The sequence below is a fragment of the Candidatus Hydrogenedentota bacterium genome (assembly GCA_016791475.1).
In the GTDB taxonomy this organism is placed as follows: Bacteria; Hydrogenedentota; Hydrogenedentia; order Hydrogenedentales; family JAEUWI01; genus JAEUWI01.
The window spans coordinates 57672-115342 of record JAEUWI010000004.1 but is presented as its reverse complement, the minus strand read 5'-3'; the positions used below and the strand labels follow the sequence as shown (position 1 = coordinate 115342).

Below are 57671 nucleotides of genomic sequence, written 5' to 3'. Positions count from 1 at the left end.
CAGGAGCTGGCCTTTGACAATTACGGGAATCTCTTTACGGGCGACAACAACTCCGACGGTGGCGATCAGGCCCGATGGGTATGGATCGTTGAAGGGGGCGACAGCGGCTGGCGCATAGGGTATCAGTGGGTTGCGGAGCCCAATCCCCGAGGTCCGTGGAATGCGGAAAAGATGTGGGAGCCCTGGCACGAAGGTCAGCCGGCCCACATCGTGCCGCCGATCCTGAATATCGGGGCCGGTCCTTCGGGGTTGACCTTTTACCCAGGCACGGGCATGTCGTCCGCCTATAACGACACGTTTTTTCTGGCCGATTTTCGAGGAGACGCCGGCCGGAGCCTGATCCACGCCTTTCAGGTACAGCCCAAGGGGGCGGGTTTCGAACTGGTGAATCGCCGCGATTTTGCCAATCACATGCTTGTGACCGATGTGGAGTTTGGCATGGAACCCGGCATTTACTTTTCGGACTGGACCCAGGGGTGGGACCAGCCCATGAAGGGGCGCCTGTATCGCATCTATGAGTCCGCTCTCGAGGGCGACGCCCTCCACACGGAAGCGGTCCGCCTGCTCGGCGAGGGGATGGCCCAGCGCAAAGAATTCGAACTCGAGGCCCTTCTGGGACACGCCGATCAGCGCGTTCGACTGGAGGCCCAGTATGCCCTGGCTGACCTGCATGCGGCGGCCCTGCCCATCTTCAGCCGGGCGGCCACCGGGGGAAAGAGTCTCATGGCGCGGATTCACGGCGTCTGGGGCCAGTGGCAATTGATCCTGCAGGGGGACGCGGACGCCACGGCGCTGGTGCCGTTGCTGGAGGATGAGTCCGAGGAAATTCGAGTGCAGGCCGCCCGCGTCCTCGGGGATGCCGCACCGCCGCTGGTACTCCCGCTCCTTCGGAAGGCGCTGGGAGATTCGAGTCCACGGGTTCAATTTCATGCGGCGACGAGCATCGGGCGGCTCGGAGTGCTCGATCATAGTGCCGCGTCCGATCTCGTGGAGTTGCTCCGCTCAAACGACAACACCGATCCGAACCTGCGCCATGCCGCCGTCGTCGGACTCCAGGAAACGGCCACGACGGAGATGCTGGCGGCGCTCTCGCTGGATCCTTCGCCCGCCGTGCGGCTGGGCGGGTTGCTGGCGTTGCGTCGGCTCAAGAGCCCCGAGGCGGGGCGTTTCCTCATCGATTCAGACCCGCTTGTCGTGGAGGAGGCGGTCCGCGCGATACATGACGAGATGATATTGGACGCTTACCCGGCACTTGCGGCGCTGGCAGAGCACGCTTCCAGTGTCGCCTTCGAAAAGACGTATACGTGGCGGCGCATTGTGAACGCTCATTTCCGCCTGGGGCAGTCCGAGAATGCGGCGACACTGGCGCGTCTGGCCACTGCGGAATACATACCGGAGATCGCACGCCTCGGCGGTCTGAAAGCACTTGCGGCATGGAGCGATCCGCCAGCCCTGGATCCCGTTACCGGCGAATGGCGTCCGCGAAAGCCGGGGACCTCGGAAGACGTGCAAGAAGCCGTCAGCCCGCGCCTGGAGGAACTTATCCAGGCGACTTCACCCGAGCTACTTCTGGCGCTGGCCTCGGTCTGTGAGAATCATAAGATTCCCGGCGTGGAGCCGACACTGGCGACGCTGGTGATGGATGAAGCGACTCCCGTGGAATCACGGGTTCGTGCGATGCAGTATCTGGGCAGGATGGACGGGAAGCGGCTGCGCCCCCTTCTCGAAAAGACGCTGGACGACGGAAGCGAATTGGTTCGGGCCGAGTCCATCAGCCAGATCGCGGCGCTGGATCAACCGGTGGCGCGGGAACTGATTCCGGCGCGCATCGAATCCGGCGGCGTGGCCGAAAAGCAGGCGGCCATCCAGGCCATTTCCACGATGGATGAGTCTCTTCAGGAACAGCTCCTGGTATCCCTGCTGGAAAAACTGAGCCGGGGCGGGATCGATGGCGCCGTGCAGTTGGATTTGTTGCAGACTGCCGAGCAGGCGAAGCCCCAAGCAGTGAAGGATGCGCTGGCCCGGAGGGAGGCCCCCTTCGACCCGAACGACCTCCTCGCGGCGTACCGTCCCGCACTTCTGGGCGGCGTGGCCGAGAAAGGGAGAAAAATATTCTTCGAACGGGCGGAAACCCAGTGTCTGCGTTGCCACAGCCTGGAAGGTCAGGGCGGGAGCCAGGTGGGTCCCGAACTGACGGGAATTGGCGCCCGCGTCGACCGGGAACATATCCTCGCGGCGATTGTAACCCCCAACGCGGCGATCGCGGCGGGCTTCGAGAACGTCAGTGTCACGCTGGCCGATGGCACCTATATCACGGGACGCCTGCTACAGGAGAGCGAAACCGAGCTTGTGCTGGAAGTTCCCGAGGAAGAGGACCCCTTTGAAGACTGGACCGATGCCGACAAGCCCCACAGCGAAGTGGACGTTGTGGCGGAGAACTCCGGCAGCCATGGAGAAGCCGGGGGGGCCGTCGTGGCCGCACCGGGCACGATCACGAAGACCATCCCCAAGAGCAGTATCACCGCGCGCGAACGCGCCTTGTCCTCCATGCCGGAAGGCCTCGCGCAGTTTATTACCCTGTCGGAGCTTCGCGATCTGGTGGAGTTCCTGGCCAGCCGGAAGTAACCGAACCTCGCTCACTCCATGTGAAAATCAATTAAATAGGCTGGCCCGCCCCGAAGTGTATCGCGCTTTGGTACACCCGTGGTGAAATCGTTGACAAACTCTTCCAATCGTGCTATCACGGTGTTGCAGTGATATGGGAGCGGGAGAGGCGTGGTGAGTAAAAACACACAGGTCATGAGTGCTATTGAGCAGGACATCCGCGCGCGCGGACTGCGGCCAGGGCAGCCGTATCAGAGCGCCCGCGAGGTGGCCCAGATGCTTGATGTAAGCCCGATGACGGCGGATCGCGCCATGCGACGGCTGGCCTCGACGGGGGTGCTTGCCCGGCGCCATGGTTCCGGTACCTACGTGGGCGAGGCTGTGAGTGAACTGGCTGCTTCCGATTTACGTCACGTCCAGATCGTCATCTCTTCGAATTTCTATCATGTGTATCGTGTCGTGGTGGAGAATATTGTCGCCACAGTACACCGTGAGTTTCCGACCGACTCCATCGAGCAGGTATTTGTGCCCGAGTCCAAGCCGACCGCTTTCTGTGGTCAGGTGATCAAGCGGTGGGAGGGGGGGCGCGAGCCGCGTACCGTCGTTCTGGTGTCCTGCAGCCAGCAGATCCAGCGGCTTTTCAGCGAGACGAACGTACCTGTCGTCGCTACGGGCGGTGTGGCCAAAGACAATTGCGCCCTGCCGTGGATCGACATGGATCACCGCAGTGCGGGGCGGCTACTTGCGGCCTATGCACGTGGTCTGGGGCATCGCCGTTTTCTCGTGCTGATGAATCATCTCTGGGGCTGCGGGGACAATGATTTTCTGGACGGTATTGATGAGGGCCTGCGTTTTGCGGGCGGTGGGACGGAAGCGCGGGTGCGCAGCGTGGAGTGGGATGCCGCCGCTATTGAGACGGTCCTGCTACAGGCCCTGCGCAGTGAAGCACCGCCCACAGGCGTTTTCTGCACGACCCGCTTTACCGCTGAGCTTGCCGTGGGTGTAGCCGAAAAGCTGTCGATGAGAATCCCAGAGGATTTTGTCGTCGGGACGGTGTTGATACGAACACCGGTGGGCCGCCAGCCCAAATACGCGTTTACGCGCTGGGGTACCACTCGGGAGTCGAATGACGCCCTGTACCGCATGGTGCACCAGATGAATCGGGGACTCAAGGCGGACCCGGATCATTTTCTTATCCCCGTGGAACTCGTGGAACCGATGGAGCACGCCTGGTGCTAGCGCATGGCGCGGGAGTGCCGGACGGCATAACAGGAAAGGAGTGTGAAGGCCGGGCGTAGCCGGCGCAGCGCAGTGGTCAAGTCACGTACTCATAACCCCAAAAAAATTCAACGGAGGTCTTGTTACTATGAATCGCAAAGGATTTACCTTGATCGAATTGCTGGTGGTGATTGCCATCATCGGGATTCTTGCGGCCATTCTCCTGCCCGCGCTGGCCCGCGCCCGGGAGGCCGCACGGCGCGCAAGCTGCCAGAACAATCTGAAACAGATGGGCATCGTATTGAAAATGTACGCGAATGAATCGAAGGGCCAAGTCTTTCCTCCGCTGTACGTCGACTACCAAGCGCCATCCTACGATTGCAATTCGTTCACAAACTCGGCATCGATCGAGGGCGCCGTATCGAGCACGGATGAAAACGTGTTTGAGCCCATGGCGGATCCGCGACAGATCTACCCGGAATACTTGACCGATCCTGGAATTTTGGTGTGTCCTTCCGACGCCACATTGACAACCGAGGCGTGGACGACCGATCAAGGCGCATCGTACTTTCACAAGGTTTGCGAGGGTGACGATGATCATGGCAGCCGCGCGGGGCAGGATAGCTATCTGTACTTTGGCTATGTTATCGATCAGTGCGACAGCGATGATCGCGCGGTTGACGTGGGTTTTGGAAACATTTGCCTCCAGACGACCTTGTGGGACCTCTCGGTGCGTGATTTGGCCGGCTGGGCCAATCCCGGAAACACCACGGAGACGGCGGTACAGGGCAACGTGAACCTGAATACGGCCGCAGGCTTGCTTGGGCAGCCCGCGAGTGGAAACTACGGCAGTGGATTCGGCGCGGAGTTGCTTCGCCTGCGTGAAGGCGTAGAGCGTTTCATGATTACGGACATCAATAACCCGGGCGCAAGCGCCAAAGCCCAGTCCGACGTGTTTGTGTATTTTGACGCCGTGACCACGACGGTCGATATTGACCGGGTGGACTACAACCACGTTCCGGGCGGCGCCAATGTGCTCTACATGGATGGCCATGTCGAGTTTCAGAAGTATGATCCGAATGGTGAAGCGCCTGCGAATGCCTTGACGGCCCGCGGTGTTGCGGCATCCATCGGTTGATAGGTTGACGACGTCCACGTCATACTGAGTTCCGCGGCGGTCGGACTCGCACGAGTCCGACCGCCCGGTATATTTCAGGGACAGCAAGACAGATTTGCGACGTGCTCTCCCCGAGGTCCCCGGGGTTTGCAGAACAGGTTGGGACGACGACGTTAAACCGGCTCGCGAGCCAGGAGAATTACGATGCGTAGAAACCAGGTGTGGCTGAGTGTTGCGGTGGCAGCGATCCTGGCCGGGAGCGGCGCGCTGAACGCCAGCGCCGAAACGGTGACGTTTGAACCGGGGCCGGAAGTGCAGACGCAGGTGCAGGAGGCCTTTATCCTGAGTCCGCCCGGAACAGTCTTTTTGTTCAAGGCGGGGAAGTACACCTTTGACCAGAGCCTTTCGCTGGACGTTGCGGATTGCACGATTCGCGGCGAGGGGATGGACAAGAGCGTGCTCACGTTCCAATCGCAGGACGCCGGGGCCGAGGGGCTGTACGTGACGAGCGACAACGTGACGCTGGAAGATTTTGCCATCGAAGACACGAAGGGGAACGCCTTCAAATCGAATGGGGCGGACAACCTCATCATCCGTCGGATCCGGGCGGAGTGGACGGGCGGGCCGAAAGAGACCAACGGCGCCTATGGCCTTTATCCCGTGAGTGCGACGAATACGCTCATCGAGGATTGCATCGTGCGCGGGGCCTCTGACGCGGGGATCTATGTGGGGCAGACGAAGAACGTCATCGTTCGCCGCAATCTGGTGGAGTTCAATGTTGCCGGCATCGAAATCGAGAATTGCCACGATGCGGACGTCTTTGACAACATCGCCACGCGCAACACGGGCGGGATTCTGGTGTTCGACATGCCCGGTCTACCCATGAAAGACGGGCAGCGCAGCCGGGTATTCCGAAACAAGATCTACGACAACGATACGGTCAATTTTGCGCCGGCCGGCAATATCGTCGGGACGGTCCCCACGGGCACGGGCGTCATCGTGATGGCGAACTACAATGTCGAGATCTTCGATAACGATATTTACAACAACCAGACGGCCAATGTGATTCTTACCAGTTGGCTTTCCGGTGGTCAGCCGATCACGGACCCGGAGTACAATCCCTTTTCCGAGGGGATCTATGTCCACTCGAACCGCTTCGGCAAGGGGGGCTATGCGCCCCTGGGCGTTTCGGGCGAGCACATGGCGAAGCACGCCGGCGTGCCGCTGCCTGACATCATCTGGGACGGGTCCTATGACCCCACCAAGCTGGTGGACGGCAAGATCGCGGAAGAGCGTCGCATTGTGATCAAAGACAACAAGAAGACCGGCGATGGCGAGGTCACCTTTGCGAATCTCGGCGGTGCGGAAGCTTTTCTGACGCTGAACCAGGCGGCGATACAGCGTGATCTCGGGGCGCACGACGGCAAGGTGAAGCCGTTGCCACCGGTGAAGCTTGCGGAACGCAAATAGCGCAATGGTTTTCAGGAATTGGTTTAATTGGACGCCCCTGGCCCTTGTGGCGGGGGCGTCCTTCGTGTGGGCCGAGGGCTTGCCTCCTGTGTCCGTCGATGTGACGACGCCCCCGGCGCGTTTTCTGTCGGCGTATAACCTCTTTCGGGATGTGGCGCGGCAGATTCCCAATGAGGGGCTTCATGCGTACACCATAAACACGCCCCTGTTCTCCGACTACGCGGAGAAGCATCGTTTTTTCTATTTGCCGCCGGGCGCGCAGGTCACCTACACCTCCGAGGGCGCCCTGGAACTTCCAGTGGGGAGCGTGCTGGTGAAGACCTTCAGTTTTCCTCGGGACCGCCGCGATCCGGCGCAGGGCGCGCAGGTGGTGGAGACGCGGATCCTCATGCACCGTCCCGAGGGCTGGGTGGGCTATCCCTATGTGTGGAACGCGGACCTGAGCGAGGCCCGGCTTGCGGTCGCGGGGGCGCGGCTGGATCTGTCGTGGATTCACGACGATGGGATGGCGCGCGAGATTCGCTACAACGTGCCGAACATGAATCAGTGCAAGCAGTGCCACGAGAACGGCGACGTCATGGGCCCCATTGGCTTTAAAGCGCAACAGCTCAACCGCGGGCACGGCGAGGTGGACAACCAGCTCGGTGCGTGGGCCCAGATGGGCCTGCTGGCGGGGCTGCCCGACGGGGCGGAAGAGGTTCCCCGCTTTCCTGTTTGGAACGCGCCGGAAACGGGCAGCCTGGATGCCCGCGCGCGGGCCTATCTGGATGCGAACTGCGCCCATTGCCACAACCCCGGGGGCGAGGCCGCGAGCACGGGCCTGGACCTGCGCTGGGCGCAGCACGAACCCGTGGCCTATGGCGTGAATAAACAACCCACGGCGGCGGGACCCGCATCGCGGGGGTATATCCATGCCATTCAACCAGGTGCGCCGGATCGGTCCTTTCTGCTCAACCGCCTCCGCGCGACCGACCCGGTCATCATGATGCCGCGCACGGGACGCACCTTACCCCACGCCGAGGGGATAGCGCTTATCGAGGCCTGGATTGCGGGGATGGATCCCGAGCTGAAGTCGCGGGACTTGACCGGCAGAGGCGGCTGAAGAAGGGGGGGATGGAGTCCGGGGCGGGCTCCGGTGGCGTCGTCTGGCTGCTTCGCGCTATACTTGGGGGCATCACCCAACACCAAGGAAGTACCACCGTGCCTACCCCTGCCGATCTCACAAAAAACTGCCCCGAATGCGGCCAGCCCATGGGCGTCAACCGGGGTGTCTGCCCGAATCCTGATTGTACCTATCAGAGCACCTGGTTCAAGGTGCGGCTATATTTTGGTTGCGCGGGGGCCTTGTTTGCTTTCATCATCATTGCCATCATGGCGTGGATGGCGATGCAGGCGCGATAGGCCGGAGCGGCGGAGGGAACGGAAAATTTGCGCGAATTTCGCAAATGGGGCGGGGGCGTGCGGGCCATAAACGGGCCTTCGTTGGGGAGTGGTGCACTACCGTTCGTTCGTGTCGTGAAGCGGGTACTGGTTCCTGGCGATCGAAATCTGGACTCGGTAGAAGCACCAGCCGATAAATCCAAAGGAGGCGATCAATGCGCCAAATAGTATCCCGGTCAGGGTCAAGACACTATCTCTTGAATCGAGGTTGATGATGACTAAGGTGAAGAGGGGTGTCGTAGCAATCGGGAGAAAGAGGAGGGGCCAGATTCGGGGTTCGCGCTGCTTCAGATAAGCCTGCACGTCGGCGCGGATAAGTCTGGGCCACCAGAGCTCGTAGAGCGACCTGAGGAACGCGTCCATTTCCCTCTTGTCGGCACCATAGGCGTGGACTACCACCCGGCTTCCGTCATTCAGAACGAGGATGGAGCCATCGTGCGAAAGGGCGATACAATTGCGGCGTTTGACAAAGAGGATTGGCTTGCCGAGGGTCTTGATGGCCAGGGTTTCTTCCGTGGCCACCAGACGTTGGAGCGGTTCGGGGCCAGTGAAGTGATGGACTATTTGCCATGCTGCCGCAGCCATGCCCGCCAACCCCATAGCAATGCCGATTACTATGTTGAAGACAGCCAGGCGGTCGGGATCGCTCCAGGCCTCCGGGAGCTGGCCAAAGTCCACTGCGCCCTTGATTAGTAGTCCCAATGCACCAAGGATAGTCAGGGAGAGAAAGAATTGGCGGGCGGCCTTTCTGGGCGGTGGGGAGCTAAGGACGATCATGCTGGGCGGGCTCCGAAGGGCTTGCTCCTGAATGGTCCTCCTGCGCCAGGCCGCTCCCGGTGCCCTGGTTACTCTGGAACGCAATCATGACGCTTCTACGCAATCGATTTTCGATCCAGTCGGGAAAGAAAAGCAGCAGGAAAAGCGAGGAAAGCATGATTTCGCTTGCGAACGGAAAGAGTTGCAGGTAACAACAGAAAACTACGGTGAGTATGATTTCCTTTACAGCATTGGGAATGTGCCGTATCCAGCCCTGGGCCTTCTCTGCAATGCGGATTGCTCTGGCCAGGTCCACTTCCGGCCACCAGGCATTCAGCCACGGGGTGGCCATTGCCGGATCGTGGCAGTAAAGGTGGGTCACGCAGACGGGCAGGGGAATGGTACGACCATCGAACAGAAGTACTTCGTTGCGGTGGGGGAAGTAGGCCAGGACTTCGCGCTGGGTAAAAGACTGGGGTGATGAGTCCACGACCTTACTGACGACCGTGGCGCCGTCGAAGTGAAGCTCGCCGCGATATCGGCGAAAGATGAGGAAGTCCGCGAAGTGGTACACGCCGAGGAAGCCAACCCAGGTAGTGATGGCTACGGGAATGACCATGATGTAGAAGTCGGGGTCAAGGGGCCACCAGAACTCGGCGGCAACAAAGAGGCCGACGGCCAGAAGAAGAGCCTGGAGGACGTAGAGTACGACCGCACCCGCAATGGCGCGCCCGCTTGGCTTGATAACCTGGTTCACGGGCAGGCGCTCGCCGCTGGAGGGAGATGTTGGCTCGGCGTTTTGGCCGGGTTCTGGTTGGAGGATTTCGTCTTGCATGTTTAAACTCCCTCTTTGGTACCGCTGGGATTATCCTAGCGGAAATGGGATTGCGGCGCAAGGGGGTATGGCGCTTGGGCATGATGTATGGAGGCCACACAGGGACTGACGCGCCCACGTTTGCTCGCCGGGGTACTGCGCACTCGGACTTGCTGCGCGCTGCCATAAATCGCGCCGATGTCTCTGGGCGTGGGTGTCCCGTCACGCGGGGCGTGTGCCGAGATTCTCGAGGGGACTTGGTCAGGCGACATGTACTCACGGGAAGTGATGTGGGGTGGCCGGGCCACCGTCGCTGACGACGGTACAGCCACGCCCGGCGACGTTGCAATTGGCTTGTCCATGTCCCCTGTGGGTTATGACATGCGTTGATCGTTCAGGTGCTTGTGGGCGCGTAAGTCCCTGAGCCCAGGGTAATCATGACGTTTCGACGCAATCGGTTTTCGATCCAGTCGGGAAAGTAAGACAACAGGAATATCGAGGCAAACATAATTCCCAGTGAGAAGTCAGAGGAAGTAAGAATACAACAGAAAGCTGTGGTGCCTATGATCGCCTTTACAGCATTGGGAAGGTGTCGTATCCAGCCCTGGGCCTTCTCTGCGGTGCTGATTGCTGTGGTCAGGTCGATCTCCGGCCACCAGGCTTTCAGCCAGGGCGTGACCATTTTCGATTCATGGTAGCGGAGGTGGGTTCCGGAGCCGGGCAGGGGAATTGTACGGCCATCGACCAGGAGCACTTCGTTGCGGTGGGGGAAGTAGCCCAGGACTTCGCCCCGGGTGAAGGACTCGGGGGATTTGCCCGGGGCCATGCAGACGACGGTGGAGCCGTCGAAGTGAAGTTCGCCACGGTATCGACGGCACAGGAGGTAGTCCGCGAGGCGGTAGAAGGCCGGTATGCCAACCCCGCTAATCATAGCGACGGGAATGATAATGAAATGCTCGTCGGGTTCAAGGGGCCAGGAGAGTTGGGTCGCGAGCGCGATACCGATGGCCAGGGGAACGGATTCGAGGGCGTAGAGTGCGACTTCACCGGCAATGGAGATCCGGGTTGGTTTGATAACCTGGTTCACGGACAGGCGCTCGCCGTTGGACGCAGATGTTGCCTCGGCGTATTCGCTTGGCGCTGGTTGGAGGACTTCGTCTCGCATGTCTTAACTCCCTCATTGGTACCGCTGGGATTATCGTAACCGAAATGGGCTTTCGGCGCAAGGTACGTGTTTGTACTTAATCAGTAACCACCGGTAGAACCAGTGGTTTCAGAAAGGCCACCCCAGAGGACCGAACACGCTGGTACATGCAAAACGACTTCGTTGGGTTTAGTCGCGAAGGGACGACATATCGTAGCCCGCGGTGAAGCGGCGCACGAGCGAACCCTCGGATATCTGCCCATAACTTTTAATCCCGTGGGGATGGCATAGAAGACCGGGGACGAACTCCCTCGTTCTCCTATGCCGCCCCGCTGGGGCTCGAAATTGTTGCGATCCAATACCCAGGGTTCCGCTCGTACCTCGCTTCACCCTGGGCTACGATATGCCGCTCCTACGGAGCTAATACAGTCCTTTCGTTTCAAATGCTTGTTGCTACTTAGGGCGGTGGCCAATTTAAACTTGCCAAGTTTTGTTCCGATCTGAAGCCTCGTGGATCGCTTTTCGCTCGCCAATATAACGCCGAGAGCGATTTCAAAATCGCACAGAAACTCGAAGTTGGCAACTTAAATTCGATCAAAGCCCTTAGGCCCGACTCGTTCGCTAGCCAACGTTTACCATGGCGGAACGGTAGAGCCTAATAAATCCTTGCCGGCGGAGCCGGTGGATTAGCTTGGATTTAGCCCCTTGTAACTTCCGATCCCAGACTCTACAATCGGGTCATGACGGTATTTACCCGTGCTGAGTGCCGAAGGAGGCCAATTCATGCGCAGACGAGACTTTCTGGCCGCGACCGGCCTTTCGACCCTGGCCATTGCCGGGCTGGGGAACAGGGCAAAGGCTGAATCGAAGCCGAATATCGTGTATATCCTGGCGGATGATCTGGGCTATGGCGATCTGGGTTGCTATGGGCAGAAGGACATTCAGACGCCGAACATCGACCGGCTTGCGGCGGAGGGGATTCGCTTCACGCAGCATTATGCGGGGAGCACGGTGTGTGCGCCGAGCCGGTGCGCGTTGATGACGGGCCTGCACACGGGGCACGGTTATATTCGCGGGAATCAGCGGGTGAATCTGCGTCCGGAGGACGTGACGGTGGCGGAGGTGCTGAAGGGTGCGGGTTATGCGACGGGGTTGTGCGGGAAGTGGGGCCTGGGCGTTGAGGGGGAAGAGGGCGTTCCCAATCGCCAGGGCTTTGACTACTTCTACGGGTACCTCGACCAGAAGCACGCCCACAATTACTTTCCGACCTTTCTGCTGCGCAACGAAGAGCGTGTGACGCTGAACAATGTGGTGCCGGAGCCGAAGGAATCGGGCGCGGGCGTGGCGAGCGAAAAAGTGGCGTACAGCCACGATCTGATTGCCCAGGAAGGGCTGGACTTTGTTCGGCGGAGTGCTCAACGACCCTTTTTTCTCTATTGGGCCCTCACCTTGCCCCACGCGAACAATGAAGCGGGCGAGGCGGGGATGGAGGTGCCGGATCAGGGCATCTACCAGGACAGGGACTGGCCGGAAAACAAGAAGAATATGGCGGCCATGGTGTCGCGACTGGATCGGGACGTGGGGCGCTTGCTGGACTTGTTGAAAGAACTGGGTATCGACGAGAACACGCTGGTGATCTTCAGCAGCGACAATGGTCCCCACAAGGAGGGGGGCAACGACCCCACGTGGTTCGACAGCAATGGCCCGCTGCGGGGGATCAAGCGCGATCTGTACGAGGGCGGTATCCGCGTGCCGCTTATCGCACGGTGGCAGGGGCGGATCCAGCCGGGGACGACCTCGTCCCACGTGTCGGCCTTCTGGGATTTCCTGCCCACGGCGGCGGAACTTGCGGGGACCTCCCCGCCGGCGGATCTCGATGGCCACTCGTACGTTCAGGCGCTTATGGGTAACGATGCCGCGCAGAAAAAACATGATTACTTGTATTGGGAGTTCACGGAGCAGGGCGGGAAGCAGGCGGTGCGCAAAGGAGAGTGGAAGGGAATACGCCTGAACGTGGCGGAGTTTCCGGATGGTCCATTGGAGCTTTATAATCTGATAGAGGACCCTGGTGAAGCACGCAATCGGGCTTCGGAGTTTCCGGCGGTGGCGGCGGAGCTTGCCGGGTTAATGAAGGAGGCGCATGTGGATTCTACCCTTTTCCCGTTGCGGAAGAAATGACAGGAGCAGGAGTGTGAAGGCTATTATCAGAGGCGCGGGCATGATCTTCACCCTTGGGTCGTTTGCGGCTTCCGCGATTGCGCAGGGCGGGACGAAGGCTGCGCAGGAAGTGATAGTGACCTACGACGCGGATGAGGTTTTCTGCTTTGCGTTGTATACGGTGGACGACGGCGTGCTCAAATTGACCGCGCAGCTTTACCCGCTGCCTGAAGGGAGCGAGCGTCGGGTTCGGCTGGAAATCGAGGACGGCGGTGTGTGGCGCGAGGTTGCCACGACAGTGGTGATAAATCCGGGGTGGACCGCGCCATTTCGCGTGAGAACCTGGGATCATTCGCGCGATTGGAACTACCGGGTGGCCTATGGCACCGATCAGTTTTACGCCGGGCGGATTCGACGGGATCCCGTGGAGAAGGACGAGATCGTGGTTGCGGCCTTTACGGGGAACTCCAACAAGGAGCGGGGGCCGAAGCCGGACATCATTGCGAACATCCGCGCGCAGGATCCTGATTTGCTCTTCTTCTCCGGCGATCAGTCCTACGATCACACCCGTCACTACGAAGCGTGGCTTCTATTCGGCCAGCAGTTCGGGGAGATCATTCGAGACCGGCCCACCATCACCATTCCGGATGACCACGATGTGGGCCAGGGCAACATCTGGGGGGCGGGCGGCAAAGTGGCCAAGACGGCCGCGGGCCCGGACGGCGGCTATTTCATGCCGGTGGACTATGTGAACGAAGTGCAGCGCGCCCAGACGAGTCATCTACCCGATCCCTTTGATCCGACGCCAATCGACCGGGGTATTGGTGTGTACTACACATCGTTGAAGGTGGGTGGCATCGATTTCGCGGTTATCGAAGATCGCAAGTTCAAGTCGGGTCCCGAGGGGCTCGTGCCGCCTCACGGCCCCCGTCCGGATCACATCAATGACCCGTCCTTTGACGTCATGCTGGCCGACGTGTCCGGCGCGGAGTTGCTGGGCCAACGACAACTGCATTTTCTGGATGTCTGGGGCCGTGACTGGGACGGCGTGTCGATGAAAGCGGTCCTTTCGCAAACGGTTTTTGCGAACGCGGCCCATCTTCATGGGGCGAACTCCGAGCGCCTTCTGGCGGATCTGGATTCCAACGGGTGGCCCCAGACGGGGCGTCGCAAGGCCCTGGAGGCAATTCGCAAGCCCTTCGCGTTCATGATCGGCGGCGATCAGCACCTGGCGACTGTGATACACCATGGCGTCGACGATTGGAATGATTCGGGATACTCCTTCTGCGTGCCTTCGATCTCAAACTACTATGGGCGATGGTGGCTTCCGCTGGAAGCGCCCCGGAATCACCCTGAGGGGGTGCTGCCGTACACGGGCGAGTATCTGGACGGGCTGAAGAACAAGATCACCATGCGGGCCTATGCCAATCCCACGGATGAAAACTTTCAGGGCGCGGGCTATGGCCTGGTTCGCTTCAAGAAGGGCGAACGCAGCATAACGATGGAGTGCTGGCCCCGCTTTGTGGATGTTACGCAGCCGGATGCGCGCCAGCACCCCGGCTGGCCGGTGACGATAGCGCAGGAAGACAACTACGGCCGCAGGGCTACCGCGTGGTTGCCGGAAATCCAGGGCGGAGGAGATTCCCTTCCGGTTGTGCAGGTGTCCTCGGAACCCGGGGGCGAGGTGCTGTATACCCTGCGGGTGCCTCGTCTTCCGTGGCGACCGAAGGTGTTTTCCGAGGGTACCTATAGCGTCCATGTGTCGGATGACGATCATGAAACGACCTTCGCCGGGGTTAAAGCCACAGCCACATCGGAGCCTGGTTCGGCACTCGTCCTACCGTGGTGATGCTCAGCCGAATGCTCGTTGTTTGGGGTCGGCACGCGCCACGGCGTATAATGGCGATGGTTCCCCCAACCGGCGCGTCGGGAAACGCCCCAACCACCAAGGAAAGTGTTGACCAGATCCATGCCCAATAAACTCAGAACCGTTGGCATTCTTACTTCAGGCGGCGACTGCCCCGGCCTTAATGCGGTGATCCGCGCCATCACCAAGACCTTGACCCCGGGCGGAACGGAGATCTTTGGGATTCTTGAGGGTTTCAATGGCCTGGTGCACAACAAGTATGTCCGGTTGAACGACACGGACACGAGCGGGCTGCTGACGATTGGCGGTACGATATTGCGGACGAGCCGGAACAAGCCCCACAAGATGCCCACGCCGGATGGCGGCTTCCGGGATATGACCGGTGCGGCGATTGAGAATTACAGGCGCATGAATTTGGACTGTCTTTTCTGCCTGGGCGGCGGGGGCACGCAGAAGAATGCCTACCATCTGATGAAGGAAGGCGGGCTTAACGTGATTACCACGCCCAAGACCATCGACAACGACGTTTGGGGGACGGACGTCTGCTTTGGTTTTGACACGGGCATGAGCATTGCGACGGAGGCGATTGATCGGCTCCACACCACGGCCAGCAGCCACCACCGCGTGATGGTGGTGGATATCATGGGGCACAATTCGGGCTGGCTGGCACTGGGCGCGGGCATCGCGGGCGGTGCGGACGTTATCCTGATTCCCGAGATTCCCTACGATCTGGAGGTGGTGGGCAAGTCGCTGCTGGGACGTATGCGGCGCGGCAAGATGTTCAGCATCGTGGCCGTGGCCGAAGGGGCAGTTTCAGTTTCGGAGGCCGCCGAGGAACGTGAAAAGGGCGGGAAGAAAAAGAAGAAGAAAGGCTCGAAGGAAATCGAGCACATCAAGGAGCCTGTGAGCGCGATTCTGGCGGAGCATCTGGAGGATGTGACCGGCCTGGAAACGCGCGTGACGTCGCTGGGGCATCTGCAGCGGGGGGGCATACCGACGCCGACCGACCGGCTGCTCTGCACGAAGTTTGGCACCCACGCGGCGGATCTGGCGCTCAATGGTCAGTTCGGCTGTATGGTGGGCAAGCAGGGTGAGGAGTTTGTTGCGGTGCCCCTGGAAGACGTGGTGGGTAAGAAGCGACTGGTTACGCTGGACCACCCCTGGGTGAGGGCCGCGCGCGATGTGTCGGTCTGTCTGGGCGATGTCATACCCAAAGGGCTGGAACGATAGGCCGACAGCGCGGCATGGCCTCCGGAATCACTTTTTAGTGATGAACTTCAATCCGGCGATGCCGGCGATGATCAGTGCCACGCAGAGGAGCCTGGCAAGGGAGGCGGACTCGCCAAAGAGCGCAATTCCGAGTATCACCGTGCCCACGGCGCCGACGCCGGTCCAGACGGCGTAGGCGGTTCCCACGGGCAGAGAGCGCATGGCGACCGCCAGCAGGAAGACGCTCATGGCCATGGTGACAACGGTGAAAACAGAGGGCCAGAGTCGGGTGAAGCCCTCGGAGTATTTCAGGCCGATGGCCCAGCCGACTTCAAGCAGTCCGGCGATGATGAGCAAGATCCAGTTCATGGCGTGCGGGGGCTTTCTTCAGTTCGGGGTTACGGGGCGTACAGGACTGCGGGTCGCCGATGTTGGGCCTCGCTCATTTGTTTTCTCGAGCCTTTTCGTCGATAAGCTTCAGTTCGCCGCCCGGCAGCGCACCAATGCCGTGGAGGTGGATATCGCGCTGGGGGAAGGGAAGCTGGATTCCGTTTTCACGGAAGGATGCTTCGATCGCGGTGAGAAGTTCGTCTTTCGTGGCCGAGGCATTGTCGAGGTCGGCGCAGTGCGCGCGAGCGACGAAATTCAGGACGCCGTCGGCGAAGCCAATGAAGAAGACAGTTGGGGCCGGATCGCTCAGGATGGCTTCGTGGCGCTCAACGGTTTGCAGAATCAACTGCTTCACCAGGGCGATGTCGGAACCGTAGGCAATGCCGATGGGAATCTCGATCCGGAGAACGCGATCGGAGAGGGTCCAGTTGATCAGGCGTCCGGTGACAAACTCCTTGTTCGGCACGATGAGTTCCTGGCGGTTGGACGTGGTGATCCAGGTAGCCCTAATGCGGATACGGGTAACGGTGCCGACGATGTCGCCCACGGTGACAGTGTCGCCGACGCGGACGGGCCGCTCGAAGAGCAGAATGATGCCGGAGACGAGGTTGGCGAAGATCTCCTGCAATCCGAATCCCAGACCGAGGCCGACGGCGGCGAAGAGCCATTGCAGCTTGCCCCAGCTTAACCCCACGGCGCTGAAGGCCCAGGTCCCGCCGATGAGGGTGAGGGCGTAGGTGATGATGGTGTTTGCCGCGTAGCGTTCGCCTGCCATGAGCGCCATGCGCTGCCAGACGAGGATTTCCAGTAGACCGGGCAGATTGCGCACGGCGATGGTGGTCATTCCAGCGATAAAGATGAACGCGGCGACGTGGCGCAGTGTGATAGGCACCTGCTGTTCCTGCGTATCCTGGATAATGGCGCCGGCGGCATCTTTGGTCTCGGTGGTAATGGTGTCGGTGACGGTCCAGAGTTCGACGCGGTTGAGCACGCTGAGGGCCGGAAGGTCATCGGCCCAGATCCACCAGACGCAGAGGGCAAGCCCCACGGCAAAGCTGCTGCGAATGAGGCGCATGGCCTGGGTGTCGATCTTGTCGAGGTCGACTTCCTCTTCCACCACCGGGGTTGCTTCACTTTCGCTTCCGCTTTCGCGCATGGCCTCCAGTTTCTTCCTGGCGCGGGCGCGGGCCATCTGGCGCCGCGCGACGAGCATCCATCGGAGGACGAGCTGAACGACGACGGTGAGGCAGAAGGCGCAGATGAGCAGGTAATGCAGCTTGGTGGCAATCTGCAGTGCGGAATAGGAGTAGCCGTAGGCGGCGGCCAGCAGAAGGGCGATGGGCGTCATGACCCCCATGGCGTACCACAGGCGCCGGAGTCTCAAGTCGCTCCGCTTGCGCGCGCGCTCGATGATTTCGAGCAGGGCGCCGTTGCGTTTTCGGAGCATCACGTGTCCAAAAATGGCGAGCGCCAGAAGGGCCAGTATTAAGGCGAATCGCCCGAGGGTTTCCTGCCAGTTGTTGTCGTCTTTGACGATGTCCATGGTGGCGATGATGACGGCGAGGGGGAAGGCGGCGAGTTCAAAGCCCAGTATGCGCCGCGCGGCGGTCTTGCAGGAACTTTCCGACCAGCCGAAGTGGGCGATTCCCAAGCCGTTGGGGCGTAGCACCTCCCGGATGAACTCGAGGCTCCAGAGGTAAAAGGCGCAGGCGCCGAGTGCCTCACCGAGCCATCGGGTGTAATCGGTGCTCGCGAGGGAGACCGAGCAGCGCCATCCGATGAGGGCCAGCAGCAGGGGAATGCCGAGGGAGACCAGCACGGTGTAAATGGTCGCCGTGGCGGTGGGCCGAAACTCCATGCATCCGCGCTTGCTGGCGCTTTCGGCGGCAATAGCGATGCGACGCCGGAACTGCCAGCGAAAAGCGATCAGCACGAGGACGGCAAAGGCGCACGAGATGACGGGGAGTGGCGACGTGGAGAAATCGCTCTTGAGGGCGGCCGCGAAGGTGGCCATATTTTCCACGTCGACGAGCCATAGCCAGGCTTCCCGTGCGGGCCCGAGTTCATCGAGGCTGATCAAATCACCGCTGCGTAGCCAGAGCACGCGCTCGGTGATGTAGCGCTGAAATTCTCGGGTCTGTGCGATGAGTTGCTGTTCCTGGGCATCCAGGTCAATCAAGGTCGCAAAATAGGTTTCGTAGTCTTCGATCTTTTCATCCAGCGCTTCGCGCTGTGTGGTGTAGAGGGCGCGGAGCACCTTGGCGAATTCGGTCCGCTGGGTTTCCGTAACCTCGGCGGGGAGTCCGGAGAGGTTCTCCTCAATCAGGGAGCCGATGTCCGCCAGTTTCCGGCGGTCCTCTTCGCACTGGATCTCCTCCACCTGCGTCGCGGCGATTTCCTGTTGGCGCGCCCGGATATTGCGGGCGAGCTGCCGTGTATCCTCAAGATCCCGCTGGTAGGTGCGCAGCAGGGCGCCCGTGCCCGCGCCAATGCCCGCCGCGTCCACTTTGGCCTTTACGGCGGTGAAATCGCTGGTGAGCGTGGCGAGTTTCTCCCGTACTCGGGTGAGGCGGGAGCTCGCCTGCTCCACTTTTCTGAGGAGCCCTTCGGGTCCAGTGCGTTCCAGGGTCAGCCGGGTGTTGGTCTCGGCGAGTTTACCGGCCAATTCGCGAATCGCCGCCGGGGCGTTGCTGGCTTCGAGCATGGCCTCGCGTGCGCGGGTGGCGGCCTCGAGTGCCTCGTCCTGTCGCTTCGCCGCGAGAGCTTCGCGGAGCAGGGAAGCCTCCCGCTTCAGGTGTTCGGCGCGCCGGGTGGAGGCGTCGAGCTTCAGCGCGAGAACGCGGCCACGCAGGTCGTAGCTCTGTAACTCTGCATCATAGGCGTTGAGCTCTTGCTGGGCTGCTTCTTTTCGGGCGGCGGCCAGCGTGCGGCGCGCATCCACAAGTTCGGCGGCATCGGTTGCGGCGGGGGGCGCGTCCAATTCGGCCTGTGCCTCGGAGAGGCGTTGGCGGGCGGCGGCCTGAAGCTCCGGGATCTGGCGCCGGCGCTCCGGGCGCTGGGCGGACTCCTGTTCGAGTGCGGCGCGATCCGCCTGGGCGGCGGCGAGTGCGGCGTCGGCATCGGCAACGCGCTGGTCGATTTCCGCCGAAGTGGCGTCTTTCGGAATCTGCTGGGAGGGGCTGTCGAGGGGTTCTACGAGAGCCTGTTGCAGGGCTTTGGTGATGGACTCCGCACCGGCAATCATTTCAGTGAACTGGGTTGCGGTGGCGGTTGATTTCGCGGCTTCCTGAAGCTGGTTCTGTGCCTGGCCATAGAGTTCGGCAACGCGGGCCTTGGTGCCCTCGTCAAGATCGGCTTTCTCCTGCGCGGCCTTAAAGCGTGCGTCGATGGCGGCAGCGTCCAGTGCGGGCGCCGCCTGTGCCGGTGCGGCAGCCTGCTGGGCATTGGCGATGGGAAGCCCGGCGACGACGATACACAGCAGGGCTAAAGGGAAGAGAGAGGGTAGGATGCGACCATATTTCACAATACTGCCTCCGGAAGGTAAGGGCGCGGGGGCAACAGAACATTGCCTTGTCTGGGGGGCCAGTATATCGGCCGGGTGCTTGCCTTGGCAAACCGGCGGGTCAGGTTTGATAGGACTGATTGGACGGATAGGACCGATTTGAGGAGGTATATCGGTCCTATCCGTCTTATTCGTCGTATGGGTTTGTCCGTTATTTCACGGGCGAAAGTTTGATGGCGCGGAGATCGATCAGATACTGGTTGATCGGGCCGCCCGCGCGGAAAACAATGCGCTGCTCACCGGCTTCGAGTGCGAGGGTGCCGATCTCGGACTCTCGATAGCGGTCCCAGGTGCCGGTGCCGGAAACCTTGCCTCCGAGGACGTTTGCGCCGGATTCGAGTCGATAGAGATTGCCGGCGATGGTGTCGTCGCAGCAATACTCCAGCGTGACCTGGTAATTGCCCGCCGCGGGAACCTTCGCTTTCCAAACGGCGTGGTCGTTGATGCTGCCCCAGTAGCCCAGGTTGCGGTAGGTTTCTTCGTATTGCAGGGTATCGCCATAGATTTCTGCGTTGCTCGCCTGGAGTTCAATGATTCCCTCGGCACTCGCTTCCACTACTGCGGGGGCATTTCCCGGAAAAGATTTGGGCTTGCGGTCTTCGCCGCGAACATAGGCAATCAGATCCGCCAAATCCTGCGGCTGGAGGCCTTCTTCCAGGCCCGCCGGCATGATGGACTGGTCGCCCGCCGTCATGGTCTCGATGTCGTCGCGAAGTACGGATTGCTGCACGCCGCCCGCATTGGCGAGGGTGATGCTGTTGGCGTCTTCACCCGCGAGTACGCCCGTGAAGGTCTCGAAGTTCTTCGTTTCAATGGTGTAGCTGGTGTAGCGGCCTTCGACAACCCGGTTGGGATCGAGAATCGAGGTGATCAGCGTTTCGAAGGAGCCGCTGCCCGCCGCGGCGAGATCGGGGCCGACCACGAAGCCGAGATCGCCCATCTGGTGGCACTTGGAGCAACGCTCTTCGTAAACTTTCCGGCCATTGACGCGATCACCGGCAAGATCCGCGGCGGGCATGAACTGCTCGATGACGGCGGCGCGGTCGGAGTTCACCAGACCCGCCATCAGCGTGTCTACGCGCGCCCGGACCGCGCTATCTTGACTGGTGAGGAGTACCTGGCGGTGTCCGGCGTCGAGTTGCCGCGGGGAGATCACCTGGGCCTCCATCTGTGCGAGGATCGCCTCGACGCCCGCGGGCTGGGCGAGGAGCACATCGAGCACTTGACCGCGAATCTCGTGGGTATAGGTAGACCAGCCCGCGAGAAGTGCGCCTATTGCGCCGTCGCCGCCGCTGCGGGCGAGGCAGTCGATGGCCGCGCGGGAGACGGCCAGGTCTTCGCGGGGATCGATGAGGGTTTGCGCCAGAGCCTGATCCGCCGCGAGTTCGCCGGGCTGGCGCGCCATGAGCGCGAGGGCCGAGACCCGGAGGGACTCGGACTGGGCGTGGTCCGGCGCGACGGCGCGGGCGGCGGAGAAGACGGGAACGAGCAGCCCGTGGGACCCGGCGAGTGTTTCCAGTGTGGCCTCACCACGGGCGGCATTCAGCAGGGTGGTGGCGGCCGCGAAGTGGGACTCGGTATAGGCACCGTCGGATGAAAGGGCCATGGCCTCGGCCAGTCTCGCGAGCATATCGTTGTTGTTGCCCGCTTCAGAAAGCCGCACGGACATGGCCAGCACGTCGTTGCGGTGGTCTTCGTCGAGGTCGGCTGACTGGAGATAGGCCAACAAGGAATCAAGCAGCAGCGGGGAGTTCGTAGCATTGAGCGAACTGATGCAGGCGTGGGCCAACTGTCGGTCCGCCGTGTTGGCTGCGAGGAGCGCACCGAGGGCCTGAGCGGCTTCCGGGCTGTCCCAGTTGCCGAGGGAATAGGCAAGCTGGAGCTGGACCTGCTTGTCCGTGTCGCTCTGATGGGCCAGGACCGCCGTGCCGACATCCGGTGACATGCCGAGGAAGTGCTCGGCGAGCCGAATGGCGTGCCGCACTACGCCGGGGTTCTCGCTCGCGAGGGCGCTCAGGATCACTTTTTCATCCAGCGCCGCCAGACCGTCGAGGACGTTGAGGGCGTGAACCCGGGCCACGGGATTCTTGCTGCTTGAGGCGAGGGCGGCGAGGGGTTCCACGGCGGCTTTATCACTGGATTCGATGAGGAGTCGATGGGACGTATCCCGCACCCAGGGGTTGGGGTGGTCCAGCTTGGCGACCAGGTCCGCCGTCTTTTTCGTGTTCAGCGGTTGAATGGTGCGAGGTTCTTTGCCCACCGGGTAGACGCGGTAGATGCGGCCCATGTCGTTGCCCAGCAGGAAGTTGGTCCGGGCCTTGTCTACTTCGGAAATGTATTCGGGATGTTCAATATGGGCGCGATACATGTCGGCAACGTAGAGTGCGCCGTCGGGGCCGGTGCGAACCATGACTGGACGGAACCAGTTGTCCGTGGAGGCCAGGAACTCTTTCTTTTCTTCACCGTGAGGGCGCTGTGCGGTGAAGCTTGCGCCTTCGGGAGACAGATCCATGCGGAAGACAAGATTGTGAACCGGTTCGCCGACAAAGGCGTTTCCATAGAACGCATCGCCCAGGAGGGTGTCGCGGTAGATGTCGAGACCGCAGACGGAGGTGAATTTGTTGGCGTTGAACTCTTCATTAAATCGGGTTATATAGCGGCTGATCGCATAGTTTGCCCGGTCCTCAATCAGAAGATTGGTGGCCCGGGGGAAGGCATAGTGGTTATTGCGCCGGGCGTACTCGTCGGCCAGTGTGTAGTGATAGATGGGATAGGAATTGTTGCAACCAAACCAGTTGCCCCAGTCGTCTCGTGCGCGGCTGAACTGGGTCTGGCCCGCCTGTCCGTCGATGTGTCCGCCATCGGGCCGAATGCGGAAGTCGCGGCCGCGAAGGTTCAGGGTTTCCGCACTCTTGGTTGAAGTGATCTCGCCGGAGCTGTCGCCATTGGCGCCATAGATCCAGTTGTCCAGACCCCATCGCAACCCGTTCACGCGGTGCTGCTGGTTGCCCTCGCCAAAGCCCGTGTAGAGTACTTCGCGGATATCGGCCACGTCGTCGCCGTTGGTGTCTTCGAGATAGAGGATATCGGGCGCGCAGGTTACCAGGAGGCCTTTGCGCCAGGGAAAGAGGCCCATGGCGAAGGCGAGGCCATCGTGGAAAATGGTGGAGCGGTCATACTTGCCGTCCCCATCGTCATCGCGCAGCAGGCGGATGCGGCTGCCGGGTTTGCCCTGCCCGTCGAGCCCCAGGGGGTAGTCCCGCATTTCCACAACGAAGAGACCGCCATCCGCAGCCCACTCGAATGCAACAGGATCCACCACCAGCGGTTCGGCGGCCACGAGTTCGACCTTGAAGCCGGGCTTCACGCGTATGGAGGCCAGGGACGCCTCGGGAGAGCGGGAAGTGGGGGCGACACCGCTCAGGAGTTCGTTGAAGGAGCGTCGGTCGGCGAGATCGGGCAGCTTGGCGGTGGTTTCGTTGACCATCCACATGTGGCGGGAGTGGAACCATACGCCGTTGTTCTTACCGTCAATGGCGATGGGCGGGAGGGTCGCGCCCTCGGGTAGGACATTTTCGCCCCAGCCTTTCTCGATGGAATCGAAGAGATAGACGCCGGAGACCGTACCATCGGCCAGTACGATATCGAGGTCCTTATCTTCGTCCAGATCGACGAGTCTTGCGGCTGGGGGCCATACCCCGTTGAATGCTTCCGCGACTGCCTTGGGGTAGCTATAGCCAAGGCCCTGAAATCCAGAATCCCAGCGGCTTATTCCGTAGTGTCCATCCACCAGCTCTGGTTTCCCGTCTCCATCCAGATCTCGAAAGCGGGCCACATCGTGCAGATCTCCGCTCAGCGCCTCGGTCAAATCGGACATTGCGGTCCAACCCTCGCGGGTGAAGGCATATGCGAAGGATTCATCAAAGTCATTGGACACCGCCACTACAGCGCCGCGTGGGTCCAGATCGGGGACAAAGCGCACGCCCGTGTCTCGGATGCTCCCTTCATCATTCACGATCTGGAAGGGTAATTCCTCTTCAATCCAGGTCTGGTTGTGGTTGTTCCACACCCGCGTGCGCTGCGCTGCAGCGTTGCCGATGACCACGTCCTGGTAGCCGTCGTCGTTCAGGTCGAGAATGCGGACACCGTTGTCGCGCCCCTGGGCATCGCGCAGGGGGGTGCCGTCGAGGAGGTTGGCGTCGATGCGCTGTTGCACTTCGGCGAAATTGAGGAACTTCACCTTCTTGCCGTACTTTGTCACGGCATGATTGATAAGTTCGACGACCTGGGTGTTCTCCATCCAGCCATGGGGATGGAAGACCAGGGTATAGACGCCCTTCTTGATGACGGCGGCATCCAGGGAAGCTTTCATGTCGTCGATGGACTTGGGATTGTTTTTGCCGTTGAGATTTTGGGCTTCCCAGTCGCTGGGCACGGCGTTGGGGAATTCCCAGCAGACCCGATTGATCACGTAGGGATAGGGGTAGTCTTCGATGGTGTTGACGAAGGAGGGGAAGGGCAGGTATTTGCGAAACTTCTCGCCACCGTCAGCATCGAGGACGAGTTCGCGGGGCAGCTCCGGGTCGTTGGGCGTGGTGATGTTGAAAACCGAGGAGTCGATGGTGAGAAAGGAGCCGTCGGCTGCCACCTGGTCGAAGATGCCGTCGTAGAAGCGCGGGCTGGGGGTATTCTGGGAATCACAGCAGGGCATGCGGAAGGCAACGGCCTTGTTGCCGGGAATCCGATTCAACAAAGACGTGCAGTTGTGCACATCGTCGCTGGAAAACTGGAAACCTTTCTCATTGAGGAGGGGGCAGGGGTGGCTGACGGTGTGCACATCGATGCTGCACCCTTCCTGGAGGAGTTGCTGGAGCATGGGGTGGGCCGGATCGGGCTTGTTCGCAAAAATTGTCACGGGGGCGTGGCCATCGATCTGCTTCAGGCGGTCAAGTATGGGGCGGAGGTAGGCCTCGTATTTCACCGGGTCGCTCATGTCGTCAATGGCGAGCACCACCACGGCTTCTACGCCCGGCTCGCCCACCCACATGGGGGTGGTGAGTTTCGGGAAGGTTCGGTGCACGTAGTAGGGGTCGGATTCGTCCAGGTAGGCCAGTCGATTACCATCGGCCACGGCAACACCGCCCGTGAGTGTCAGGCAGGCGAACAGGACAGCAAATCCCAGAAAGGGACGGGAAAAGGTGGCTATCTGCATCTCGAAACGATTCCTCTTGGCGGGACTCACGGCCCGTGACGGACGACTGAGGGCGACGGCGGGGCCGTGGGGCCCGCAGCCGTCGCGGGGCGAATGCGCCAATCTATAGGAACCGTGAGGTCGGTATCAATCTCGGGTTGGGGGCTGGCCACGCGCACATGGGTCCGATGGGTGGTACGGGACTTATGAGACGGAAATTGTGGAGATAGACCTCCTGAAGACTCCATGGGTCCCATACGACCCATAAGGCCCATTTTTCTTGTCCCGTCCTTATCCTTTATTCTGTCGCGGGAATTCGTTAGAATCGCGGTCCCTATTGTTGCGGGGCCTGATTGACCGTTGTCCAAGTAAACCGGAGAATAAAGCATGTACTCAACCCAAATTTTCCTCACAGGTCGGGCGGTTCGTCACGCCGTTCTGGCGTCCGCGCTGACCCTGACCGCGCCTATGGCCCTGGCGGGTGCTCCCGACGGCTTTACGGAGCTCTTCAACGGCAAAGATTTGACCGGCTGGTACGGCAATAACCCGCACACGACGCTGAAAGAGACCTCCCGGGATGGTCAGTTTGCCTCCATAGCGGCGCAGCAGGAAGAATTCAAGGCCCACTGGTCGGCCCAGAACGGGGAGTTGGTGAACGATGGCAACGGTCCGTACGCCACGACGGTGAAAGACTACCGCGACGTGGAATTCCATGTCGATTACAAGACCGTGCCGCTCGCGGACAGCGGTATTTACCTCCGCGCAACCCCGCAGGTGCAGATCTGGGACTATACCGAGCAGAAGAAGTTTGAACTGGGAGCGGACAAGGGTTCCGGCGGCTTGTGGAACAACAGCCCCGGCGCGGCGGGCAAGGATCCTATGGTGCTTGCCGACAAGCCCTTCGGCGAGTGGAACAGCTTCAAAGTTACCCAACTGGGCGCACGCACGACAGTTTTTCTCAACGACAAGCTGGTTGTCGATAACGCCCCGATGGAGAACTACTGGGACCGGACGAAACCGCTGCCCGCGTTTGGCCCGATACTTCTTCAGACCCACGGCGGAGAAATTCGCTGGCGGAATATTTACATTCGCGAAATTCCAGCGGAAGAAGCCAATGCGAAGCTGCGGGGCGATGACGCCGCCGCGGGCTTTACCTCGGTATTCAATGGCAAAGACCTGACCGGCTGGGCGGGTGCGACGGACAGCTACGAAGTGCGCGACGGCGCGATCATTTGCAAGGAAGGCACCGGCGGCAATCTTTTCACCGAGGAAGAATATGGTGACTTTGTCGTTCGCGTGGAGTTCAAGGTGCCTCCGGGCGGTAACAACGGCCTTGCCATTCGCTATCCCGGTCAGGGTAACCCTGCCTACGATGGGATGACGGAGCTGCAGGTGCTGGATGACACGGCGGATATGTACAAGGCGTTGGATCAGCGCCAGTACCACGGCTCGGTCTATGGCATGGCGCCCGCGCACCGGGGCTACCTTCGCCCGGTTGGTGAGTGGAATTACCAGGAGGTAACGGTGCAGGGATCGACCATCAAGGTGGAACTGAACGGCACGGTGACCCTGAACGCGGACGTGAGCACCATCACCGAATTCATGGCGAATTCCGCCCACCCTGGCAAGGATCTGAAGAAGGGACATTTTGGTTTCGCCGGGCACAACGATCCGGTGATGTTCCGCAATATCGCGATCAAGAAGCTCGACTGATCTCGGCCTGGTACCGCTAAGACCCGCTGAAAAATTGCAGGGACGGGAGCGACGACAGTGACAGCAGTTCAGAACAATTCGTTGTTTTCTGCGGTCACCGGAATCTCTGCCGTCCCTGATCTTTTACAAAGTGACCAGTGGCTCGACTCAGGCCATCCCGAACAACGACTTCGCGAAAGCTTCCGAAAAGGGCTGGCCCGGCTCATAGCCACGCTTCCACTCGCCATTGACGATGAGATAGGGGACCCCGAGCTTGCCCGTTTTCGCTTCGAGTTCCTCGCCATAGGCGAGGTTTTCGCGGATGTCCCGATTCTCGTACGGGATGCCATTGGCGTCCATGAAGGCCTTGAGGTGCTGGCAATCGCCGCAAAGTTTGGCGGAATAAACGATGATGGTGTCACTGCTCACTGGGGTACTCCTGAAGGGTTGAGATTCGCGTCATTATAGCTTTGGTGTGAAGGCGTATTCACACGCCGCAGGGACAGCGTCGCCCGATGGCCCGACTGTGCAAAGGCCGATATGCGTTCAATCGGTCGCCTTGACCGAACGAGCTTGACGACAATCGGCGGGGCTGTCCTGTCGTCCGCGAGGCTGACCAGCATGTGCAGACATGATCCAGTAAGCGAAGCGCCCCTCTTTACATGGCCCGTAGCGTTGTCATGGGTTCATCGAATTGATCCGAGCCACGACGCCACACGACAGGACAGCCCCGCCGGTTGACGTTTGCCCTTTTCGACTTGGTGATATTTTGGGCAAAAGGTGCTTCTTTCCACCCGTAATCCCGAGGCGACGCTGTCCCTATTCGAAGGGAATTTCCATCTGTGGTTCGAGGAGGATTTCCAGCATCGACTCGTACCTATTGAGAAAATTCTTTGTCACTTCGTAGTGCTCGGTTTCGGTATACGCCACTTCACGAATGCCCTCATCGTCGAGGAGGAGTATCTTCGCTCTGGGGTAGGCCAGGAGAATGGGGGAGTGGGTGGCGATAATGAACTGTGAGTTGTCCTTTACCAGTTCGTGAATCGCCGTTAGCGCTGCCAACTGCCGGTTGGGCGAAAGGGCCGCCTCGGGTTCGTCCAGAATGTAGAGTCCGTCGCCATGAAAATTTTTTCGTCAGCGTTGTGAAGAACAATTCACCATGAGATCGCTTGTGCATGGACAAGTTGTCGTACGCTCTCAGGTGGTATTTGTCGCGCTCGTCCTGATCCATGTAGGTTGCGACGTTATAGAGGCTCTCCGCCCGAAAGAAGTAACCATCGCTCGGGCGCGCGAAACTGCGGACTAATTTGAGGTGCTCACTCAGCCCGGAGACGGTGTGTGCGGTCTGCACCTGCATGTTTTTTGTGCCGCCTTCCTGCGAAAAGCCGAGCTTCATTGCGATGGCTTCAATAAGCGTAGATTTGCCTGTGCCATTTTCTCCTGCGATGAAGGTCACGTCGGGGTGGAATTCGACCCGTTTGAGTGCGCGCAACGCAGGGATGTTGAAGGGATAAGCCAGTGGGTCAGGTATCGTTTCCCGCTGGAGTATCACCTCCCGGAGATAGGGCTTCGCTTGCAGCAAGGCTTCCCCCTTAATCCCCGGCCAGATCCCGGAAATGCTGGTAAATGCCACCAAACGCGCCATTGCTCAGAATCAACACGATGTCGCCTGCCCTGCCTGATTCGTGAATTTCTTGCGCCAGCGCCTTGGGGGCATCGGCTACCGCCGCCGTCAGCCCCGCCGAGGTCAGCAGGTAGACCAGCCGTTCGCGATCCAGCCGTTCATCGGCAGGGATCTTTTCGCCGCGATAAATAGGGCCGAGGTAAACTTCGTCCGCACCGCGGAAGCAGGAGAGCATGTCGTCGAAGAAGCGATTGGTCACGGTCGTGTTGCTTCGGGGCTCGAAGAGCACCCGCAGGCGCTGTCCGGGCCATCGCATGCGCGCGCCGGCGATGGTCTCGGTGATGGCCGTGGGGTGGTGGGCGAAATCGTCGATGTAGGTTACACCTTCGGATTCGAGGAAGACCTCCATGCGCCGCTTCACGCCCTTGAAGGTCGCTACTCCTGTTGCGATGGCGCCCATGGGCGCACCAAAGTAGTGGGCCACGGCAACGGCTGAGAGCAGGTTCTGGAGGTTGTGCTTCCCGGTCAGCGTGGTGCTTACCTCGCCGACTTTGTTGCCGCCATGATACACGGCCATTCGTTGCATTCCGCCTTCCGCACCGAGTGCTTCGCCGCGCCAGTCTGCGTCCTGCGAAAAACCATAGGTCTCCACGGGGCAGTACGCGTAGTCCTTCAAGCTGACGGCGTGGTTGTCGGCGCAGCAGATCAGTCGGCCTTGCGAAGGGATCTGACGCAGCATGCGCTGGAAGGCCACTTCGATGGCTGCGAGATCGGGATAGATGTCGCCGTGGTCGAATTCCAGGGAGGTCACCACGGCGACTTCGGGGAGGTAGTGAAAAAACTTCGCCCGCTTGTCGAAGAAGGCGGTGTCGTATTCGTCGCCCTCGATGACGAAGGGGGCACTGACATGGCCAAGATGGGCGGAGTGCTCCACATTCAGGGGTTGTCCTCCGATGAGGTAGCCGGGGGCAAGGCCGCATTCGGCAAGCACGTGGGCCGTAATGGCCGTGGTGGTGGTCTTGCCGTGGGTGCCGCAGATGGCCACGGGGCGTCGCTGGCGTAGCACGTGTTCCTTCAGCCATTCCGGCAGGCTCATATAGCGCAGGCGCTGTGCGAGGGCGGCCTCCACTTCCGCGTTGCCCCGGCTCAATACATTGCCCAGGAGCACCACATCGGGGTTCCAATCCAGGTTTTCGCCCGCATAGCCGTCGGCCACGGGAACGCCCAGGGCGGCCACCATGGTTGAGGTGGGGGGATAGAGCGGATTGTCGCTGCCCCGAACTTCCCAACCAGCTTCCAGCGCCAGACGCGCCCCGGCCACCATCGCGGTGCCGCCAATGCCTGAGAAGTGGATGGTGGGCTGTTTGCTCATAAGTTCTTCGACTCCGTAAGGGTGATTAATCGGGTTGATGCGGGAGTATAGCAGACGAATACGGGCAGGGGGGACCTGTCGTCTTGATGGTCCGCGACATTAAGAGAACTCCGTTGCTTTTTTGAATTGTATACTCATTTTCTGTGATAAAGTGTCGATTGTGGCTGGACTTATGGGATACGAGGGAACGAGGCATCCTGGGCGAGATGGGTTCGGTGAACGGGCCGGGAGGTACTTGGGTATGGTTTGTCGCATTTTCACGCAACGCTGCGGTGTTTACAGGGCGTTGGTCTGCACACTGATTCTAATCGGAGGTATGCATTCGGCGGCCCGTGCGCAGGACGTGGCCTTCGAATTCGTTCAAGGTATCGGCGGGACGCTTGAGGAGAATGCTTCCGGCGTGGCGCTCGACGGTACGGGGAATATCTACCTGTCGGGCTTTTTTGAAGGTACCACGGACTTCGATCCCGGGGTGGGCAGCGTAACTCGGACGAGTGCCGGAATGTATGACGGCTTCGTGGCGAAGTACGATCCCGCGGGCGCGCTCCAGTGGGTCCATACTTTTGGTTCCACCAACGTGGATTACTGCTTCGGGTTGAAGGCAGACGCGGGCGGGAATGTGTACGTGACGGGTATGTTTCTGGGCACGGTCGATTTTGACCCCGGCGCGGGCGATGCCAGCGTGACCGCGGTCTCGGCCTTCAGTGAGGCCTTCGTGTTGAAGCTGGATACCTCCGGCGATTTTGTCTGGGTCAAGGTCATCAGCGGACCGCGATCGGAGATTGGTATTTCCCTCGAGTTGGATGACGCGGGCAATATTTATACCTTCGGCCAATTCGGTAATACCCCGGACTTTGATCCGGGCGCCGGCGTATTTAACCTGACGTCGGTGAATCCAAGTGACGTCTACGTGCAGAAACTGGACTCAGCGGGTAGTTTCGTCTGGGCAGTGGGCATTGCGGGAACCATCCGGGATTTTGGCCGCTTTCTGGCCGTGGGACCCTCGGGCGATATATTCGTTACAGCGAGCTTTCAGGGAACCGTCGACCTCGATCCCGGCGCCGGGGTAGCTTCACACGCCAGCGCGGGCGGGAATGATGCTTTTCTGCTCAAGCTGGACGCCAGCGGCGCATACCAGTGGGCCCACCGTTTCGGTGATGCGGGGGAGGACGACGGCCTGAGTGTGGCGATAGACAGCGGGGGCAACGTAATTGCCGCGGGCACCTATCAGGGGACCGTGGATTTCGACCCCCTCGCGGGTGTGGTGAACCTGGACAGTTTTTCGGCACGTTCCATCTATGTGGCGAAGTACAGTCCCATTGGCGCCTTTGACTGGGCCGGTGGCTTTACCGGGATGGACGATGGGTTTGCATATGGTTTGACGGTGGACAGTTCCGACGGTGTGATTGTGGTTGGTTCTTTTGAAGGTACGGCGGACTTTGACCCAGCCTCGGCCACGGCGGCCAGTGCCACGAGCATCGGTGACGAGGACTTCTACATGACCAAGCTCACGTCGACCGGCGTGTGGAAGTGGACGGAGCAGCGGGGGACGCTCGGGCGTGAATTAGGAGGCACGATCATTACCGACGGGGCGGGCAGCCTGTTCACCACGGGGCTCTATTCCAACATGCTGGACTTTGATACGAGTGCGAGCGCGACCAATCTGACCGCCGCGGGCAGCTTTGATACGTTTATCATGAAGCAGGTCCCGAAAACCGGGGCGGCCATCACCAGCAACCCCACGCCGGGAGATATCTTCAGGAACCAGCCTCTTTCACTGATTGCGCCGGCGGGCTTTTCCCAATATGTTTGGAAACGTAACGGCCTTGTGATGAATGAGAACGCACCGCGTATTACGGGCACGCGCGGGGCATCACTCGAATTCTCACCGGTGCTGCAGAGCGACGAAGCGGTTTACACCGTGACCTACGACGATGGAACGGGCACCATACTGGAGAGCACGGTCTATACGCTGCTTACGGCTGCGGCTCCGGCTGGCCTGCCGGTGACGGGGACACTTGGTCTGATGGTGGCGACGGGAGTGATCGGGTTTTCGGGGTGGCGCGTACTTGGACGTCGTCGCGGATAGGCGGAACCTCAACGCTCCTTTTTTCTGGCGCCCGTGCCGAACTGGGCGGCGGCGCCGACAAGGGTAATAAAGAGCCAGATTGCGACGACCATCCAGCCGAAGTAGGGTGCCGGTGTTCCAGGGGCGGTTTCGGGAGTGGATCCGGGGGCCAGGTCGAGAAGTCCTTTCGCACGGGCCAGGGCCAGGCCCGCCTGTGTCATAAGCATCGCGCCGATCGCAGCGGTGGCGAGCTTCATGACTGGCCGCTCAACGAGAATGGCGAGGAGTCCACCGGCGAGCCCGATTCCGGCGACGGCCCAGAGGATCCACGGGTCTTCACGTCCCTGGAGCACGGAGTAGGCCGCGACGCTGGCCCCGAGCATGCCCAGGCAGAAGATGCCGGTTCGGTAGAGGAAGAAGAGGGCCATGGCGCCGCAGAAGCCGCCTACGCAGAGGGCGATGCCCATACCGATGAGGTGTCCGTAGCTCAGGAAGCCGACGATAACCGCGGCCGCGCTTCCCGCCAGCAGGAATCCCGTGAGGCCGAGGATGAGCTTGATGAGGCGGTAACCAAGAAAGCAGTACAGGAAACCGACGCCCGCCATGCCGGCCACCACAAGCATAACCTGTTCTGGTGGAACATCTTCCAGACGCCAGGCCAGTAGTTCTTCCATAATGTACTCCTTGGTTGCGCCCGCAGTATATCGTCTTTTCCTGGACCCTCCCAAATCTTGTGGCTTTTGGTCTGATCGATCAGTCGGCTCCGACTGATCGATCGGATTGTCTGACGCCACGCGTCGTTTCCGATTTTTGATCTGCCCCAGGCGCTCTGCTACAATACACGGTTTCCTCGACTACGTTGGTCTCTTCAGGCCAACGTATTTGATTTCAGGCCCTTAGGCCAGCGGCCAACCCGGTCGCGGCGGGGCTTTGTTGCCGAATCCCGGCCCTGAGCCGGGCAGCTATGGAGTAACAGTGCTGTGCCTACCTATTCCTATGAATGCGGCGGTTGCGGCCATGTCCTCGACGTCTTTCACGGAATGTCCGCCGAGCCCAAGGTGAAGTGCGAGCGGTGCGGAAAGAAGTGCAAGCGCCTGATGGGTAGCGGGGCCGGATTTATCTTCAAGGGTACCGGATTTTACGAGACGGACTTCAAAGATAAGAAGGGTACGCCCCCGGAGAAGCCGAAAGCCGAGGGGACAACCCCGTCGGCGACGGAGTCCAAGGCCGAATCCAAGACGGAGAAGAAGGCCGAACCGAAGCCCGCCGTAGAGAAGGCCAGGAGCGGCGGCGCGAAGAAGAAGGCGGCCAACAGCTAGACTTCCCCAACCCATCTACCGGCACATCGCTGTGCACTGCGCATACTTGCGGGTTCTGTATTCCAATTGAACCTGCAGGCCCCGGGAGAAGCGCAATGAACAGCATGATCGTGGAAAGTTCCCCCTACATGACCCTGACCGATGAAATCAAAGCCCTGAACGACGCGCACATTATCAACACGTATGGCGCGCGCAAGGTGGCGCTCAGCCGTGGCGAGGGCATGCGCCTGTGGGACGCCGAGGGCAAGGAGTACCTGGATTTTTTCGCGGGCATAGCGGTCTGTAACCTGGGCCATTGCCACCCGGAGGTGACGCAGGCGATCTGCGATCAGGCCAGGAAGCTGGTCCACGTTTCCAATCTCTATTATATTGAGGCGCAGACCCTGCTGGCGTCCGCCCTTTCGAAGAGCTGTTTCGCGGAGAAGTGGTTCTTCTGCAATGGCGGCGCCGAAGCGAACGAAGCGGCCATTAAGTTGGCGCGGCGTTACTGGCACAAGCAGGGGACGCCCAAGCCCGCCATCGTGACCGCCCACCAGTCCTTCCACGGCCGCACGCTGGCGACGGTAACGGCCACGGGGCAACCGAAGTACCACGATGGCTTTCAGCCGATGATGCCGGGCTTCCACTATGTTCCCTACAACGACATTGGCGCGCTGGAGGCGGCAATCACGCCGGAGGTGGGCGCGGTTCTGTTGGAGCCGATCCAGGGCGAGGGCGGCGTGCGCGTTCCCTCGGCGGAGTACTGGCATCAGGTGCGCACGCTCTGTGATGACAAAAACGTCCTTTTGATTCTGGACGAAGTTCAGACGGGTCTGGGTCGAACCGGCACCCTCTTTGCCCATCAGGGCTATGGCATCACGCCGGATATTATGACGTTGGCGAAGGGGCTCGGCAACGGTGTGCCGATCGGGGCCATGGGGTGCACGGATGAAGTCGCTAACGGATTCGAACCCGGATCTCACGCGTGTACCTTTGGCGGAAATCCTCTTAGCGCGGCGGCGGCGGTGGCCACCATTCGCGCTTTGACCGCGCCGGGATTTCTCGAGAAAGCTGCCGAATCCGGCGCCTACCTCTTTGAACGACTGGCCGAGATTGCCCGGGACTTCGAATCTGTTGTCGAAGTGCGGGGCAAGGGACTCATGGCCGGTGTTGAATTCGACCAGCCTGTTGCGCCCCTCGTGGGCAATTTAATCGAAGCCGGTATCATTTGCGGGCCCGCCGGCCCCAATGTCCTGCGGTTCCTGCCGCCCCTTATCGTGGAAAAAGAACACATCGACCGGATGGTGTCTCTCTTGAAGGCCTGTCTCGGAGAATTGAAATGGTAAAAGACTTTATCTCCCTGGCCGACTTCAGCCGGGACGAGATCGTGGCCTTTCTGGACCTGGCGGACGATCTGAAGGCGAAACAGCGCAACCGGATTCCCCATCGCCTGCTGGAGGGGAAGACGTTGGCCATGATTTTTGAGAAGCCCAGCCTGCGCACGCGCGTCACCTTCCACACGGGCATGTTCCAGCTTGGCGGTGATTCGGTGCTCATTGAGACGACGCTGGGCGCCCGGGAGTCGGTGCCCGATGTGGCGCGCAATCTTGCGCGCTGGGTGGATGGCATCATGGCGCGAACCTTCCGCCATTCCGATGTGATCCAGCTTGCGGAATACGCTTCCGTTCCCGTTATCAACGCGCTGACGGACATGCTGCACCCCTGCCAGATTCTGGCGGACGCACAGGCAATTCGCGAGCACAAGGGCCGGGACTTGAGCAGCCTGAAACTGGCCTTTGTCGGCGATGGCAATAACGTTTTCCATTCATGGGCCATGTTTGCCGCGCGTGTTCCGATTAATCTGACGTTGGTGTGCCCTCCCGGCTATGAGCCCAGCGAGAAGATCGTGGCCCAGGCCCGCAGTCAGGCGGAAGGCCAGATCGAGATCACCCACGACGTCCAATCGGGCGTGAAGGACGCCGACGCCGTCTATACCGACGTGTGGGCGAGCATGGGGCAGGAAAAGGAGACTATCGAGCGCGAGCGCGCCTTTGCCGCCTACCAGGTGAACGACGCCCTAATGTCGCTCGCAAAGAAGGATGCCCTGTTCATGCACTGCCTGCCTGCCCATCGCGGCAGTGAAGTAACCGACAGCGTGATGGATTCGCCGAACTCGATCGTTTTCGATCAGGCGGAGAATCGCCTGCATGCGCAGAAGGCCGTGCTGGCGACATTGATGGCCTAGAAGTTATTTCGTCTCGTTGGCCCCCTGAATTGCTTCAGGGACGACAGCGTCAGCAGGGACTACAGGAAATATACTGCTGTGGCTGCTGTCTCTGCTGTCCCTGCGACTTGGGCGGACTATCCCACATAAATTCTGGTTACCGATAAATAGACAAGGACCCCCAACCCCCATGGCAAAAGACATCAAGAAAATCGTACTGGCCTACTCCGGCGGCCTCGACACCTCTATTATTCTCAAGTGGCTTCAGGAAACCTATCAGGCGGACGTTGTGGCCTATATCGCCGATGTGGGCCAGGGCGAGGAGACCGAACCCGCGCGCGTGAAGGCGGTTGCCACCGGCGCCTCCGAAGTCTTCGTGAGCGACCTGAAGCGCGAGTTTGTTCGTGATTTCGTGTTCCCCACGATGCGATCCAACGCCATCTATGAAGGCACGTACCTGCTGGGCACGAGCGTGGCGCGTCCTGTCATCGCCAAGGAGCAAATTCGGATCCTGCGCGAGACCGGTGCGGACGCGGTGGCCCACGGCGCGACCGGCAAGGGCAACGATCAGGTTCGATTCGAGCTCACCTGTCTCGCCATGGAGCCCAGCGTTCGTATTATCGCCCCCTGGCGCGACCCGAAGTGGACGCTGAACAGCCGGGAAAAGATGGTGGCCTATGCGGAACAGCACGGCATTGACGTGCCGGCGTCCAAGCGCGAAAAAGCCCCCTACTCCATGGACCGCAATCTGCTTCACATCTCTTACGAGGGCGGCGTGCTGGAAGATCCATGGAACGAGCCGAGTGAAGACATGTTCCTGCTTTCGGTGGACCCGCGCCGTGCTCCCGACGAGCCCACCTACGTCGAAATCGATTTCGAGCAGGGTTATCCGGTCGCCGTGAACGGCGTGCGTATGGAGCCGGAAGTTCTGCTGGCGGAGCTCAACAAACTCGGAGGCGCGAATGGCGTCGGCCGTGTGGACCTGGTCGAGAACCGCTTCGTGGGCATGAAGTCCCGCGGCGTCTACGAGACGCCCGGCGGCACAATCCTGTATGCCGCGCACCGCGCCGTTGAATCGCTCACCATGGATCGCGAAGTCATGCTTCAGCGCGACCAGCTCTCCCCGAAGATCGCTCAGCTTATATACAACGGCTTCTGGTTCTCGCCCGAATTCGACGCGCTCCAGACTTTCGTAAACAAGAGCCAGGAGAACGTTACCGGCACAGCGCGCATCCGCCTCTACAAGGGAAATTGCACGGTCGTCGGCCGGAAGGCGCTGAAGTCGCTCTATGATGAGAAGATCACAACGTTTGAAGAAGACGAAGGCGCCTACAACCAGATGGACGCCACGGGTTTCATCAACTTGAACGCCCTCCGGCTTCGCGTGCGCAACCGCGCGGGGCTCTTCAACGACTGATCGGTTCGGTTTGTATACGCTATATGTTGTGCCCTCCCGGTGCCCGGACCGGGGGGGCTGTTTTTATGGCGAGCAGGGGCGCATTGAGGAGGGGAAGGGACCGGACGGGGGCAGAGAAAGGGTATTTTGGACATTAATTGATTTTCGAGCAGGCTTCATCCGCAAACCGGGGGGCGGGCTTTACCTTTTTATCCACAAGTTATCCACAGGTCTTTCCGCCGCGAATCCATTGCTGTAGTAGCGGAAAGAAACAGTTGTAAAGTGTTTGTTTAAAAGGCTTTGAGGTTGGTGCTAAAACGCCTCCATCGGATCGCCAATTCGTGTCGGAGCCCTCATAAGCCCAAGTAATTAACCATCTTCCGGACAGAATATTCAGCGGAGATGTGGATTGTATGTCGAAAGGTTTACGATGGTGGGGGAGGATAAATACGATAACGGCCGTGCCCGGCGGGGCATGCAACTGAGGAAAGGGACACAAGATGCGGATAATCGCGGGCACGATGCGGGGCCAACGGCTGGAGGCCCCCTCGGGGGACCGGGTTCGGCCTACGCTGGACCGGGTGCGGGAGTCGTTGTTCAACATTCTGGCGCCGCGCATGGAGGGTGCGACTTTTCTTGACCTCTATGCCGGCAGTGGCGCGAATGGCATCGAAGCGCTGAGCCGGGGCGCTTCCCGTGCGGTGTTCATCGATAATCATCCCGAGTCCGCGCGCTGTATCCGCAAGAATCTTGCGACAACCAAGTGTGAAGATCGTGGCGCCTGCATGAGTTACAGGCTTCCGGAGGACATTCGTCGGATTCCGGGGACCTTTTCGCTGATCTTTGCGGATCCTCCCTTCGACTTCACCGACTACGGGGCGCTCCTGGAGGGGATTTCGGCGGCGGACTTGCTGGCGCCGGGCGGTCAACTTATTGTGGAGCATGGCTTCAAGACAGACTTGCCAGAGACGGTGGGGCGATTTCAGCGGCTTCAGGAACGTCGATACGGGAAAACGGAGCTTACGTTTTACGCTTGACACTGTATATGGTATTTGCTACCCTCTCTACGATACAATATGTGGAGTGATTGCGGTTCCCTGGTGGCCCTGTGGGGTTACCCTGATGGCTTCGTCGCTGCGTAATGGACCTTGGAAGGTGGAAAAGCCAATATGCGTTGTCCCTTTTGTAATGATACCAACGGTCGTGTCGTAGACTCTCGATCATCCAAGGAAGGCGACGCGATACGCCGCCGCCGTGAATGCCTCAAGTGTGGTCGTCGATTTACCACCTATGAGCGCATTGAAGAAGTGGCGCAGATGGTCATCAAGAAGGATGGACGGCGCGAGAACTTTGATCGCTGGAAGCTCAAGAGCGGTATATTGAAGGCGGTGGAGAAGCGACCGATCGGCTTGGAGCAGGTGGACGCGCTCATCGATGAGGTCGAGCGCGAGCTTTTCAATTCGACCGATCATGAAGTCAACACCGACGCCGTGGGCGAGGCGGTGATGATCAAGCTGAAGAAGCTGGATGAAGTGGCCTACGTGCGCTTTGCGTCGGTCTATCGTCAATTCAAAGATCTGAACGAGTTTATGGGCGAGCTCAAGAGCATGTTGACCTGATACGATTTAAGAAGAGAAATGAGAAACGCGCCGTCTTTGATGGCGCGTTTTTTTTAAAGGCGGAAAGCGGGGGACGGTCCCGCACGCCCAGTACGATGCCCTCGGTTGGGCGGTCTGTATAAGCGAAGCGCTCTTTGCGGATTTGGAACGCGTGCGTGCAGGACAGTCCCCCGTTACAATTCGATTTGCACCCCCAGCTCCACAACCTGGTTGGGCGGAATGCCGTAGAAGGCCGTGGGTGCCTGGGCCAGGCGCGACATGGTGGCAAAGAGTTGTCCCCGCCAGCGTCTGAGGGAGGACTTCTCTCCTATTAGGATACTTTCCCGCCCCAGATAGAACCCGGTGGTGCGCCGGTCAAACTGGACTCCCTTCTTCGCGGCGAGGTCCAGAATATCGAAAACATGGGGGGATTCCATGAACCCGTAGTGGGCCGTGATGCTGAAAAAGCCATAACCGAGTTCCTGGACTTCCACACGCTCCTCGTCGGGTACATGGGAACGCTCTTCGATTACTATGGAGAGCACGACGGTCTTGTCGTGGACGATCTTGTTATATTTGAGGTTGTGTAGCAGCACCACGGGGGCGACATTCGGCGTGCCCGACATGAAGACGGCCGCGCCATCAACACTCTTGGGACGGTGTCCGTGCATGAAGACGCTTTCCACGAACTTGTCGATGGCCAGGGTACGGTTTTTGAAACGTTCCGACAGGGCCTTGCGCCCCATGCGCCAGGTGCCCATGACGGCGTAGATGAGCATGGCGGCGAGGAGCGGAAACCATCCGCCGTGGGGGACTTTGGTCATCGTGGCGACCCAGAAGGCGAAGTCAATGAGGATAAAGGGACCCGCAACACAAGCGATATGGAGGGGGGACCAGTTCCACCGTTCGCGCATGACGTACATGAGCAAGAGCGTGGTGATCAGCATGGTGGTTGTAACGGCGACGCCATAGGCCGCAGCCAGGTTGCTGGAGGAGCCGAAACCGAGGACGAGTCCGATAGTGGCGAGCATGAGCAGAAAATTGATCACGGGGACGTATATCTGACCAATTTCCGCGCTGGAAGTATGAAGGATGCGCATGCGCGGCAGGAACCCGAGCATGACGGCCTGTCGCGTGAGCGAAAATGCGCCGGTGATAATGGCCTGGGAAGCGATGATGGCGGCGAGGGTGGAAAGGACCACCATGGGATAGAGGAGGAAATCGGGGGTGAGGGCGTAGAATGGATTCGATATCTTCTCCGGTTGGTTCAGGAGCACGGCGCCCTGCCCGAAGTAGTTGAGCACGAGGGCGGGCATGGCAACGGCAATCCAGCCCAATTGAATGGGGACGCGACCGAAGTGGCCCATATCCGCATAGAGGGCTTCACCGCCGGTCACGGCCAGGAATACGGTGCCGAGAATCATGAGGCCGTGCAGGCCGTACTCGGAGATGAAGTGCAGGGCGTACCAGGGATTCAAGGCGAGGAGGACGCCGGGAGCGGAGACAATCGCGCGGGCGCCGAGGAGGCCGATAGCGGCAAACCACAGAAGGATGAAGGGACCGAAGAGCTTGCCGATGCGGGCGGTGCCATGGCGCTGAATCAGAAAGAGCCCGACGAGGATCACGATGGCGATGGGCACGATATAGGGTTCAAAGAGGTGGGTGGCCACTTCGAGTCCTTCGACCGCACTCAGAACCGTGATGGCGGGCGTGATGGTGCCGTCGCCGTAGAGAAGCGCGGCCCCGAAGATGCCCAGGGCAACAAGCACGGTCCGTTCCCCCAAGTTCGATTTCCCTTCGCGGCGGGATACGAGGGCCATGAGGGCGAGAATACCGCCCTCGCCGCCGTTGTCGGCCCGAAGTACATAGAGTACATACTTGATGGTTACGACGATAACCAGCGCCCAGAAGATCAGGGAGAGAACCCCGAGCACATTGCCGCTGGACACACCGAAGCCGTGGGGTCCGCCGAGGGCCTCTTTAATGGTGTAGAGCGGGCTGGTTCCGATGTCCCCGTAGACAACGCCGAGGGCGCCGAGGGTCAGGGGGAGGATGGAGTTGTGGTTATGGTGGTTGGAATGTTTCATGGCGCCTGAACAGGTTGGGAGGAGGTGTGACTCAGCTATCCGCTGTGACTTTCCGCTTGCCAGCGTGGCTTTCGCGCGGTTGGCGCGGTGCGCATTGATGGTTCTTCGGGCGGGACCGGCCCACACGAAATTGCGGGATGGTAGGTCCGTCGCGGTCCGCGAGTCAAATTAATTACCCCTGGGGCATATACTTGACACATAAAGGATTGTGTGGTACAACTACTTTGTCGCGGTGGTCCCCGGGCCGCCGCGATAAAACCGGGCAGTTAGTTGATATGTAAAGTATCGCCGTCGCGAAAACAACCCGCCGCCCAAATCAAGGAGGAAACACCATGCTCACTATCCGCCGCGCCAACGAAAGGGGCCATGCCGACCACGGCTGGCTCGATTCGCACCACACCTTCTCCTTCGCCAATTACTACGACCCGAAGCACATGGGCTTTCGCTCGCTCCGCGTGTTGAACGACGATATCATCCAGGGTGGGGGAGGTTTCCCCTTCCACGCCCACGACAACATGGAAATCTTCTCCTATGTGACCGAGGGCGCGCTGGAGCACAAGGACAGCATGGGTAATGGGTCCGTGCTGCGCCGGGGCGACGTGCAGTTGATGTCGGCTGGTACGGGTGTACAGCATTCGGAGTTCAACCATTTAAACGACGCGCCCACGCACCTCTACCAGATCTGGATCCGGCCCGCGCAGAAGGGGCTGGAGCCGAACTACCAGGAGCGGCACTACGCTGACGTGGAGCTGGCGGACCAACTCAAGGTGATCGTATCGCCCGACGGACGGGATGGCTCGCTGGTGATCCGGCAGGACGCCACGATCTATGCCGGTCGCCTGGCAGAGGGCACGACCGCAACGCTGGAGGTTGCCAGGGAGCGGCATATCTGGGTTCAGGTGCTCTCCGGTAGCGTGACGGTCGACGGCGAAGCGCTGGATGCGGGCGACGCCGCAGCGCGCGCCGAAGCGGGGCGCTTGGAGATCACGGCGTCAACGGATACCGAGGTGTTGGTGTTCGATTTGAACTAGCCTGTCGAATCGGGCCGCCGCGAAGGGAGCTTCGCGGCGGTCCGTAGGGGTTCGAGCGAACGCCTTGTCGGACTTGAACAGAGCCTTTGCAATTAACCGCTCGGAAGCTGGAATTTCGGCGTTAGACTCTTAAGTTGGCCGCAAAAGGGCGCAAAGCGCACAATGAAAAGAGTCTGCACTTTCGTCATGTGTTTCTGCGACCAACTGCTTTCCAGCACTCAATGCGGGAGTATTTCTCTTCTCTCTTCCTTCCGTGCCTTTCCGTGGTCAAGAAAATTGATTGACCACGGAAAGGCACGGAAATACAAGGAAGCTAAAGGGGATGCTCTACACGCGCATCGTCCAAACGACGGTGCGCTCCGCCCGACCGCGTAATGTTTGCCAAGCCAGATACGTGCCGGGCTTGAAGCGGGGCGGGTATTCTGCCATAATTCCGCCGTCATCAATTCTTATCTTTCCGTTCTCGGGAAACGGAGCCTTCATGATCGCGGAAAGGAAACCATGGAAGATTTTGTCCAACTCCACTTTATAGACTACGTCATCATCGGCGTCTATATGGTCGGCACCCTGGCCCTCGGCTTTTTCACCACGAAGTACATCGGGAACGCCGAGGATTTCTTTGTTTCGGGTAAGTCGCTCCCCTTCTGGGCCATCGGCTTCTCCATTGTCGTGAGCGACATCGGCGCGACGGACTTCGTGGCGGTGGCGGGCGCGGCCTTCCGACACGGCGTATCGGCGGCAAACTTCGACTGGATGGGCTCCATGCCCGCGATGGTGTTTGCGGCCTTCATATTCGTACCTTATTTCTGGCGCACGGGCGTGTTTACCATTCCCGAGTTCCTGGGCCGTCGCTACAACACCGCTGTGCAGTTCATTAACGCCACCATCTGGGCGGTCGTACTTTTCCTCGGCCTCGCCATCATGCTGTGGGTGACGGCGGACAAGCTTATGTACACGATCCTCGGCTGGGATCCGTGGTTCTGCGTGATTCTGATGGCCACGGTGACGGGTCTCTATACGTTCTCCGGTGGCATGACGGCAGTGGTCTTCACCGACGTCGTGCAGCTCATTGTGATGTATGTTGGCGGCCTCGGCCTGCTCGCCCTCTCCCTGTGGGAAGTGGGTGGCTGGGGCGAACTCCAAACGAAGATTCTGGCCAAAGGTCCCGAATTCCAGCATCACTTCACCATCCTGCTGCCCCACGATACCACAGGGCCCTTCCCATGGACGGGTATCGTATTCGGCCTGGGCATCGTGATGGCCGTGGCCTACATGAGCGGCAACCAGGTCATCGTCCAGCGCACCCTGGGCGCCCGCACCGAATGGGACGCCAAGGCGGGCATGTTGACCGGCGGCTTCCTGAAGGCCTTCATCCCGCTGATGGTGGCGCTGCCCGGCCTCTGCGCGCTGGTGCTGTTGCCCGAACTTACGATGGATGACGCGGACCGCGCGGTGCCCGCCATGATTCGCGAGCTGCTGCCGTCCGGCTTGCGCGGGCTGATGTTCGCCGCGCTGTTCGCCGCGCTCATGTCGAGTATTTCCGGCACACTCAATTCGGCGACGACCATCTTCATCACCGACATCTGGGGCCAGATCCGCAAGTGGAAAGGCAAACCCAACTACACCGAGCGCCAGGCGCTGAACATGGGCCGGGGCTTCACGGCGGCGATGATCATCATCTCGGCGGTGTTCTGCAAGGTGATTGCGGATCGCGACAGTATCTATGTGTTCTCGCAGACGATTTTGAGCATGTTCCAGGGTCCGTGCTTCGCCATCCTGCTGCTGGGGATCGTCTGGCCGCGCGCGAATCAGTGGGGCGGCCTCGCGGGCCTCGCACTCGGCGTGCCCTTCTGCTTCGTGCTGAACAACACCCCCGGGCTGTTCACATCGGAAAATCCCTTCCTGTTTGTCGCCTGGTGGTCGTTCATCTTCTCCATGATTGTCACCATCGTGGTGAGTCTGCTGACCCCGAAGGATCCCGAAGAAAAGCTTCGCGGTCTGACCTGGAGTTCCGTGGTACACAGTGACGAGGCGCAGGACGCACTTGAAGGGAGGAATTCCTGATGTTTGACGCAATCAACAATGCGGTCGCCGCCTTGTTTGGCGCCGTAGGCGCAGCCTTCACGAATCTTTGTAAGACGGTGTTTTACCCGGTCCTGATCAAGTTCTTCGGGCCGATCAATACCTTTCTTTCCGGCATCTATCAGCCCTGGGCCAATATCTTCGCCATTGGCTTCTTTGTCGGAACCATGATATGGGTGGGCTTTATCTTGAAAGAGTCCTACGTCAACGTGGGCCGTCCGGTGAAGGCGTGGTATACCGATCTCCGTATCTGGACCGCGTGCTCCATGTTGCCCCACATCTTCGTGTACTTCTACTTTTATTGAGGGAATTCGACCATGAGCAAGACCATCGAAAAAGTGGAACCGCGCCATACCGAAAATGAGATGCTGAAGCGGGACGGCGAGACGAGCATGGCCGTAGGGCTCTTCGTTCTGGCGATCGGGTTGCCTGTACTGATTGGCACCATTTGGGCGCTCGATAATCCTCGGGCCGCCATCGTTAACGCCATTTGCGGCGTTGTGCTGCTGGCCATTGGCGCCGGAGCAACCTGGTACGGCTGGGGGCTCTTCAAGCGCGCGGTCGCGAACGAGCGGGCGTGACCGGTAAATTTCTTCCGCCACGCATCGATCTGGAGCATGCCCGCACCAGCTTCCTGTGCCGAAAGACGAGCAACCTCTTCGGCCTGTTGCGGCGCAAGCCCGCGCGAGTGGACGAGTACGGCCAGGCGATCTCTCTGGAGCTAATCTGGATGCCCGCCCGGGCTTATCGCTTCGCCATGATTCACAAGGGCAAAGAAGTACACTCCTGGGTCACCGTGGACGCCAACTTCGGCGGCTTCGCCCTCCTGGGGCGGGTGAAGGAGCTGGTGGACGGCGACCCGGCGGAGGGCGACGTGCTCGACGCCACTTTGGACGAGGCGCGTACGGAAGAGCTCGCCCGGGAGGGCGTGGTGCGCTACATTCTTCGGACGCGGGGCGCGAAGCCGAGCGTGAACGACATCACGGATCGGTTTGCGTACCATGCGCCGGTCTGGGTGTACTACTTCCGCCGTGCGGGGAACAAGCTGGATCTCGCCGTGCTGGACGCCTACAGCGGCGACCCGATGGGGGGCCTGGTGAAACGGGCCATCCTGAACGCCTTCATCGCTCGAAGGGCGGGGAAGTAGCGCAATTTAAGTTCCGTCACCAGAGCGAGGCGCGTGTTGAAGCTTCGCGCCCCGTGCTTTGTTCTGGGCGGCTCCGCCACGCATTGAATATTTCCCTCAGACCCGTGGTATCCTGATTGTGGGCCGTGTACTCGGTTCAGGAAGCGCTAATCGGCTATGGTCGTCGCAACATGCGAGAGGGACGCCATGCAGACCTTCAGGATATCCAAGGTCCAGGAGCAGAGCTACTACGCGATTCGGATCTTCGGCATTGTTCATCTGGTAGCGGTGGTGGGCCTGGTGGTACTGCTTGATGGACCGTCGAACGGGCTGCGGGGGACATCCTGGTCTCTGATCGTGCTTCTTTTTTGCACCATCGCATTCCTGACGGTACGGATTTTTCAGGCGAGGGCGGGGCGGATTCACGGGCACTATGTGCTGACTAGCAATACGCTGGCTATTGTGCTGCCTGGGCAACCGCGCATGTTTGTGCATCGCAACGAATGCACGGGGGTGCTGCCGGGGTCTTGGAAGTTGGTGCTTCGGAATGGAGGACACCTGCCGCTGGGTTCGGTGAGTGCGAAACCGTATCTGAAGGACCTCGTTTCGGGACTGTGCAAAGCCTGGTGGCCGGGTTTTTATGGGACGCCGCTCTGGAGGGGGATTGTGGAAGGCGATCCGGAAGGAACACTTGACCTGATGGTGGATTTATACGGGCGGCCTGATGGGCGCGATCCGCTTCTCGTCTATACCGCAGGCAGATCACACTCGGTCTGACAAATTCTTTCCCTCGCGGTTTGCGCGTTGATTGGTGCCGGATTTGTATTGCTTGTCGTCCAATACTGGGGAGAAATCGTTTCAGGGTATATTTCAGAGGGCGACATGACCGCGCAAATGCTTGCCGTGTTCTGCAGCGCAAGTGGAGTGTTTGCGTCCACGGGGGCGTTGGTCTATATCGTGCGACAGACTTACTTTCAAGACCCAATCAAACTTGCATTTGTGATCTCCCGCCGGAGTTTAGCGATCCTTCACAGTGGAGGGCAGAGGGTCTTTCTTCACTCGGATTCCCTGCAATACTTCAATCGATTGAGTGGACAACTCTACTTTCGCGATGGGGCCAAGCTGATTGTGGCGCCCTACCGATTTGGCAGTCCGTACAACGGTATGCTTCGGCTCCTCCTGACCTCCTGGCGCCCTGAGCGTGGCACACTACCGGAGCACATCTACGGAACGGGCTCCAATCGACTGCTGGGTGTTTTGCTCGGCTGGTTATGCACGTGTAGTTTGCTGAGTTCGTCTATGGTTTTGAGTTGCGGTATCCTGCTCATTTACATGCTTGATTTCATGACAAAACTGTCTGAGCGTATCGATGTTTCTTTACCGACGCCGGGCTCGTCGACGAATCCTGTGGTGAGCGATTTTCATACGCCGGGGTAGGGACAGACGCGCGTTGGGTGGAGCGGTCATGAAGACAAGATTCAAAGAGAACAAGGAAACGATTTTCTTTGTGCTCTTTGCGTTTTCTTGGGGCGAGAAAAAACGCGGGACGGTCCCGCACGCGTGGCGGCCTTCTACGCGTTGACGATTGCTGATGTGGGGCATCGGCGCGGTGCGTTGTTGGCGTGGCCTTGCGTGCAGGACGGTCCCGTCGCGGGTCAATTCAGTTTGGCGAGGAGGCCGATCTGGCCACGATGGTAGGCGTCGTGGCTGACCATGAAGCCGAGGGTCACTTCGACGGAGGAGAAGTAGTCGCGCAGGCGGTCGGGCATTTTGCTGGAGAGTTGATTGGGCAGGGCGTTGTCGTCGAGCTTCGAGAGCCCCGCGATGGCCGCGTCAAAGACCTTGTTGTAGAGCGCGATGATCTCGTCCCAGGCAGGGTATTCGTCCTGGTTTTCCGTTGGGGCTTTTCCACCGGCGAAGTCGGGGGCGAAGGTGTTGCCCTGCTCTTTGGTGAGGAGGGAGTCGCCTTCGAGGATGAACATGACCACGAGGACGTTCATGGTGTTGGCCAGGTGGCCGACGAGCCAGGCGGGTGTGGCCTTGCCTTCCTGGAGTTGCTTGAATCGCTTGCCCTCGGGCACGCCTTCGGCAACCTGAAGCGTGTGTTTGCGGGCGCCCTCGAGCATTTCGGTGTAGAGCTGAATCTTCGTGTTGGACATGTGATTTCCTTGCGTTGATTTCGTTGCGGGGAATCAGTTCAGTTTGCTGAGCAGGCCGATTTGTCCCCGGTGGTAGGCGTCGTGGTTGATGACCCGCTGGAGGGCGGCCCCAATGGTGGGGAACAGTTCGCGGTAGGCGGGCGTCATTTCGCCGGGCAGGGGCTTGTCCCAATCCGTGTCGGCGAGCGCGCTTAATTTTTCAATCGCCTGTGCGCTGGCGGTCTCGTAGAGGGCGACGACCGCGTCCCAAGCGGGGTAATCCTCTGGATTGCTGGTCGGGGGTGTGCCGCCCGCCATGGAGGGGGCGAATCGCTGGCGATCCTCGTCGCTCAGGACCTGGGACTCCTGCAGCATGTATTCGAGGATGACGCGGTCCATCGTGCGCGAGAGATGGCCGAGGAGCCAGATGGGCGTGGCCTTTTCCGCCTGAAGCTGTTTAAATCGATGGGATTCGGGCACATCGTGGGCGGCTTTGAGGGTTTGCGCCCGTGCTTGTTTGAGCAACTCGATAAGAACGGACATTTTGGGGTTGTTCATGGGGTGATCTCCTTCGAAAGTACGCCGTGGCATGCGCACTTAGGATACATTCCGGCGCGGGGGGAAGTGAAGTCAGGGGGGCGAAGGCTGTAGGCTGTAGGCTGGATGGGTCTTATGGGTCTTATGGGGTGGATTGATTGAAGAGGCCCTTTGGATAGGGCCTGCTCATGGGGTATGCTTCTGGGCATGAAAAACTATCTTCAATTTCGACTCTCATATGTGTTTTTTGTCTTGGCTTTTTTGGTGCCTGTCTCCAGTGCATCCGCGTGGCGGGCGGGCGTGGCTTCGGTCGTTATCACGCCCGACCTCCCCGTGCCGCTCGTAGGTTATGGCGGTCGGGACAAACCCTTCCAGGGGGTGGACATCGACATCTTCGTGAAGGCGCTGGCGTTTGAGGATGATGCTGGTGAGCGGGGCGTGATCATCACGGGCGATCTGGTGGGCTTTCAGGCGATCTTTTTTGAAGATTCCTGCAAGCGGATCATGGAGGAATCCGGGTTGACCCGCGCGCAGATCATGTTGAATGCGTCCCACAACCACACGGGGCCCTTGATGAGCCTGAATCCCGATGTGAACGGGAATGTGGCTTATGCACCGTTTTCGGATGCTGCGTCTGCGGAGAACGTGGTGAAGTACACCCGCGTGTTGCAGCAGAAGGTGGTCACAGTCGCGCTGGAAGCTCTGGAGCGTCTTGCGCCTGCGATGCTGGCCTGGGGCGTGGACCGGGTGGAGTTTCCCATGAACCGTCGCGAGGTGACGCCCGAGGGCGTGTGGATGAAGCCCAACCCGAATGGCCCGACGGACAAGCGCGTGCCCGTGCTGCGCGTGACGTCGCCCGAAGGCCAGACGCGCGCGCTGCTCATCGGCTGCGCCTGCCATAACACGGGCTTCACCGGGGACAACAATATCATCACAGGCGACTACGCGGGCTATGCGCAGGAATATCTGGAGCAGCAGTTCCCCGGGTCCACGGTGCTCTTCGCATCGGGCTGCGGGGCGGATGCGAATCCCGAGCCGCGAAGCGATATTCCCGGTGTGCGCAAACTGGGGAGAGACCTGGGTGAGGCGGTGGAGCGTGCGCTGGCGAAGGATGTGCGAACGATCGAGGGCAAGCTCCGCTTCGTGTATGAAATGACGCCGCTGCCCCTGAAGAAACTGACCGTGGAGGAATTGCAGCCCTATGCGGCGCGCAAGACCACGGAAAACCTCATGGCCAAGCACATGATCAGCGTGCTGGAAGCAGGCGGGACCTTGCCGGCGTACTACGATGCGCCCATCGCCGTATGGGCCTTTGGCGACGATCTCACGCTGGTGGGCCTGCCGAGCGAGAGCGTGGCGGAGTATGCCAATCGGCTCTACGCTGATTTGCCCAATGCGCCGCTCTGGGTATCGGCCTATGCGAATGACTTCTTCGGGTATGTGCCCAGCGCGCAGATCGTGCGCGAGGGGGGACACGAGACCATCGGCGTGACCACTTACCTCTGGGGCAAAGACTTGAGCACCCGTGCGGGCTTCTTTTCAGAGGATGTGGAGCGGGTGATGCTGGAGACCACGAAGCGGCTGATTGGGGAGGTGGCGGGGGAGTAGATCGGACCGATCGGACGGATGAGACGGATAGGGCCGATTTGATTCGGCAATCGGTCCTATCCGTCCTGTCCCTCAAACCACCTCATTCGCCCAGACTTGTTCCGGTTCCTGGCGCTTGCGGATGAGCTTCACGCTTCCGTCGAGGGCGCGCAGGGTCTCGGCGCATTCGGGGAAGCTGTTGTAATTCTTCGAAGCCATGCCCGCACAGTAGGCGCCAGCGCCTTCAATCACAAGATAGTCCCCAAGTCTCGCTTCGGTGAGCTCCCGCGCCAGCAGTCCTTCTGGGTTGCCGGGTTCGGGCGTGAGGATGTCGCCGCTCTCGCAGCAGTGGCCGGAGATGAGGTACTGGCCGTGACCGCGCTCGCCTTCGTCTTTCGGCACCACCACGATGGGGTGCTGGGCTCCGTACATGGCGGGGCGAACGATTTCCGTCATGCCCGCGTCGATCTTGAGGAAGGTGTTGCCTTCCGCGCCTGTGTCCACGATATCCATGATGGTGCAGATCAGGGCGCCGGCATTGGCGACGAGATAGGTGCCCGGTTCCACTTCGAGGTGGAGCTTGCGCCCGTGGGTTTCGGCAAAGGCCAGGAAGTCGTGCTTTACGCGGTCGCCGATGACTTGCAAGTCGGCTGAGATCTCGCCCGCCATTCGGCCCACCTTAAAGCCGCCCCCCAGGCTGAGTCGCGTGACCTCGGGCAATTGCTCCACAATGCCCAACGAGAGGCCCGCGCAATGGGCCCAGGTGTCGGGGTCGGATCCCGAGCCGATGTGGGTGTGCATGCCGGTGATGCGAACGCCGCTGGCCGCCGCGATGGCCTTCACCTCGTCAAGGTGCTCATGCCAGATGCCAAAGCTGGAGGAGGGACCGCCGACATTGGTGCGGTTGCTGTGTCCCGAACCGAGCCCGGGGTTGATGCGCACGGATACCTCGGCGCCGGGGAAAAGCTCGCCGTAGGCGCGGAGCTGGTTCATGGAGCAGGCGTTGAAGAGACAGCCCTTCTCAATGAGGGACTTCAGATTCCGGGGCAGTTCCTGGGCCGTGATTTGGATGCGATCAGGGGCGACCCCGGCGCGAATAGCCCGCTCCGCCTCATAGCCGCTGCTGGCGTCGATGTTCAGCCCGGCATCGGTGAGCACCCGCACAACGGCGGCGGTGGGCAGGGCCTTCATGGCATAGCGTGCGGTGAGTCCGAAAGCGTTGGGAAAGGCGAGTACTTCGGCGGCGCGCTGGCGCAGGGTGGCTTCGTTGTAGACATAGAAGGGGGTACCGAATTCGGCGGCCAGGCGCCGGACTTGATCGGCGGAGAGAAAACGAAGGGATTCCATGGGCGGACTAATCCTTGGCGTCGTTAAGAGCGGGGTGATCAGGGTCGTTGCACTGGGCGGCGCAGACTGAGGTTGGCTTGCCCGAAAGGCGGATTTTATCAACTCGTCGTATGGCATTGCACGCTTTGCCCGGAACCTATGCGCATGTTGATGGATAGAAGGTGCGATGGGGCTTGCTGTCGAGCCCAAAACGAATTGAGGATGCTTCGGGCGGCTTTTTCGGTTGCCCTCACCCCTTCGTGTGTGTTACGCTTATCACACGGTAGATAAAGGACTTAGGCGGCTCCTGGCGTGGAGTCTGAACCCTTGAATTGATCGAAAATGCCCCTTCCTCACACCTTATTCCTGGCCTTGGCCTGTGTCGCTGTTCTTGCGAGCACGGGTGCCGCCGGGGGCGAGGAGCCCGTCACCGATGGCGGACTCACGCTGGAGAATAAGAGCTTCCACGATTTGCCTTTTACCGTGGCGCGCATCAAACTTGGAGAAGAGTCGCTCCAGCTTTTCTGGAAGCGGTCGGACGGCAGGGCGTATCAGAATTTTCACGGCCTGCGGGATGAGCTTAAGGCGCAGGGTCGAGAATTGGTGCTGGCGACCAATGCTGGCATCTACGCGGAAGATCGGACGCCCCTTGGCCTCCATGTGGAGCAGTCGGTGGAGTTGCGCGCGTTAAACCTGCACAAGGGCAGCCAGAGCAATTTTGCGCTGAAGCCGAACGGTGTGTTTTACGTGGACAAGAGCGGCGCCCGCATTCTCACGACGGAAGCCTATCAGGTGGCGATGCCCGCGCCCATACTGGCGACCCAATCGGGACCGCTGCTGGTGATAGATGGCGCCCTCCATCCCAAATTCAAGGCGGATTCCCTTAGTCTTCATCTGCGCAACGGTATCGGGGTACTATCGCCGACGGAAGTCGCAATCGTGATTTCCAACTGGCCCGTAAATCTTCACACCTTTGCGAGTTTCTTCAGCGAAGTGCTGGGCTGCCGGAACGCTTTATATCTGGATGGTTCACTTTCGGGACTTTACGCACCTGCCATCGACCGCGACGGCGCGGGCCTCGAATACGTGGGAATACTGGCCGTGACGCGACCCGCGAAAGCGACTGCGGGGGAGGTCGCCGGTGAGTAAGGAGAAAAGCCACTTCGTTTGCCAGTCCTGCGGCGCCGTGACGGCCCGATGGATGGGTAAGTGTCCAGAGTGTGCGGAGTGGAATACGCTGGTGGAGGAGGTGATCCCCGAGACGGGGGCCCACGAGCGGCCGAGTATCGTTTCCCACAGCAAGCCTATTCCCGTGACCGATGGCACGCACCCGCCGCCCGCACGCATTCCCACGGGGCTTTCCGAGTGCGATCGGGTTCTCGGCGGCGGTATCGTGCCCGGCTCACTCACGCTGGTGGGCGGCGATCCAGGAATCGGCAAGTCCACGCTGATGCTCCAGCTCTCCCAGTACCTCGCGGCGAATGCGGGCAAGGTGCTGTATGTCTCCGGCGAAGAGTCCTTCAGTCAGGCTCAGCTTCGCGCGAACCGGCTGAAATCGGTGCATGACCGGCTTTTCATCTACACTGAGACTTCGGTGAGCAGTATCGCCAAGGAGATACAGAAGGGTGGCTACGCCTTTGTGGTCATCGACTCGATCCAGTCAGTCTACAGCAGCCAGCTCTCCGGGGTGCCCGGCTCCTTGAGCCAGGTGCGCGAGTGCGCCAACGAGTTCCTGCGGCTGGCGAAAGGCCGCAATGTCCCCATTTTTCTCGTGGGCCACGTTACCAAGGACGGCACGATCGCCGGGCCGCGCCTGCTGGAGCATTTGGTGGACACCGTGCTTTACTTCGAGGGCGAAGGACGCCAGGCGCTGCGCATCCTTCGGGGGGTGAAGAACCGCTTCGGCTCGACCAACGAGATTGGCGTGTTTGAGATGCGCGAGAGTGGGCTGCACCCGGTGCCGAACCCCAGTGCGCTGTTCCTCAGCGAGCGGCCCAAGGGGGTGAGCGGTTCAATTGTGATTCCGAGCGTGGAGGGCACGCGGCCACTGCTGGTGGAGGTGCAGGCGCTGGTGGGGGACAGCCACGCGGGCTCGCCGCGCCGGACGGTCACGGGGGTCAATCCGAATCGGGTTAATTTACTGTTGGCGGTGCTGGAGAAGCGGGCGGGGCTACATTTCTCGGACCGGGATGTATTTGTGAATGTCGCGGGCGGCGTGAAGCTGGACGAACCGGCGACGGATCTGGCGGTGGCGCTGGCGCTGGTGTCGAGTTTTCGGAATGTGCCCCTGCCCGAAACCCTGGCCGCCTTTGGCGAGGTGGGGCTGGCGGGGGAGGTGCGCGCGGTGGACATGGCCCAGCAACGGGTATCGGAGGCGGAAAAGTTTGGATTTAATCAGTGTATTTTGCCTCGCGGATGTGCTAGAAACATAGTCGCGGGTGGTGTGCGAATACACCCCGTGGGTGACTTGGAAACCGCGTTGGAAATGGCATTGGAGGCTTGATTTTGGCGGGACGGAAGAAAAAGACCAGTGAAGAGGCCTACCGCGATGCGCTTGTTGTCATTGCGCCGGGTACCACCATACGCGAAGCCATTTCCACCATCATACAGGCGGGTACCGGAGCGCTGTTGTGTTTCGGCCCGCCAAAGCGGCTTTTTGATCTTTCCGAAGGCGGGGTGAAACTGGACGAGCAGGTGACGCCCCAGTTGGTCTATGAACTTTCGAAAATGGATGGCGCAATCATCTTGAATGAAGACGGAAGCCGAATTCATGCGGCGAACCGCTTCCTGAAGCCCAATGCGAAGACCCACAGCGACGAAACCGGTACGCGCCACCGCACGGCGCAGCGTCTTGCCAATCAGGCGAACTGCATGGTCATTGCCGTCTCCCAACGCCGTTCCAGTGTGACCTTGTATGTTCATGATCGCCGCCGCATTCTGGACAGTATCCCCACGCTGGTGAACAAAGCCGTGCAGGCCGTCCAGACGCTGGAAAAATACATCGCCGTATTGAATCAGGCCATGCAGGATCTTACGGTACGCGAATTTCAAGACGTGGTCACCATTTTTGACGTGTGCAAGGCTATCCAGCGCATGGAAATGGTGATGCGAATCGCGCGGGAAATCGAGCCCTACATTATCGAGCTCGGGATTGAAGGTCGCCTGATCGAGATGCAACTTCAGGAGCTGATCCTGCCCGTGAAAGAAGCGGAGCTGGTGATTAAGGACTACCTTCGGGAACGTCCCAACGCCAACTTCGGCACCATTCGCGAAAAAATCAGCGAGCTTCCCAAGACGGAGCTGCTCAATCTTGGCAGCATCAGCCAGGCCATGGGCTATGGCCCGAAATTGCGCAGCGTGGATACCTACCTGAGTCCCCGGGGCTATCGCGTGTTGACCAGCACCCACCGACTCAGCCCCCAAATCATCGACAGCCTCGTGGAGCGCTTCGGCAACCTTCAGCAGATCATCCGCGCGCCGAAGGACGACCTGGTGGAAGTGGATGGCGTGGGCGAGGTGCTCGCGGAGCGTATTCGCGTGAGTCTCAACCTCTTGCGCAACCAGATGATTGTGGATGAACGGAGATAAGCATGCCCCTCGTATCAACTTGTGAAATCAAGGCCCACATGGAAGTGGCCCCCGAGCACTATCGGCTCGTGCTGCACGCTCCGGAAATCGCCGCGCAAGCCGCACCCGGCCAGTTCTGCATGGTGGAAGTGCAGGAGGGGCTTTATCCCTTCCTGCGGCGTCCCATGTGCTTCGAACAGATTTTCAAGGACAGCGTTTCGATTTTGTACAAGGTGGAGGGCGAAGGCACGCGCCTCATGTCCAAATTGACGCCGGGCCAGACGATCAGCATTCAGGGGCCGCTGGGAAAGCCCTTCCCGCTGGACAGCAGTTTCAACCGGCACATTCTCGTGGCGGGCGGTATCGGTATCGCACCGTTTCCCGCGCTGGCCGAGGCGATCATCAGCCAACTCGGCATCACGCCGGAGATTATCATCGCGGCGCGAACTGAATCGATGCTGCTGTGCGAATCCGATTTTCATCAGATGGGCTGCAAGGTCCACCTGGCAACGGACGATGGTTCGGCAGGCGTGAAGGCTTACGCGTCCGAAGTGCTGCGCCAGCTCGATCCCGGCCCCGGCACCCGGGCCTACTGCTGCGGTCCCATGCCCATGATGCGGGCGACCCACGAAGTGAGCCAGGCCCTGGGTATCTCGTGCCTCGCCTCCCTTGAAGCCGAAATGGCCTGCGGCGATGGCGTCTGTCTGGGCTGCGTGGTGGAGGCCAACGTGGAGATCGAGGCCGAACGCATGGTGCGGGTGTGTTACGACGGCCCGGTCTTTGAGAGCACCTTGATCAAGTGGGATGCGTACTGATGCCAAATCTTGAAGTCAACGTCGGCGGCCTGAAGATGAAGAACCCGGTGACCGTGGGTTCCGGGACCTTTGCCTACGGCCAGGAATATGATCGCTATTTCGATATCGCCCGTCTTGGCGCGGTGACGACCAAGAGTCTTTCGCTGGAGCCCCGTGCGGGCAACAAGCCCCCGCGCCTGGTGGAGACGCCCGCGGGTATGTTGAACGCCATAGGCCTCCAGAACGTGGGCATCGAAGCCTACCTTCGCGACAAGGCTCCCTTCTTGCGCGACAAAGGCTGCACGATCATCGGCAACATCTACGGCAAGAGTCCTGAGGACTACGCCATGCTTGCCGAGCGCCTGACCAAAGAAGGCGCGGCGGACGCCATTGAAGCGAACCTTTCCTGCCCGAATGTGCACGATGCCCGCACGGCCCGGGGCTGCACGCTGGTGGCCCAGATTCCCGAGCAGGTCCAGTTGTACACCCGCGCCATCAAGGCCGCGACCAACCTTCCTGTGTTCATCAAGCTTACACCGAACATCATCGACATCGCCGAGCCCGCGCTGGCGGCGGAAGAGGCCGGTGCGAACGCCATTTCCATGATCAATACGCTCCTCGGCATCGGCATCGATCCCGAGACGCGCCGCCCCATCCTCAGCAACATCGTCGGCGGCCTGAGTGGTCCCGCGATCCGCCCTGTTGCGGTGAAGATGGTGTGGGACTGCGCCAAGGCCATCAAAATCCCCATCATCGGCATGGGCGGCATCTGCACGGCGGGCGACGCGATGCAGTTTATCCTTGCGGGCGCCACGGCCGTATCCGTGGGCAGCTACTCCTTCCGTCAGCCCGATGCCGCGATAAAAGTGGTGGAAGGGCTGGAGGATTACTGCACGCGTCACGGCGTGGAGGATCTCACCGACCTGATTGGCGGCATGCGGTTGACGTGATTGGGAACCCTGCGAGGAATGTGGCATCCGCCTTCGGCGGATTCCGCTTGTGATTTCCGCGCCGAAGGCGCGCACAGAGCTGATATGACCGATAAGACGGATAGGACCGATTCATTGTATCCGTCCTATCGGTCCTATCCGACCTACAACAAGGGAGTTCCCAATGCCCGCGTTCGTCATCGCCCTCACCGCGACCCTTCTCGCCACCTTCCCCGCCGCCGCTGAGTTCCGCGCGGCCTGCGTCAAGGTGGACATCACCCCCGACACGCCCCAATGGCTTCACGGCTATGCGCCGCGTCAATCCACCGGTGTCCGCGATAAGATTTACCATCGCATCGCCGCAATGGACGACGGCACGACGGTCTTCTACCTCGTGTCTTCAGACATCTGCACGATCTCGTCCGCCTTCTACCGCGATTTCTGCACGCGGCTGGAAGGGGAGACCGGCATCAAACCCGAACAGATCTGGTGGTCCACGACACATACCCATTCCGCGCCCCATGTAGGTCCGCAGGAATTAGGCACGCTCTTTTTCGGTGGATCGCTGGGTGATCGTTCAACGACTGAGGATACAGTCTACTGGGAAAAGGTAAACCAGGGCTTGATCGAAGGCATCAAGGAAGCCCACAAGAAACTGGAACCCGCCCGGCTCGGTATCGCCATCGGCGAGGCCCAGGCGAACATTAATAGACGTGAAGTGCGGGAGGGCAAGACCGTCCTGGGTGAGAACCCCGACGGCCCCACCGATCGCCAGCTCGGGTTGATCCGCTTGGAACGTCCCGATGGCAGCCCCATCGGCCTTATCGCCAACTACGCCATCCACGGCACCTGCCTGCATGGCGGGAACACCCAGATCACGGGCGACGCGCCCGGCTGGGCTTCAAGCTATGTCGAGGAAAAGCTCGGTGTGCCCATGCTTTTTATCAACGGCGCCGAGGGCAATATTGCGCCCCATCCTACGGTAGGCAATGATCCCAATGACCCGCGCATCAAGAGTTTCGACGAAACCCTTGGCGCACCCATCGTGGCGCTCAACAGCACCATCGAGGCCACCACGGGGGATATCAAGCTGGCCACTACCCGAATCTTGATCGATACACCGCGCAAGCCCGGGCTGGGCTGGCTCGATACCCTGGCGGAATTCGCGTCGACGGGGTCCGATGGCAATTCCCTTGTGCGGGTTCCGGTTTACACCCTCACCATCAACGGCGACACCGTCATCTGGGCCGCCCCCATCGAACTATTCTGCGAGATTGCGCTCAATGTCCGCGCCGCTTCGCCCTTCAAGAACACCTTCTACTTCGGCCTGACGAATGGTTCCCTGCTCTACATGCCCACGAAGGCTGCCTTTGCGGAAGGGGGCTACGAGCCCAGCGTGTCCGTGTTTACGGAACAGGCCGAGGCCGACTTTACGGTGGGGGTGACGGGACTGCTCAAGGAGCTGAGTGCGGGCTAGCCTGTCCGCGCTTTACTCCGCCGGCGCGGGCACGGGAATCGCCATCTCATACCGGCTGCGTTCCTTGTTGAAAAGCCGGACGGGTTTCATGGGCTTGCCTTCGTAGAGGTAAGTGCCGTCCTCACGGATTTCGCGGGCGTCGATTTTGACCGCGTTTACCTTTGAGTTGGTTTTCCTGTCGAGATAAGGCGCGGACTTCGCCTTGAAATCCTGCTGCCACTTGATGTCCTTTGCCTTTTCCTCTTCTTTGGCCTTAACCTCGGCTTCCTTTGCCACTTCCAGCGCCTGATTCTGGGTTTCCTCCTCCTGAATCTTGCGGTCCGCGAGCGATTTCTCCAGAACTTCCACGCGTGCGCCCAACTTCTCGGTCGCCTCACGGGACACTTTGCCCGAAACAGAGAAACGGCTCAGCGGATACGTCTGGATGAGGTTGCCCGAGGCGTCACGCACTTCGACCGTACCATCGGAGGTCCCGCGGACGGAAAGGGCCGATGTGCCGTCAGCGCGCCCTCCTTGCTCGCGCAGGACCAGCGTGTGGAGATCCACGTCGGGGAACGAAGTGTCCTGGCCAGATTCGGCGGAATTCTTCGGGGCGGACGGGCTTTCGGGGGCTGGTGGCTGGGCTCCGACTTGAAACACGATGGCAGGTGCCAGAAAGGCTGCCCAAAGACCCAACTTGACGGTACCTATTCCCTGGAATGTGACTGGTTTCTTCATTGGAAATCTATCTCCTTTGATTGGGATTTGCTTTCCATCTGACCAAATTTTGTACTCGGTAA

The 57671-nt window shown here is 60.2% G+C and carries 45 protein-coding genes and 1 pseudogene (1 of these 46 only partly in view); 31 read left to right on the top strand and 15 right to left on the bottom strand.

Annotated elements, in window-relative coordinates; all coding sequences use genetic code 11:
* The 6 genes from JNK74_03540 to JNK74_03515 all read left to right on the top strand — a co-directional run.
* Positions 1-2625, top strand: the 3' portion of a protein-coding gene (locus JNK74_03540) for a HEAT repeat domain-containing protein (protein ID MBL7645245.1). The gene continues 879 nt to the left of window position 1, outside the view; 2625 of the gene's 3504 nt are visible here — the last part of the coding sequence; its start codon lies beyond the left edge, outside the window; its stop codon occupies positions 2623-2625.
* Positions 2626-2778: 153 nt separating this feature from the next.
* A complete protein-coding gene (locus JNK74_03535) occupies positions 2779-3843 on the top strand; it encodes a GntR family transcriptional regulator (protein MBL7645244.1) in 1065 nt (354 codons plus the stop codon).
* 127 nt (positions 3844-3970) lie between these two features.
* A complete protein-coding gene (locus tag JNK74_03530) occupies positions 3971-4960 on the top strand; it encodes a DUF1559 domain-containing protein (protein MBL7645243.1) in 990 nt (329 codons plus the stop codon).
* 183 nt (positions 4961-5143) lie between these two features.
* Entirely contained in the window at positions 5144-6409 is a 1266-nt protein-coding gene (locus JNK74_03525) for a right-handed parallel beta-helix repeat-containing protein (protein ID MBL7645242.1), read from the top strand.
* Between the two features lie 4 nt (positions 6410-6413).
* Positions 6414-7511 (top strand): hypothetical protein, encoded by a 1098-nt coding sequence (locus tag JNK74_03520; GenBank protein ID MBL7645241.1) that lies wholly within the window; start codon positions 6414-6416, stop codon positions 7509-7511.
* A gap of 98 nt (positions 7512-7609) precedes the next feature.
* Positions 7610-7810 carry a hypothetical protein gene (locus tag JNK74_03515; GenBank protein MBL7645240.1) on the top strand — a complete coding sequence of 67 codons (201 nt, stop codon included), beginning with the start codon at positions 7610-7612 and terminating at the stop codon, positions 7808-7810.
* A gap of 96 nt (positions 7811-7906) precedes the next feature.
* On the opposite strand, the gene JNK74_03510 is transcribed toward JNK74_03515, so the two are convergent.
* From JNK74_03510 to JNK74_03500, 3 genes are all read right to left on the bottom strand, one after another.
* Positions 7907-8626: a hypothetical protein gene (locus tag JNK74_03510; protein MBL7645239.1), complete on the bottom strand. Its 720-nt coding sequence runs from the start codon at positions 8624-8626 to the stop codon at positions 7907-7909.
* Complete coding sequence (locus JNK74_03505) at positions 8613-9440, bottom strand: hypothetical protein (GenBank protein ID MBL7645238.1); 828 nt, start codon at positions 9438-9440, stop codon at positions 8613-8615. Before JNK74_03505 ends, JNK74_03510 begins: the two co-directional genes overlap by 14 nt.
* Positions 9441-9813: 373 nt before the next feature.
* The gene (locus JNK74_03500) at positions 9814-10584 is read right to left on the bottom strand and encodes a hypothetical protein (GenBank protein MBL7645237.1); all 771 of its coding nucleotides are present in this window, start codon (positions 10582-10584) and stop codon (positions 9814-9816) included.
* Positions 10585-11346: 762 nt separating this feature from the next.
* Here JNK74_03500 and JNK74_03495 point away from each other — a divergent pair.
* The 3 genes from JNK74_03495 to JNK74_03485 all read left to right on the top strand — a co-directional run bounded on the left by JNK74_03495 (position 11347) and on the right by JNK74_03485 (position 15817).
* The gene (locus JNK74_03495) at positions 11347-12741 is read left to right on the top strand and encodes an arylsulfatase (protein ID MBL7645236.1); all 1395 of its coding nucleotides are present in this window, start codon (positions 11347-11349) and stop codon (positions 12739-12741) included.
* 13 nt (positions 12742-12754) lie between these two features.
* Complete coding sequence (locus tag JNK74_03490) at positions 12755-14569, top strand: hypothetical protein (GenBank protein ID MBL7645235.1); 1815 nt, start codon at positions 12755-12757, stop codon at positions 14567-14569.
* Positions 14570-14689: 120 nt separating this feature from the next.
* The gene (locus JNK74_03485) at positions 14690-15817 is read left to right on the top strand and encodes an ATP-dependent 6-phosphofructokinase (protein MBL7645234.1); all 1128 of its coding nucleotides are present in this window, start codon (positions 14690-14692) and stop codon (positions 15815-15817) included.
* 27 nt (positions 15818-15844) lie between these two features.
* Here the strand turns inward: JNK74_03485 and sugE are convergent, their stop codons facing one another.
* From sugE to JNK74_03470, 3 genes are all read right to left on the bottom strand, one after another.
* The gene (gene sugE / locus JNK74_03480; GenBank protein MBL7645233.1) at positions 15845-16165 is read right to left on the bottom strand and encodes a quaternary ammonium compound efflux SMR transporter SugE; all 321 of its coding nucleotides are present in this window, start codon (positions 16163-16165) and stop codon (positions 15845-15847) included.
* 73 nt (positions 16166-16238) lie between these two features.
* Positions 16239-19709: a mechanosensitive ion channel gene (locus JNK74_03475; GenBank protein ID MBL7645232.1), complete on the bottom strand. Its 3471-nt coding sequence runs from the start codon at positions 19707-19709 to the stop codon at positions 16239-16241.
* Positions 19710-19899: 190 nt separating this feature from the next.
* Positions 19900-24960, bottom strand: a complete 5061-nt coding sequence (locus JNK74_03470; GenBank protein MBL7645231.1) for a c-type cytochrome — start codon at positions 24958-24960, stop codon at positions 19900-19902.
* Positions 24961-25326: 366 nt separating this feature from the next.
* On the opposite strand from JNK74_03470, the gene JNK74_03465 reads away from it, so the two are divergent.
* On the top strand, positions 25327-26652 hold the full coding sequence (locus tag JNK74_03465; GenBank protein ID MBL7645230.1) for a DUF1080 domain-containing protein: 1326 nt from the start codon (positions 25327-25329) through the stop codon (positions 26650-26652).
* Positions 26653-26799: 147 nt separating this feature from the next.
* On the opposite strand, the gene JNK74_03460 is transcribed toward JNK74_03465, so the two are convergent.
* From JNK74_03460 to mpl, 3 genes and pseudogenes are all read right to left on the bottom strand, one after another.
* A complete protein-coding gene (locus tag JNK74_03460) occupies positions 26800-27060 on the bottom strand; it encodes a glutaredoxin family protein (GenBank protein MBL7645229.1) in 261 nt (86 codons plus the stop codon).
* Positions 27061-27450: 390 nt separating this feature from the next.
* Positions 27451-28210 (bottom strand): annotated as a pseudogene (locus JNK74_03455) (AAA family ATPase).
* Positions 28211-28223: 13 nt separating this feature from the next.
* Complete coding sequence (gene mpl, locus JNK74_03450) at positions 28224-29627, bottom strand: UDP-N-acetylmuramate:L-alanyl-gamma-D-glutamyl-meso-diaminopimelate ligase (protein ID MBL7645228.1); 1404 nt, start codon at positions 29625-29627, stop codon at positions 28224-28226.
* A 316-nt stretch (positions 29628-29943) separates the two neighbouring features.
* Here mpl and JNK74_03445 point away from each other — a divergent pair, with 316 nt between their 5' ends.
* A complete protein-coding gene (locus JNK74_03445) occupies positions 29944-31716 on the top strand; it encodes a hypothetical protein (GenBank protein ID MBL7645227.1) in 1773 nt (590 codons plus the stop codon).
* Positions 31717-31724: 8 nt separating this feature from the next.
* Here JNK74_03445 and JNK74_03440 read toward each other — a convergent pair whose 3' ends face one another.
* Positions 31725-32369 (bottom strand): DUF4203 domain-containing protein, encoded by a 645-nt coding sequence (locus JNK74_03440; GenBank protein ID MBL7645226.1) that lies wholly within the window; start codon positions 32367-32369, stop codon positions 31725-31727.
* 306 nt (positions 32370-32675) lie between these two features.
* Between JNK74_03440 and JNK74_03435 the strand changes: the two genes are divergently transcribed.
* The 6 genes from JNK74_03435 (at position 32676) to nrdR (ending at position 38232) form a co-directional block, all read left to right on the top strand.
* Positions 32676-33014, top strand: coding sequence for a zinc ribbon domain-containing protein (locus JNK74_03435; GenBank protein ID MBL7645225.1), 339 nt, complete (start codon positions 32676-32678; stop codon positions 33012-33014).
* A 128-nt stretch (positions 33015-33142) separates the two neighbouring features.
* Positions 33143-34339 carry an aspartate aminotransferase family protein gene (locus JNK74_03430; protein MBL7645224.1) on the top strand — a complete coding sequence of 399 codons (1197 nt, stop codon included), beginning with the start codon at positions 33143-33145 and terminating at the stop codon, positions 34337-34339.
* Positions 34333-35238: an ornithine carbamoyltransferase gene (argF, locus tag JNK74_03425; GenBank protein MBL7645223.1), complete on the top strand. Its 906-nt coding sequence runs from the start codon at positions 34333-34335 to the stop codon at positions 35236-35238. The genes JNK74_03430 and argF overlap by 7 nt, the downstream gene beginning before the upstream one ends.
* A gap of 169 nt (positions 35239-35407) precedes the next feature.
* Positions 35408-36634, top strand: coding sequence for an argininosuccinate synthase (locus JNK74_03420; protein ID MBL7645222.1), 1227 nt, complete (start codon positions 35408-35410; stop codon positions 36632-36634).
* 479 nt (positions 36635-37113) lie between these two features.
* Positions 37114-37650 (top strand): 16S rRNA (guanine(966)-N(2))-methyltransferase RsmD, encoded by a 537-nt coding sequence (rsmD, locus tag JNK74_03415; protein MBL7645221.1) that lies wholly within the window; start codon positions 37114-37116, stop codon positions 37648-37650.
* A gap of 132 nt (positions 37651-37782) precedes the next feature.
* On the top strand, positions 37783-38232 hold the full coding sequence (gene nrdR / locus JNK74_03410; protein MBL7645220.1) for a transcriptional repressor NrdR: 450 nt from the start codon (positions 37783-37785) through the stop codon (positions 38230-38232).
* A 173-nt stretch (positions 38233-38405) separates the two neighbouring features.
* Here the strand turns inward: nrdR and JNK74_03405 are convergent, their stop codons facing one another.
* Entirely contained in the window at positions 38406-40298 is a 1893-nt protein-coding gene (locus JNK74_03405; protein ID MBL7645219.1) for a potassium transporter Kup, read from the bottom strand.
* Between the two features lie 332 nt (positions 40299-40630).
* Between JNK74_03405 and JNK74_03400 the strand changes: the two genes are divergently transcribed.
* From JNK74_03400 to JNK74_03370, 7 genes are all read left to right on the top strand, one after another.
* Positions 40631-41329 (top strand): pirin family protein, encoded by a 699-nt coding sequence (locus tag JNK74_03400; protein ID MBL7645218.1) that lies wholly within the window; start codon positions 40631-40633, stop codon positions 41327-41329.
* A 501-nt stretch (positions 41330-41830) separates the two neighbouring features.
* Positions 41831-43393, top strand: coding sequence for a sodium/solute symporter (locus tag JNK74_03395; protein MBL7645217.1), 1563 nt, complete (start codon positions 41831-41833; stop codon positions 43391-43393).
* On the top strand, positions 43393-43716 hold the full coding sequence (locus JNK74_03390; GenBank protein MBL7645216.1) for a hypothetical protein: 324 nt from the start codon (positions 43393-43395) through the stop codon (positions 43714-43716). Before JNK74_03395 ends, JNK74_03390 begins: the two co-directional genes overlap by 1 nt.
* Before the next feature lie 12 nt (positions 43717-43728).
* On the top strand, positions 43729-43992 hold the full coding sequence (locus JNK74_03385; protein MBL7645215.1) for a hypothetical protein: 264 nt from the start codon (positions 43729-43731) through the stop codon (positions 43990-43992).
* Positions 43989-44558 carry a hypothetical protein gene (locus tag JNK74_03380; GenBank protein ID MBL7645214.1) on the top strand — a complete coding sequence of 190 codons (570 nt, stop codon included), beginning with the start codon at positions 43989-43991 and terminating at the stop codon, positions 44556-44558. The genes JNK74_03385 and JNK74_03380 overlap by 4 nt, the downstream gene beginning before the upstream one ends.
* A gap of 156 nt (positions 44559-44714) precedes the next feature.
* On the top strand, positions 44715-45314 hold the full coding sequence (locus JNK74_03375; GenBank protein MBL7645213.1) for a hypothetical protein: 600 nt from the start codon (positions 44715-44717) through the stop codon (positions 45312-45314).
* Between the two features lie 27 nt (positions 45315-45341).
* On the top strand, positions 45342-45974 hold the full coding sequence (locus tag JNK74_03370; GenBank protein MBL7645212.1) for a hypothetical protein: 633 nt from the start codon (positions 45342-45344) through the stop codon (positions 45972-45974).
* 218 nt (positions 45975-46192) lie between these two features.
* Here the strand turns inward: JNK74_03370 and JNK74_03365 are convergent, their stop codons facing one another.
* Both JNK74_03365 and JNK74_03360 read right to left on the bottom strand, forming a co-directional pair.
* Positions 46193-46696: a DinB family protein gene (locus tag JNK74_03365; GenBank protein MBL7645211.1), complete on the bottom strand. Its 504-nt coding sequence runs from the start codon at positions 46694-46696 to the stop codon at positions 46193-46195.
* 33 nt (positions 46697-46729) lie between these two features.
* The gene (locus tag JNK74_03360) at positions 46730-47233 is read right to left on the bottom strand and encodes a DinB family protein (GenBank protein ID MBL7645210.1); all 504 of its coding nucleotides are present in this window, start codon (positions 47231-47233) and stop codon (positions 46730-46732) included.
* A gap of 279 nt (positions 47234-47512) precedes the next feature.
* Between JNK74_03360 and JNK74_03355 the strand changes: the two genes are divergently transcribed.
* Positions 47513-48820 carry a neutral/alkaline non-lysosomal ceramidase N-terminal domain-containing protein gene (locus JNK74_03355; protein ID MBL7645209.1) on the top strand — a complete coding sequence of 436 codons (1308 nt, stop codon included), beginning with the start codon at positions 47513-47515 and terminating at the stop codon, positions 48818-48820.
* A 72-nt stretch (positions 48821-48892) separates the two neighbouring features.
* Here JNK74_03355 and JNK74_03350 read toward each other — a convergent pair whose 3' ends face one another.
* Positions 48893-50146 (bottom strand): diaminopimelate decarboxylase, encoded by a 1254-nt coding sequence (locus JNK74_03350; protein MBL7645208.1) that lies wholly within the window; start codon positions 50144-50146, stop codon positions 48893-48895.
* 321 nt (positions 50147-50467) lie between these two features.
* Between JNK74_03350 and JNK74_03345 the strand changes: the two genes are divergently transcribed.
* The 6 genes from JNK74_03345 (at position 50468) to JNK74_03320 (ending at position 56892) form a co-directional block, all read left to right on the top strand.
* Positions 50468-51274: a phosphodiester glycosidase family protein gene (locus JNK74_03345; protein ID MBL7645207.1), complete on the top strand. Its 807-nt coding sequence runs from the start codon at positions 50468-50470 to the stop codon at positions 51272-51274.
* Positions 51267-52628, top strand: a complete 1362-nt coding sequence (gene radA / locus JNK74_03340; GenBank protein ID MBL7645206.1) for a DNA repair protein RadA — start codon at positions 51267-51269, stop codon at positions 52626-52628. The genes JNK74_03345 and radA overlap by 8 nt, the downstream gene beginning before the upstream one ends.
* Positions 52629-52630: 2 nt before the next feature.
* A complete protein-coding gene (gene disA / locus JNK74_03335; protein MBL7645205.1) occupies positions 52631-53713 on the top strand; it encodes a DNA integrity scanning protein DisA in 1083 nt (360 codons plus the stop codon).
* Between the two features lie 2 nt (positions 53714-53715).
* Positions 53716-54507 (top strand): dihydroorotate dehydrogenase electron transfer subunit, encoded by a 792-nt coding sequence (locus JNK74_03330; GenBank protein ID MBL7645204.1) that lies wholly within the window; start codon positions 53716-53718, stop codon positions 54505-54507.
* The gene (locus JNK74_03325; protein MBL7645203.1) at positions 54504-55436 is read left to right on the top strand and encodes a dihydroorotate dehydrogenase; all 933 of its coding nucleotides are present in this window, start codon (positions 54504-54506) and stop codon (positions 55434-55436) included. Before JNK74_03330 ends, JNK74_03325 begins: the two co-directional genes overlap by 4 nt.
* Positions 55437-55599: 163 nt before the next feature.
* Positions 55600-56892 (top strand): neutral/alkaline non-lysosomal ceramidase N-terminal domain-containing protein, encoded by a 1293-nt coding sequence (locus JNK74_03320; GenBank protein ID MBL7645202.1) that lies wholly within the window; start codon positions 55600-55602, stop codon positions 56890-56892.
* Between the two features lie 12 nt (positions 56893-56904).
* On the opposite strand, the gene JNK74_03315 is transcribed toward JNK74_03320, so the two are convergent.
* Positions 56905-57609: a hypothetical protein gene (locus tag JNK74_03315; protein MBL7645201.1), complete on the bottom strand. Its 705-nt coding sequence runs from the start codon at positions 57607-57609 to the stop codon at positions 56905-56907.
* Positions 57610-57671 lie beyond the last annotated feature (62 nt).

What these genes read in the sequence shown, in the direction of transcription:
- JNK74_03530 (MBL7645243.1), top strand. Translation starts at nt 3,971, where the DNA reads ATGAATCGCAAAGGATTTACCTTGATCGAATTGCTGGTGGTGATTGCC.
- JNK74_03525 (MBL7645242.1), top strand. Translation starts at nt 5,144, where the DNA reads ATGCGTAGAAACCAGGTGTGGCTGAGTGTTGCGGTGGCAGCGATCCTG.
- JNK74_03520 (MBL7645241.1), top strand. Translation starts at nt 6,414, where the DNA reads ATGGTTTTCAGGAATTGGTTTAATTGGACGCCCCTGGCCCTTGTGGCG.
- JNK74_03510 (MBL7645239.1), bottom strand. Translation starts at nt 8,626, where the DNA reads ATGATCGTCCTTAGCTCCCCACCGCCCAGAAAGGCCGCCCGCCAATTC.
- JNK74_03505 (MBL7645238.1), bottom strand. Translation starts at nt 9,440, where the DNA reads ATGCAAGACGAAATCCTCCAACCAGAACCCGGCCAAAACGCCGAGCCA.
- JNK74_03500 (MBL7645237.1), bottom strand. Translation starts at nt 10,584, where the DNA reads ATGCGAGACGAAGTCCTCCAACCAGCGCCAAGCGAATACGCCGAGGCA.
- JNK74_03495 (MBL7645236.1), top strand. Translation starts at nt 11,347, where the DNA reads ATGCGCAGACGAGACTTTCTGGCCGCGACCGGCCTTTCGACCCTGGCC.
- JNK74_03485 (MBL7645234.1), top strand. Translation starts at nt 14,690, where the DNA reads ATGCCCAATAAACTCAGAACCGTTGGCATTCTTACTTCAGGCGGCGAC.
- sugE (MBL7645233.1), bottom strand. Translation starts at nt 16,165, where the DNA reads ATGAACTGGATCTTGCTCATCATCGCCGGACTGCTTGAAGTCGGCTGG.
- JNK74_03470 (MBL7645231.1), bottom strand. Translation starts at nt 24,960, where the DNA reads ATGCAGATAGCCACCTTTTCCCGTCCCTTTCTGGGATTTGCTGTCCTG.
- JNK74_03465 (MBL7645230.1), top strand. Translation starts at nt 25,327, where the DNA reads ATGTACTCAACCCAAATTTTCCTCACAGGTCGGGCGGTTCGTCACGCC.
- mpl (MBL7645228.1), bottom strand. Translation starts at nt 29,627, where the DNA reads ATGAGCAAACAGCCCACCATCCACTTCTCAGGCATTGGCGGCACCGCG.
- JNK74_03445 (MBL7645227.1), top strand. Translation starts at nt 29,944, where the DNA reads ATGCATTCGGCGGCCCGTGCGCAGGACGTGGCCTTCGAATTCGTTCAA.
- JNK74_03440 (MBL7645226.1), bottom strand. Translation starts at nt 32,369, where the DNA reads ATGGAAGAACTACTGGCCTGGCGTCTGGAAGATGTTCCACCAGAACAG.
- JNK74_03430 (MBL7645224.1), top strand. Translation starts at nt 33,143, where the DNA reads ATGACCCTGACCGATGAAATCAAAGCCCTGAACGACGCGCACATTATC.
- argF (MBL7645223.1), top strand. Translation starts at nt 34,333, where the DNA reads ATGGTAAAAGACTTTATCTCCCTGGCCGACTTCAGCCGGGACGAGATC.
- JNK74_03420 (MBL7645222.1), top strand. Translation starts at nt 35,408, where the DNA reads ATGGCAAAAGACATCAAGAAAATCGTACTGGCCTACTCCGGCGGCCTC.
- rsmD (MBL7645221.1), top strand. Translation starts at nt 37,114, where the DNA reads ATGCGGATAATCGCGGGCACGATGCGGGGCCAACGGCTGGAGGCCCCC.
- nrdR (MBL7645220.1), top strand. Translation starts at nt 37,783, where the DNA reads ATGCGTTGTCCCTTTTGTAATGATACCAACGGTCGTGTCGTAGACTCT.
- JNK74_03405 (MBL7645219.1), bottom strand. Translation starts at nt 40,298, where the DNA reads ATGAAACATTCCAACCACCATAACCACAACTCCATCCTCCCCCTGACC.
- JNK74_03400 (MBL7645218.1), top strand. Translation starts at nt 40,631, where the DNA reads ATGCTCACTATCCGCCGCGCCAACGAAAGGGGCCATGCCGACCACGGC.
- JNK74_03395 (MBL7645217.1), top strand. Translation starts at nt 41,831, where the DNA reads ATGGAAGATTTTGTCCAACTCCACTTTATAGACTACGTCATCATCGGC.
- JNK74_03390 (MBL7645216.1), top strand. Translation starts at nt 43,393, where the DNA reads ATGTTTGACGCAATCAACAATGCGGTCGCCGCCTTGTTTGGCGCCGTA.
- JNK74_03385 (MBL7645215.1), top strand. Translation starts at nt 43,729, where the DNA reads ATGAGCAAGACCATCGAAAAAGTGGAACCGCGCCATACCGAAAATGAG.
- JNK74_03375 (MBL7645213.1), top strand. Translation starts at nt 44,715, where the DNA reads ATGGTCGTCGCAACATGCGAGAGGGACGCCATGCAGACCTTCAGGATA.
- JNK74_03365 (MBL7645211.1), bottom strand. Translation starts at nt 46,696, where the DNA reads ATGTCCAACACGAAGATTCAGCTCTACACCGAAATGCTCGAGGGCGCC.
- JNK74_03360 (MBL7645210.1), bottom strand. Translation starts at nt 47,233, where the DNA reads ATGAACAACCCCAAAATGTCCGTTCTTATCGAGTTGCTCAAACAAGCA.
- JNK74_03350 (MBL7645208.1), bottom strand. Translation starts at nt 50,146, where the DNA reads ATGGAATCCCTTCGTTTTCTCTCCGCCGATCAAGTCCGGCGCCTGGCC.
- JNK74_03345 (MBL7645207.1), top strand. Translation starts at nt 50,468, where the DNA reads ATGCCCCTTCCTCACACCTTATTCCTGGCCTTGGCCTGTGTCGCTGTT.
- JNK74_03330 (MBL7645204.1), top strand. Translation starts at nt 53,716, where the DNA reads ATGCCCCTCGTATCAACTTGTGAAATCAAGGCCCACATGGAAGTGGCC.
- JNK74_03320 (MBL7645202.1), top strand. Translation starts at nt 55,600, where the DNA reads ATGCCCGCGTTCGTCATCGCCCTCACCGCGACCCTTCTCGCCACCTTC.
- JNK74_03315 (MBL7645201.1), bottom strand. Translation starts at nt 57,609, where the DNA reads ATGAAGAAACCAGTCACATTCCAGGGAATAGGTACCGTCAAGTTGGGT.